Source organism: Bacillus nitratireducens, assembly GCF_001884135.1.
Classification (GTDB): Bacteria; Bacillota; Bacilli; order Bacillales; family Bacillaceae_G; genus Bacillus_A; species Bacillus_A nitratireducens.
On record NZ_MAOC01000062.1, the window covers coordinates 1 to 47,680 of the forward strand.

29 protein-coding genes and 12 pseudogenes are annotated in these 47,680 nt (G+C 33.7%); 12 read left to right on the plus strand and 29 right to left on the minus strand.

Annotated elements, in window-relative coordinates:
• Window positions 1-558: 558 nt before the first annotated feature.
• Window positions 559-1,065 (minus strand): GNAT family N-acetyltransferase, encoded by a 507-nt coding sequence (locus BAU23_RS17610; RefSeq protein WP_071734884.1) that lies wholly within the window; start codon window positions 1,063-1,065, stop codon window positions 559-561.
• A gap of 560 nt (window positions 1,066-1,625) precedes the next feature.
• Between BAU23_RS17610 and BAU23_RS17615 the strand changes: the two genes are divergently transcribed.
• Window positions 1,626-1,844 (plus strand): hypothetical protein, encoded by a 219-nt coding sequence (locus BAU23_RS17615; protein ID WP_071734885.1) that lies wholly within the window; start codon window positions 1,626-1,628, stop codon window positions 1,842-1,844.
• A gap of 449 nt (window positions 1,845-2,293) precedes the next feature.
• Here the strand turns inward: BAU23_RS17615 and BAU23_RS17620 are convergent, their stop codons facing one another.
• The 4 genes and pseudogenes from BAU23_RS17620 to BAU23_RS17635 form a co-directional block, all read right to left on the minus strand.
• On the minus strand, window positions 2,294-2,860 hold the full coding sequence (locus tag BAU23_RS17620) for a hypothetical protein (protein ID WP_071734907.1): 567 nt from the start codon (window positions 2,858-2,860) through the stop codon (window positions 2,294-2,296).
• A gap of 104 nt (window positions 2,861-2,964) precedes the next feature.
• Window positions 2,965-3,096, minus strand: a pseudogene (locus tag BAU23_RS29870) (zinc ribbon domain-containing protein); the annotation flags it as partial.
• A gap of 182 nt (window positions 3,097-3,278) precedes the next feature.
• A complete protein-coding gene (locus tag BAU23_RS17630; protein WP_071734886.1) occupies window positions 3,279-3,788 on the minus strand; it encodes a DUF6141 family protein in 510 nt (169 codons plus the stop codon).
• 25 nt (window positions 3,789-3,813) lie between these two features.
• A complete protein-coding gene (locus tag BAU23_RS17635) occupies window positions 3,814-3,996 on the minus strand; it encodes a hypothetical protein (RefSeq protein WP_071734887.1) in 183 nt (60 codons plus the stop codon).
• Between the two features lie 498 nt (window positions 3,997-4,494).
• Between BAU23_RS17635 and BAU23_RS17640 the strand changes: the two genes are divergently transcribed.
• A complete protein-coding gene (locus tag BAU23_RS17640) occupies window positions 4,495-4,854 on the plus strand; it encodes a hypothetical protein (protein ID WP_071734888.1) in 360 nt (119 codons plus the stop codon).
• Window positions 4,855-5,776: 922 nt separating this feature from the next.
• Here the strand turns inward: BAU23_RS17640 and BAU23_RS17645 are convergent.
• The 4 genes and pseudogenes from BAU23_RS17645 to BAU23_RS17660 all read right to left on the minus strand — a co-directional run bounded on the left by BAU23_RS17645 (window position 5,777) and on the right by BAU23_RS17660 (window position 9,921).
• Window positions 5,777-5,965 (minus strand): annotated as a pseudogene (locus tag BAU23_RS17645) (helix-turn-helix domain-containing protein).
• Between the two features lie 206 nt (window positions 5,966-6,171).
• The gene (locus BAU23_RS17650; RefSeq protein WP_071734889.1) at window positions 6,172-6,360 is read right to left on the minus strand and encodes a hypothetical protein; all 189 of its coding nucleotides are present in this window, start codon (window positions 6,358-6,360) and stop codon (window positions 6,172-6,174) included.
• 239 nt (window positions 6,361-6,599) lie between these two features.
• Window positions 6,600-6,737 (minus strand): annotated as a pseudogene (locus tag BAU23_RS17655) (topoisomerase DNA-binding C4 zinc finger domain-containing protein); the annotation flags it as partial.
• Window positions 6,738-6,771: 34 nt separating this feature from the next.
• The gene (locus tag BAU23_RS17660; protein WP_071734890.1) at window positions 6,772-9,921 is read right to left on the minus strand and encodes a bifunctional cytochrome P450/NADPH--P450 reductase; all 3,150 of its coding nucleotides are present in this window, start codon (window positions 9,919-9,921) and stop codon (window positions 6,772-6,774) included.
• Between the two features lie 585 nt (window positions 9,922-10,506).
• Between BAU23_RS17660 and BAU23_RS17665 the strand changes: the two genes are divergently transcribed.
• Window positions 10,507-11,151 (plus strand): TetR/AcrR family transcriptional regulator, encoded by a 645-nt coding sequence (locus BAU23_RS17665; protein ID WP_071734891.1) that lies wholly within the window; start codon window positions 10,507-10,509, stop codon window positions 11,149-11,151.
• 476 nt (window positions 11,152-11,627) lie between these two features.
• Here the strand turns inward: BAU23_RS17665 and mobP2 are convergent.
• The 8 genes and pseudogenes from mobP2 to BAU23_RS17705 form a co-directional block, all read right to left on the minus strand.
• A pseudogene (mobP2, locus tag BAU23_RS17670) lies at window positions 11,628-12,411 on the minus strand (MobP2 family relaxase); the annotation flags it as partial.
• The gene (locus BAU23_RS17675; RefSeq protein ID WP_071734908.1) at window positions 12,404-12,664 is read right to left on the minus strand and encodes a hypothetical protein; all 261 of its coding nucleotides are present in this window, start codon (window positions 12,662-12,664) and stop codon (window positions 12,404-12,406) included. The gene BAU23_RS17675 and the pseudogene mobP2, both read right to left, overlap by 8 nt.
• Window positions 12,665-12,924: 260 nt before the next feature.
• A complete protein-coding gene (locus tag BAU23_RS17680) occupies window positions 12,925-13,821 on the minus strand; it encodes a hypothetical protein (RefSeq protein WP_071734892.1) in 897 nt (298 codons plus the stop codon).
• Between the two features lie 16 nt (window positions 13,822-13,837).
• Window positions 13,838-14,273: pseudogene (locus tag BAU23_RS30650) on the minus strand (MerR family transcriptional regulator).
• Window positions 14,274-14,300: 27 nt separating this feature from the next.
• A pseudogene (locus BAU23_RS17690) lies at window positions 14,301-14,776 on the minus strand (C40 family peptidase); the annotation flags it as partial.
• Window positions 14,777-14,886: 110 nt separating this feature from the next.
• Window positions 14,887-16,709: pseudogene (locus BAU23_RS17695) on the minus strand (reverse transcriptase/maturase family protein).
• A 580-nt stretch (window positions 16,710-17,289) separates the two neighbouring features.
• Window positions 17,290-17,484: pseudogene (locus tag BAU23_RS17700) on the minus strand (lysozyme family protein); the annotation flags it as partial.
• 1,294 nt (window positions 17,485-18,778) lie between these two features.
• Window positions 18,779-20,470, minus strand: coding sequence for a hypothetical protein (locus BAU23_RS17705; protein WP_071734893.1), 1,692 nt, complete (start codon window positions 20,468-20,470; stop codon window positions 18,779-18,781).
• A gap of 1,712 nt (window positions 20,471-22,182) precedes the next feature.
• Between BAU23_RS17705 and BAU23_RS17710 the strand changes: the two genes are divergently transcribed.
• The 3 genes from BAU23_RS17710 (at window position 22,183) to BAU23_RS17720 (ending at window position 25,393) form a co-directional block, all read left to right on the plus strand.
• Complete coding sequence (locus BAU23_RS17710; RefSeq protein WP_071734894.1) at window positions 22,183-23,880, plus strand: helix-turn-helix domain-containing protein; 1,698 nt, start codon at window positions 22,183-22,185, stop codon at window positions 23,878-23,880.
• 175 nt (window positions 23,881-24,055) lie between these two features.
• Entirely contained in the window at window positions 24,056-24,739 is a 684-nt protein-coding gene (locus tag BAU23_RS17715; protein ID WP_071734895.1) for a GntR family transcriptional regulator, read from the plus strand.
• Window positions 24,740-24,760: 21 nt separating this feature from the next.
• A complete protein-coding gene (locus tag BAU23_RS17720) occupies window positions 24,761-25,393 on the plus strand; it encodes a sterol desaturase family protein (protein ID WP_071734896.1) in 633 nt (210 codons plus the stop codon).
• 934 nt (window positions 25,394-26,327) lie between these two features.
• Here BAU23_RS17720 and catA read toward each other — a convergent pair.
• The 6 genes and pseudogenes from catA to BAU23_RS30235 form a co-directional block, all read right to left on the minus strand.
• The gene (gene catA / locus BAU23_RS17725; protein WP_071734897.1) at window positions 26,328-26,975 is read right to left on the minus strand and encodes a type A chloramphenicol O-acetyltransferase; all 648 of its coding nucleotides are present in this window, start codon (window positions 26,973-26,975) and stop codon (window positions 26,328-26,330) included.
• A gap of 309 nt (window positions 26,976-27,284) precedes the next feature.
• Window positions 27,285-27,710 (minus strand): annotated as a pseudogene (locus tag BAU23_RS17730) (tyrosine-type recombinase/integrase); the annotation flags it as partial.
• Between the two features lie 380 nt (window positions 27,711-28,090).
• Window positions 28,091-28,978, minus strand: a complete 888-nt coding sequence (locus BAU23_RS17735) for a Vgb family protein (RefSeq protein ID WP_083583372.1) — start codon at window positions 28,976-28,978, stop codon at window positions 28,091-28,093.
• A 190-nt stretch (window positions 28,979-29,168) separates the two neighbouring features.
• Window positions 29,169-29,555 carry a VOC family protein gene (locus tag BAU23_RS17740; RefSeq protein ID WP_071734898.1) on the minus strand — a complete coding sequence of 129 codons (387 nt, stop codon included), beginning with the start codon at window positions 29,553-29,555 and terminating at the stop codon, window positions 29,169-29,171.
• 434 nt (window positions 29,556-29,989) lie between these two features.
• Complete coding sequence (locus tag BAU23_RS17745) at window positions 29,990-30,322, minus strand: hypothetical protein (RefSeq protein WP_406911061.1); 333 nt, start codon at window positions 30,320-30,322, stop codon at window positions 29,990-29,992.
• Between the two features lie 268 nt (window positions 30,323-30,590).
• Window positions 30,591-30,734, minus strand: coding sequence for a hypothetical protein (locus BAU23_RS30235; protein WP_165615098.1), 144 nt, complete (start codon window positions 30,732-30,734; stop codon window positions 30,591-30,593).
• 884 nt (window positions 30,735-31,618) lie between these two features.
• On the opposite strand from BAU23_RS30235, the gene BAU23_RS17750 reads away from it, so the two are divergent.
• Entirely contained in the window at window positions 31,619-32,035 is a 417-nt protein-coding gene (locus BAU23_RS17750) for a hypothetical protein (protein WP_002150988.1), read from the plus strand.
• A 20-nt stretch (window positions 32,036-32,055) separates the two neighbouring features.
• Complete coding sequence (locus BAU23_RS17755; protein WP_071734899.1) at window positions 32,056-33,510, plus strand: FtsZ/tubulin family protein; 1,455 nt, start codon at window positions 32,056-32,058, stop codon at window positions 33,508-33,510.
• 36 nt (window positions 33,511-33,546) lie between these two features.
• Here the strand turns inward: BAU23_RS17755 and BAU23_RS17760 are convergent, their stop codons facing one another.
• On the minus strand, window positions 33,547-34,284 hold the full coding sequence (locus tag BAU23_RS17760) for a terminase gpP N-terminus-related DNA-binding protein (protein ID WP_071734900.1): 738 nt from the start codon (window positions 34,282-34,284) through the stop codon (window positions 33,547-33,549).
• A gap of 2,006 nt (window positions 34,285-36,290) precedes the next feature.
• Between BAU23_RS17760 and BAU23_RS17775 the strand changes: the two genes are divergently transcribed.
• Window positions 36,291-38,696 carry a PAS domain S-box protein gene (locus BAU23_RS17775; protein ID WP_071734901.1) on the plus strand — a complete coding sequence of 802 codons (2,406 nt, stop codon included), beginning with the start codon at window positions 36,291-36,293 and terminating at the stop codon, window positions 38,694-38,696.
• Between the two features lie 203 nt (window positions 38,697-38,899).
• On the opposite strand, the pseudogene BAU23_RS30655 reads toward BAU23_RS17775, so the two are convergent.
• From BAU23_RS30655 to BAU23_RS31105, 3 genes and pseudogenes are all read right to left on the minus strand, one after another.
• Window positions 38,900-39,187, minus strand: a pseudogene (locus BAU23_RS30655) (FAD-binding monooxygenase); the annotation flags it as partial.
• 20 nt (window positions 39,188-39,207) lie between these two features.
• Window positions 39,208-39,990, minus strand: coding sequence for a class I SAM-dependent methyltransferase (locus tag BAU23_RS17780; protein ID WP_071734902.1), 783 nt, complete (start codon window positions 39,988-39,990; stop codon window positions 39,208-39,210).
• A gap of 168 nt (window positions 39,991-40,158) precedes the next feature.
• Window positions 40,159-40,251 (minus strand): annotated as a pseudogene (locus BAU23_RS31105) (DUF3967 domain-containing protein); the annotation flags it as partial.
• Window positions 40,252-40,830: 579 nt separating this feature from the next.
• On the opposite strand from BAU23_RS31105, the gene BAU23_RS17795 reads away from it, so the two are divergent.
• Window positions 40,831-42,162 carry an erythromycin esterase family protein gene (locus BAU23_RS17795; protein ID WP_071734904.1) on the plus strand — a complete coding sequence of 444 codons (1,332 nt, stop codon included), beginning with the start codon at window positions 40,831-40,833 and terminating at the stop codon, window positions 42,160-42,162.
• On the opposite strand, the pseudogene BAU23_RS30660 reads toward BAU23_RS17795, so the two are convergent.
• Both BAU23_RS30660 and BAU23_RS17805 read right to left on the minus strand, forming a co-directional pair.
• Window positions 42,151-42,345 (minus strand): annotated as a pseudogene (locus BAU23_RS30660) (helix-turn-helix domain-containing protein); the annotation flags it as partial. The gene BAU23_RS17795 and the pseudogene BAU23_RS30660 overlap by 12 nt on opposite strands.
• Before the next feature lie 283 nt (window positions 42,346-42,628).
• A complete protein-coding gene (locus tag BAU23_RS17805) occupies window positions 42,629-44,422 on the minus strand; it encodes a hybrid sensor histidine kinase/response regulator transcription factor (RefSeq protein WP_071734905.1) in 1,794 nt (597 codons plus the stop codon).
• A 290-nt stretch (window positions 44,423-44,712) separates the two neighbouring features.
• Between BAU23_RS17805 and BAU23_RS17810 the strand changes: the two genes are divergently transcribed.
• Window positions 44,713-46,875, plus strand: coding sequence for a serine hydrolase domain-containing protein (locus BAU23_RS17810; protein ID WP_071734906.1), 2,163 nt, complete (start codon window positions 44,713-44,715; stop codon window positions 46,873-46,875).
• A 550-nt stretch (window positions 46,876-47,425) separates the two neighbouring features.
• Window positions 47,426-47,680 (plus strand): serine hydrolase (locus BAU23_RS17815; protein ID WP_131802509.1); only part of this gene is annotated, 255 nt, incomplete at its 3' end.

Consider the following 47,680-nt stretch of genomic DNA (forward strand, 5'->3'; position numbering starts at 1 on the left):
GCATGGAACAAGGTGTAGGTGTTAAAAAAAGTTTGATCAAAACCTTGTGTGACGTATTGTTTTTTCAGTAAAAAACAAGAGCTAAATTTTGAAAAAAGTCTGATCAAAATTTAGCTCTTTGGCATTTTACCCACATTCATTTTTTTAAAAAAAGTTTGATCATTTTATTTAATATATCTTTTTTTGTCCCGTAGATTAATCTTTTATAAGAAGAAATTATTTACGCCAGATGATTCAATCCATACACTAAGATTCTTAAGAGATTCAACATAAATAAAAATAGTAGCGTGAGCTGATCGTTTGGCTTAAGCTACTATTTTTTATTTGGTTCTTGAAAGATGCTACTATGTGCTTCTGAATCGAGCTGTGGTGCTATGCGTTTAAAAAGTGTACCTTTTGAAGGGTGTAAAAAAGGAACCCGTTATGGATTCCTTTTTGTAATGATATGCATCGTTTCTATTCCTGAAAGAATAGATTTTACTTTTCCATACTAATCACTTCCTTTTTTAGAGTACTAGTATCAGTATGTCCAAGTTTTGGAGTGTTTGCACCAGAACCCTATTCTTCTTCTAAAATAGCGTAATAATACTCATCCCACCATTCATTTCCATGTGGTATACACTTCCTAAAATATCCTTCTCTTCTCATTCCAATCTTCTCCATCACTCGATATGATGGGGTATTCTGTGGCTGACATGTAGCTATAATTCTATGTAATTTCATTTCCTTAAACCCATATTTCAATGTAGCTTTTGCTGCTTCAGAAGCATATCCTTTATTGAAATATTTAGAATTGAACACCCAACCAATCTCATAAGTATGTTCACCAAAATATTTATGAAAAACAATATGACCAATTAGGATATTGTCATCTATTAATACCACAGGAAAGTTCTTAGCATTTTCACCAATGTTTTCATTCACAAAGTTTCTTGTATCTTCTTCAGTAAAAACCCCTTCGGGTATGTATTTCATAACATTGATATCTGATGTATACTCATGGACAGCTTGCCAATCTTTGAACTCAAATTTTCGTATTAATAATCTTTCTGCTTTTACAAACATTTACTTTTCCCCCTCAAAAAATAGTAACTTTATTTCAAGTCAACATTTAACCGGAAAAACAAAAAGAACTTGTAGGAATCCCTACAAGTTTTTTTGTTTAAGGTGAATATACGGGACAAACAAACTATCTTACAGGTTCATCTTAGAAACTACAGGGGTAATGCTTTGACAAATATATTATATAACAAATATTAACATCCATAGATTTTAATTTCGAAAATTATGTGAATTAAGAAAATAAAATAGTATATCATTTTCGTTTCCTAAAAAATCCATTTGTTCATTTCGTATAAAACCCTTTAAAACAATATCAACATCATAATAATATTCATTCATAGGTATAGATAACTATACTATTCTAATGCGTTCGTATAACAGATGTTTCCATTATATATTTTACGAAAAGTTTAAATTGTATATTTTTTACAAAAAATGAGGTATAATTTTCGTTGAAGAGCAATCTGTAAGTCCAATTAAATTATGTGCTAAATTTACATGGGATATGTAACACATATTCGAAAAGAGATAATGTACTTGTGGACAGTACGAGGAGGATTTTTATGGTCAATAATTATATAAATGAAAAAGATCATCTTTTTTATAAAAAACGTCTTTATAATGTTTTAGCTTCAATTCCTTTAGTAGTTAACGCGCTAATAGTAATATATTTATTAGAATTGGGATTAACTTATTTTGTAACCTTTACTGGCATTGCAGTAATAACTTTATTAATTCAGTTCATTTATTATTATTCAAATTGGAAAAAATCTTTTAAGTAACTTTTCTAATAGTTTTATGAATAAAAAGTCTCTTCAGAAATCTGAAGGGACTTTTTGAGATTTCTAGATACATGGACTACTGATAAGTGGTGTTATTGTAGCTTTGAAATAAAGTTTGATTAAAAAGTAAACGTCAAGTAACTCTAAAATCAACCTTTGTTGTATATTTTTGAGTTACTTGACGTTTACCAATTTAAATGACTTTGATGCGGTGATTTAAAGATAAAAAAGAGACAACTCAAAAACTTGATGCCCCTTGTTCTTTGAGTCGTCTCTTTTAATATCATGAATAACATAGTCTAATTTCATTGCAGAAAGAATCGTATTATGTATTTCTCAATTCACGCATCCCAAACATTTACAAACTAATTTATGTTTGAATTTCTTTCATCATCTCCTAAGTTACAGAAGTTACTATCATTCGCATTATCACAACCGTTACTGCTATCCTAGTACCCCGATGATAAATCTGAATCACTATCTCCAGAATTTTTTCTTTCACTCGTATTCCTATTCACATTCTTGTTTTGCCATACAAACAGCTGATAATACAAGACAATGAAAACAATCATTAACATCCCAAGTAATAAATCCCCCAAAAAGCCCCAAGACACAAAAAATATAGATATGATGCAGTAAATACAAATTGCAATGATGATATATGAAATTTTTGCTATCAAACGTAACATTCTTTGAATAAATGTTGGTTTCGATTCTATTTCCTTCATTTTTCTTCTACTATTCTTCCTATTTTCTTCTGGCCATATATCATCAAACAGATGGAAATACAAGATAAAAAAAGGAATGACTGCAACCTCAACTGGAAGTTCACTCCAATAATCCGGAAGTATCACATACTTAACTATAGAAATAATAAACAATACAATGATGGCATATAAGATTTTCGCCGTCAATCGTAACATTCTTTGAATAAGTGTTGGTTTCGAATCCGCTCTCTTTCTCTTCTTTTTAATATTTTTAGCATAATGATTATAACGTTTTCTTTTTTTGCTCATATTTCCCCTCATTTTTCCTTTTCCGCCTCTTGAACTACCTCCACTTTCACTTCGTTTAGAAGAGGGGGATTCCTAAGTAAAGAGTTCTATCGAACTCTAATTTATTAGGCTATCTCCACAGTCCTTGCGGTTAGAAGCCTTATCGCTTCATTCTTTAGATTGATACTTGCGTTAATATCCCTATCATGGTGTGTAAGGCAAGAAGGGCAGTCCCATTTACGTAGGTTTAGATTTTCTCAAAATACCCCATACTCCTTTTAGATGTTCGATCAACTTATAAAATTTCTTTTATTAAATACCAATCTGATATGAAGTTCACATAATCACCGTTCTCAGAAGTAAATTTAAGTTGTTTTTAAATTAGGTATACCTAGTACAAATTCTTGAATTGCGCCCGTTTGTTGAAGATTAATTTTCATTATACTTTTTGTACTGAGTCCAATGCTTTTTTTAATTCGTCTGATTTTTGAGTGCCGATTACCACTGTGTTATATTTCAACTTTAACTCTATACCTTTCTTTCCATTCATGTTATATGCTTTTTCACCCTTAAGGTTAAAACGAATTCCCCATCCCCCAAATCGTTTTAGTGGACTGTAAGTAATGCATTCATAGTGATGTATATTTTTGAAAAGGTACTGCTTATATTGAAGATGAAAAGGAACAAAACGAATATAAAGACCTTTTTCACGGACCTCAATGATCAGTTTCAATACTCCAAGCATTAACACAGGAAAGACAATTCCGAAAAACAACCACAAAACAACTAATACACCATTGGGAGCTGGTTTATCTCCAAACGGGGTATCAAAAATAATTTGTTGAATGAATCCATACCACATCAGTATGGCGACCCCTAATATGAGTATCCATACCCAAATTGGGGATCGCTGAACCTCACGAAAGATAACGTGTTCTTGTTGTTTCATTAATGATTGTCACCTCCTAAATGGTTTATTTTTTCTCACTAATTTTAAGCCGTTTTGCATTTCCGAAAAATGTGCTCCCAATTATGAATATAACGGAGGAGAGATACATTGTTATCCCTGAATATTCATTATCAAATATTGTAGTATTAAGTAAATTAATAAACATCATCAATATAAGTGATATGTACAATCCGTTAATATATTTCACTTACGCCCCTCCTTTTCCCTATTTTACCATTTAACAGAAATGATATGTTGTTTGATTTTGGTTGTATATTGTATACATGCTCAGGTAACATAACGTCTCTGTAAAGTGATAATAACGTTATTTAATTCTGATCTAAAAATATAAGAGCCCCGCTACAAACCATATTGTAGTTGTTGGTTTTGAATAAAGTTTGATTCAAAGTATGCTAAAAATGTTGTTTTTATTAAAGAAGAACTCTTCATATTTTGAAAAAAGATTGGTAAAAAATAGATTCATTGTTGTGAATTAGTGTACAAATATTATAAAAAAGTTTGACCAATTTTTTTGTAAAACTTACTACAACAATATATGAATACCTTTGACTGTTTTTGTAATTAATTGTAAAATAATATACATAGAAAGGTATTTTAGGGGAAATATAGAAAGGGAATGCCTTTCAGCTTTTAAAGGGCAAAAGCATATCCTTTTTGTTATTTAAAGGGGGAGAAAGAAAAAAGTATGAAGGATTTAAAAAGAAAAAGTATTTATGTTTTATTAATAGTTATAGCAATTATGGGGTTAAGTGCTTGTGGTAAAGATCCATCAGATGATTTGCAATCTAAAAAGTGGAATGTCGTTGCTACCAATGGGGAATCATATACAGCAGAATTCGCTAAAAATACGGTTTCTTTCAAGATAGGAGCTTTCACAAGAGGGTTTACATATAAAATTAAAAAAGATGAAATTAGTTTAGAAGAAGATGGGAAAGAGCCAATTGTATTTGAAATTAAAAAAGATGGTGATGAATATAAATTTAAGGCAACGACTCCAGCTATTAAAAAGAAATTTGGAGATTTGACGTTATCACCAAGTAAATAGTAAATGAAAAGTCGAGATAAAACTCTGTAATAATTTTACAGAGTTTTTTGTTTGGTGTTCCGTTTAAAAAACATTTTTTGATGTACTGATAATATAGTTGCTTAATTTTATCGTCTGAAAAGCAACATCCTAAGCCACTCATCTAATATGGGCATTTTTTACATAAAGAAAAGACACCCTAAGGTGCCTCTCTCCGACTTAAACCACTTTAATTTTTATAATATATATTTGGACTTCCATCCAAATATATATTATCTTTTTTATTAAAAAATTTAAAATCTTATAGGGGTACGGAAACTATTATGGGTTTCGAGGGCCACTCTGGAATTAAATATCACGATACAATTTTGATAATTGTATTTGAGAACCTCTAAATCCTTTAAAATCAATAACTTGTAATCTTATCAATGGAGTAAACCCTATTGATAATGGTTAGTTAAAAGAATATCCTTTCTATCAATTGAAACTTAATTTATCCTTAAAATTTAGGATATAAAAGTCAAAACTTAAAGATTTCTCTCTTGGTTGTATATTTATTTTCCATGGTGGCCCCTCATCCCTCGAATCGTTTCCAAACCCCTATTTCAAATCGATATTTGAATGTATACATATACTAAGTTTTTGAGATGAATGTTTTTATAAAAAAATCGGTACGTGAAATTATTTAGGACTCAAAATAGAAGCCCTCATAGACTTTAAATCTACGAGAGCTACCTAAGGGTATTTTCCATTCGACCTGGTTCTATTGTAGCAAGCTTTCACCAAATAGCAAAAACATAAAGATCCAAAACCAAATAACCAAACGAAATGCACTCTTGAATCCTCCCCAGAGAGAAAATGTTTCCTCTTGCATTATTATCCCCCTTTCCTACTTGTCTTTTGGTTCTCCAAACCATTCATACATTGCCTGTCGGCTTATAATTCATTCCTTACGCTTCCCTTCAGGATGCAAAAAATACTTCACTAAATCTTCTTGTAACATGCGTTCTAAATCATTTATTTACTTCTCGTTCATTAGAGAGGGGCTATATTTATTCTTAATTGTCTCACGAGGAATCCCCCAATAAAAAGCTGCTTCAGATGGCGTCATGTATTTATCAATTTCTTTCATGGGCATTCTCCTTTGTTTGCTGTTAAGCAAATGAAGGGTTATTATTTTGCTTGTTTATATTTACTATCTATGACAGCCAAACGGATCAACTTCAGCTTAATATCCTTACTAAGAAAAAGCCATTCAGATGTACCAATTTTTATAACCTTTTCCTCCCCATTCTCTTTTTATATTTCAAGAAAATTAACCCCTTAAATATTTGTATTTTACACTAATTTAACAACTAGGGAATCCCCATCATATTCATGAATGTGTAAATCATAGCGCATTTCTGTTACATCTAGTACCTTGCAAAACCTCTGATAGTAAGCCGGATTCGTTACTTCCATGCCAATTTCTCCATTTCTGAACAGATACTCTAAATCATCAATGATTTCTTTTACTGTATTCTCCAATATTTTCACTCCTTACCTTTATAAAATAACAAACCTTACAAGGTTATTTATTTGTTTTTCAGATATTTCACAGAAAAATTCTTAATAACATCCTTAACTCACTTTAAACCACTTATTTTCGCTTACAACACACCCTTTGTTATTTAGGCCTTATGTCATTCACTTTTAAATAAACATTGGTTATATCGAAACCTAAGAAGCCTTTTTTTGATGAGAGTATGATTTTTTAAAATTAATTTCTAAAAATAACAAAAGAGCTGAATTTTCATCACAGCTCTTTTGTTATTTGGGTCTGTATGTGTACATGTGGGATATTGAGAACAGCCCAAAAACTTATTTCCTGTTTTATTCGAATTACGAACGATTAAATGATTTTTAAACTTTGCGACAGAACCCTAATACATTTTTTTATTATCCCGCCCAAACATCTTTTGAATAATACAGGTTTTCTTCTAACTGTTGTAGCCACGCACGTGCTTCTGGTTCACTCACATTATAAATATCAGCGTAACTTTTTATAAGCGTATTTTCTACATCAGGCGCCATCTCTCTTCCATCACCACATATATACAAATGCGCACCTTGATTAAGTAAATTAATCACATTTTCAGCATCTTGTTTTATTAAATGCTGAACGTATATTTTCGGCTGATCCTTCATTCGAGAGAAAACTGTGTGAAGAGCCACAATTCCTTCTTTCTGTGTTTGTCCAAGTTCTTCTTGATATAGATAATCCTCTTTAGGTGAACGACACCCAAAATAGAGATGCGCTTCACCTAATGATTCACCATTAATTTTCATTGATTTTCGAGCTTGCAGAAAACCTCTAAATGGTGCAATTCCTGTTCCCGGCCCCACCATAATAATCGGGGTTTTGGGATTTTTCGGAAGTTCGAAGCCAGACTGTGAATTTGAAATAAAACATGTAATCGAATCTCCCTCTTTAAGCTGAGCTAAGTAGGTAGAAGCAATTCCTCTGTATTTTCCATTTCCACTCCATGCATTGTCTTCCACAACACCAACGGTAATACTCAATTTCTGGTCATTTACTCTTGGCGAAGAAGAAATTGAATAATATCGTGGACGCAATGCTGGAAGTAATTCTATAAAATTACTAAATTCCATTTCGCATGCTGGGTATCTCTCTAATAATTCAAGCATAGTTAATCGTCTGGATAAAACTTGTTCTTTATATACACGTTTTTCTAATAGTGCTTCGAGCTCTATTTTGTGTGGCGGACAAACAGTTTTTGCTGCCATTGCACGTAATTGATTTCTTGTGACCGGTTCTTGAAGTTCTACAAATTGCAGTAACTCATTAATTGAAACAATGCGATTTAAAGGAAGATGTACTAGCTTTGTATTGTCACCAGTTAAACGGATATAATCAGATCCATTTAGCTGAAAACGGGATAATACACGATTCACTAATTCTGGATAGTTTCTCGGAATCACCCCTAGATGGTCGCCTTCTTTGTAAGTTACATTATTCGGTAAAGAAATTTCAAGGTGTCTTGTACTTCTTGAGCTACATGGCTGTTGTAATTCTTCATTCTTTACAGTTTTTGTTGTAAAAGTAGGATACATTTTTGCTAAATTTGTTTCCGCTACACTGTCTACAGATTTAATAGAAAGAGTAAAGGCACTTGTCTCACTTCCTTCGATATCAAGCTTGAAGTGATCTGCTACATCATTCCATAGCTGCTCACGCCACTCTTCATAAGCTTCTTCAAAGTCATCACTTGCATCTCCTTCACCACGCCCTGTTAGACGCTCTGCTCCTTTTATTGCAAGTTGTTCATCAATAAAGAAAGGTACCTTTTGATAGGTAGTGGCCCAGCTCTTATCGCCGCAGCCAAATACAGCATAGTGAACACCTTTCACTTCATGCTCAGATGCTTTCTCCAACCACTCTACAAACTTCTTCGCATTATCAGGCGGATTTCCGTTATAAGAAGCAGAGATAATCAATACCACTCCTTTTTTAGGAAGGTTCCCTGCATGAGAATCTAATGAAGCAGCTTGTGCTGCAAATCCTTTACTAAGAGCGATATCTACCAATTCACGTGCTATTCCTTCTGCTGTCCCCATATTGGAACCATGTAGTACGAGTAATGGCGTGTTATGAACATTATCCACTACTTTACGAACATTTTTTTCTGGCTGTTCACGGTAAGGAGCAGGAATACCACCTAGAGGGATTTTTTTTGATACTGCTTTTACAGTAAGCCCTTCTGGTTTTAACGTTAAAGTTTCTTTAATATCTAATTCGTAATTTTCATGATCATAAAAATCAAAATGCTTCAACATCATTCCAAGTACAAGAGTCGCTTCATGAATTGCAAACTGCTGTCCTATACATGCACGCTGTCCGTTTCCAAAAGGCTTGAATGCGTGCTGTGGAATTGTACTTGGATTTTCGAAACGTTCTGGTCGAAATTCCTCTACATCCTCACCCCAAATTGTTTTATCACGGTGAAGCTGTGGAATAAGTACCTTAATCTCTTCTCCCTGCTTTAACAAATATTCTCCACCAAGCGCAGTGTCTTCTTTTGGATATAGTGAAAAAGCAGGAGCAGTTGGCCATAAACGAAGGGATTCATTTAATACCATAGTAATATATTTCAACTGCTTCACTTGTCTATAAGTAGGAACAGGATCTATCAATACACGAGTTGCTTCTTCTGTTGCTTTATGTAAAATATGCGGATTTTTCACTAAGAAATAAAGTGCGAACGACAATAGACCACTCGTCGTCTCATGGCCTGCGATTAAAAATGTAATCATTTGATAACGAATATTTTCATCATCTAACATTTCTCCTGTTTCCGGGTCTTTTCCGTTTAGCATATGAGCAAGCAAATCATCTCCTTGCTCACCACTTATTTTTCGATCTGCGATTATTTTAGCCACTAACCCATTCATGTATTGAATATCTTTTTGAAGTTGAAATTTTTTCTCCTTATATAATGGATCATCTGGATTCACACGCTGTAATTGGCTCATTGACTCATCTAGTGCACGCACCATGCTCATAATAAATGGATGAGGCTGATCACGATAGAAACTGTTAAAGCGATAATTAAAACCACAAAGTCCAATTGTATCAAGTGTCAGACGTGTCATATCCTCTGGTACATCAATGTGCTCATCAGCATTTAAGCGCTCCCATTTTTGAATCAACTGCATAGCGATATCTACCATCATCGCATGGTACCCCTTCATTGCTTGTTGACTAAAAATTGGTAATAAAATGTTATGAGCTTTTTTCCAGTTCTTTTCATATGACCAACTCGTAAAAAGACCATCTCCAGCAAAGCTTCTTACATTTTTGAGTGCTTGGCCTATGCTTTTATCAAAGCGTGATTCATCACATACCTCTTTAACTAATCGTTGACTAGATACATAACGCGTCACCTGATTTGGTGTTTCAAACTTAAATATTTCTCCCATTTGATCAGCAATTTTCATTAAAGATTGAAGTGGTTTTTCTTTATTTAATAATAATAAATTTCCAAGATCTCCATCTGTTTTTGGTTGCGGTATTTCCTTTATAACCATTTGTAACCCTCTCCCCTTTATGTAAATTAATGAATTGTTGCTGATAGTTATCCATTAACTGTCCTCAACATCTTGAACCCACTTGTCTGTTAATTCTCCCTTTTTGCTTTCAATCAGCTCATAAATCTCCGTAAAACTTCCAAACAAGATTTCATTTTTTCTAACGTCTTCAAACAACTAGGTTTTCATTGTCGTTGGACGTTTTAGCTTTGTATTCATTGTGTATACCTCTTTTTTAGATATGTTTTCGTTAATCAGTCACAAAACCCTAATTATAAGCGTTCATTATTTTAGGTAGTAATATGATTGGATTCAATTATATCTGTTAATTGGTCGAGAATTCGTAAACGTGATAGTATTCGTTTTTGTACTCATGTACTTTCCCTTCTTTTTTGTTTGAAATTTACAAAAACAAACAATTGTTGATTATCAATCAGCTGTTTGTTATTGTTCAATTGTTAGTTATATTATAATATCGAGAACAGAGTATGACCATAATCAAAAAATCTAGTATTGTCGGGTATCAACCAAATCATTTGTATGTGTCTTTTTTTTTTGAAATATTGAACATTGGAGGGAAATTTGATGAAAAATAATCCAAAAACGGACAGAAGAGTTAAGCGATCAAAAATAGCCTTAAAAAAATCTCTTTTTTCATTAATGGCAGAAAAAGATTTAAAGTCAATATCCATTACGGAGATCACAGAAAGAGCGGATTGTAATAGAGGAACCTTCTATTCCCATTACGAAAGCAAAGAAAATTTATTAGAAGAAATAGTTCAAGAAAAGATGGAAGACTTGATTAAAGCATTAGTTGACTCCTACCCAAACGACAAGGATATCCTATTTGAAGAAATGTCTTCTGCGGCAATGGCGCTATTCACGCACTTTTGGAATAATGTTGATTATTATCAATTAATGCTGAATAAGCATGTGTATTCAGGTTTTCAAGAGTATTTGTGTGAAATAATCAATGAGCATTTTTTAAAAAATTTAAGAGCGGTACGAATAAATCCAAACCATCATATTAATCATGAAATAAATTCTTATTATACAGCCTATTCCATCTTAGGAATGCTGGTTTATTGGTTTAAAAACGACCTAGTTTACACCCCTCAATATATGGCCAATCAATTAATGAATATCCTGACAAATCATCCTTATAAAGTGAATGTCATTGGATCTGAAAAGGATACGGTAGTGATTAAAAAAATAAACCACCACATCTGAATTTAATGATTGGTGGAAATGATGGGGGAATGAGGGCTATCCCTGGCTCATACAACTATTATGAGATAGATACATCAATAAAATAACTTTATAAGGTTGATGATTTGTTTTTCAGATATTTTATGGTTCTTTTTATTTGTGGCAAACTTATGCCTCCAGGATTTGAAGAATATTTTTAATGTCGCTTTTAAATAAAGTCACGGTGTTTATAAAAAAGGAGAAATGTTTTGTCCATTTGGATCTGTTTATCTAAAGGGATGTTTTTATAGTGAAAAGAAGCTCTGAACTGAAAGACGGATTAAGGAACTGTTGAGCAGCAATAAAGTTACTCCACTAAAGGGCCAGATTGTTCAATAAGAAGAAAAATTTAAGGGTGCATATCTTCAAGAAAGAGAAATAATTCATTACAATAAGACTATTTTTCAGCTTACCTCACTACTAGGGGCAAATTTGATTTTTTAAAACAGTATAGCTACCATTTCCGGCTTTAATGGCTGAATGGTAGCTATACTGCCACTGTCTTTTATCACTTGGTAACTGTTTATAGACTTGTAAAAACAATGGTTTCAAATGTTGATTGCGCCAATCAAAAATGGAATCTTCTTTTTTACTTCCCACCATATTTTTTCGAATCTGATCATTAATTTGTTTCTGTTCCTGCTTACGATCTAACAAATTGTTTACGACTTTTCCCCTCATCGCATCCAATGTTTTGGGTTTTCTTTTTCCACGTTCTCTCGTTGGAAATGGTTCAACAGTTGCCACATGAATATGAATGTTGTCCGTGTTAAAATGAATGGCTGCCGACCAGGTAGAACTTTTTTCTAATCCCTCTCTTTTTTGCATTTCTTTCATCGCAATCCGTGTCACATCCATTAACTTTTTTTCATCTAAAGTCTTTGTCTTCGAATCATAAATGCCTTGTTCCTCAATCCAAGGATTATGAAAAGAAATGACATCTTGCCACATGATACTTCCATTTTCGTGAGCGGTTTTAAACATTTCCTTTAAGGACTTTTTTTCGCTTTCTGTTAAACGATTTGAGTGTTCCGTAAACAGTGCCGATGTATTTTCTGGATTTCCCATATATTCTTGATACGTTTCAAACATTTTCGGATTCAGCTTCACTTCACTTTGTGCTTCTTCCCGGTCTACATACTCAATATAGTTCTGAAATGCATCCGAACTTGGTAACACAAATTTTGTTTTTAAAACAACACCCGGTGTACTGGAAGGTTGAACAGGAACAGCATTACTCATTTTCATCATCCTGTGTCATGAGTTGTATAAAGTCATTCATTTTTTTCATTTCGCTATAACACTCTCTCATTGCATAAATGTTCTTTTGAATTAAATTTTCTAACTCCATTTCTTTTTTTGTTTGCTCCGGCAAATAAGCCGTCATTTCAAGTATTCCTTTTAAAAGTTTTTGTCTTGAAATTCCTTTCTTTTTTGCCATTTCATCAAATTTTTTGATTACAACCGGATCTATATCTCTTATTTTTAGATGCACAATTTTTGCCCCTTTCTGCAATTGTGGGTAGAGAACCAAAAATAGTGAGAAGAGCATAAGGGGTTTTTGCCCCCACCGAGGGTGTGGGGCTAGGCGGAGCCTAGCAAAACGATGGGGGCAAGAAAATCCTCTAGGTGAGTACTCACTGATGACACAAATCAAACAGATGAGTACTCACTGACGATACAAAAACCACCAAATGAGCACTCACTGAGTACTCAAATTGAACTGGTGAGTACTCACTGACGACATGACTTTATTCAGTTTTTATTAATTTCTTGTGCCTTTTGCTCTAATTTTTTGATCTTATCTCGTGCAATTTTTTGTTCACCTTTAAACAATTCAACGTTCTTTTCTGATGATTTTATTTTGGATTCTAAAGATGCTATTTTCGATTGAGTTTCCGTTTTTTCTGCTTCGGTTTGGTACTTCATTTCATCTTTCAGTTCTTTCACTTTCTCAAAAACTGTCTTCCCATTTTCTTCTTCAAGCTTGATTGCTTTCCCATAATTTTCGATCTTTGTTTCAATATCTTTTTTGTCTCTTTCTATAAAATCTAACTCATATATTTTTTTATCTTCAGCTAACAATTCATCATTTGCTTTTGTTTTTCTTTGATCGGTAAAAATCGTCTGAACAAGTTTATTTGGACTCTTTGTACTTGTATTTTCATCTTCGTACTCGTTAACATCTTGTGTGAATTTACGAATATCCATTTGTTCCTTTTCACTGTTTTTATTGTAAATATCTAAAGCTAAAGCTCCCCAATTTGGAGATAATTCTTTGACTTCTATCACATAATTTCCGTTCTCTTCATACAACACTTTGACAGGTAATTGAACACCTGGCTTCCCTTTTTCTTGTGCCTTAAACGTAAAGCCAGTTTCCTCATATCCTTCTATCCAAAATCGAATTTCTATGAAGTTTTTATGTGGATTGTACTCCCTCTGTTCTACAATCAATTTCCCCATTCCCGACAACTTGATTACTTTGTGTGTTTCCGTATGGAATAGTTTTTCATCGTTCGGCATGTGAATTTTAGATGTCAAGAAAGCGAAAAAACCGAAAAATAGAAAGCCGATAATTGCTAGGTAGATCCACGACTTATTTCTTCTCAAATTAATTCTTTCACCCTTCTTACTGATTGCACCTATCACATCCTCACCTTTTTTGTTATAAAACTTTCATATTGAGCTCTTCTACACTTGTAACTCGCCATGTTCCCTTTTCCTTTTTTATGATGATTCGCAACACATTGTTGACTTTTTCTTCTCGATTTTGTGTTGAATCCGTCGTGACATTTATAAATTCAGCTAACACATTTACTTCCTTTTGACCGGGTTCATTTTCTTGTAAATAAAACTTCATTTCGATTGGTTTCGGCTGTCGATAAATACGCTCTTCTCTGTTGTTCTTGTGCGGAGGCAAGTACCTTATTAAGTCGTCTTTTTAAGTCTTCATTTTGTTTTGTTAGTAATTCATTTGAAAGTTTTAACTGTTTTTCTTTTCCATCACTCATTGATTTTTTGCTCAAATAGATATTAAAAGCTGTCACACCTACAACTAAAAAGACAAACACAATAAACAAAGATTTGCGTTTCTCTTTCATTCTTTCAGTCTCCTATTATTTAGGTTTTTAGAACCTTCTTACATAACCAGAAAAGACTTTTTTCAATACGGATTATTTAGCTCTTCAATGGAAACACCTTTATTCGTTTGGCATCCAATGAAAGTATTTTTATCAATTACAATGCCAACGTGCCCGGCATGTTTGTAGGTATCAAAGAAAATAACGTCACTTGGTTTCATATCATTTACCGATACTTTTGTACCGATTTTATTTAATGTTTCAGTACTTACAGCTCCCATCGGACTGGTATACATCCCTACTTGTTCGAACGCCCAGCGCACAAAACTTGAACAATCAAAAATCCCTCTTGCAATGTCATTTGTGTTACGTCCTCCACCAAATACATACGTAGAACGCCCTATCCATTGGCGACCTACATCGGCAACTTTTGAACCGCTACTTCCTCCACTTCCTGCATTTCCTCCTCCACCAGAAACGACAGAACCCGGCTGATAATATTTTAAAACTACGTCAACGTACAAGTAGAGTAAGCACCCAACGCCTTGTTACATTACTGTAGTAGGTTTTTAAGTGCTCCTCCCCGAACCGGACTTACATCTCTCAATGTATCCGGCTCTCCATCTGTCTCCTGCTAAACCTCTCCTTTGTGCCTTTTTACGTGGCACTCTTTACATAACGCTATGGTTTTACGATTCCTTGAAACCATACGTTTCTCTAGAAAGGACTTGTTCGGCTTATTTTTAATGTCTTTCAATCTTTTTACGTGGTGCATATGAATTGTGGTATTCGCTTTCCCACACAATTCGCATTGTTCAGCTTTGATTCGATCAGAGAGTTTCGTTTCACTTAACACATATTTTGTATCTGGAATTAAATCTAAGTTCGCTTCTTTTGACTGTTTCTCTCGTGGAAAACTACATTCAATAAAATGCGTTTGCTTTTCTCCTCGAGATGTTTTATATGTGACAGTAAATCGTCTGTTTTTCTCATAACGTTTTCGAATCTCTTTTGTTTTAACTCTATACTTAGATGCAAATGTTTTTAGCATAGAGTAATACATAAAGTAAGCAAAACGATGCATATGATTACTCACGTTTTCTGCTAGCCGATAATAGTTATACAATCCTCTTATTTCACTGTTATATTGAGCGACAATCTCTAAATCTTCATTATGAATGAAGTATCCTCTGTCTTTGGGCATCCAAGTGCCATCGGCACTCATTTTGATAGCTTGGTATTTCTTCAATTTGTTGACCCAAGCCTCATGAGGCATTTTTAATTGAACTTTTCCATTAAGGTATCTACATACTCTCCCAATCGCATCTTTTCGAGGTGCACTTCCTCTAAAAACACGAATATTGTAACCGAGAAATCCTGCATGTTTTTCAGAAGCATGGGTAATAAGCGTTTTCTCTGACGACAATTCCAATTGAAGTGTCTTCATTAGATACTCAGTTAACGTTTTCTTAATATATCTCGCATCGTACTTTGAACCAATTACACCAATTAGGAAATCATCAGCGTATCTAACATAAGTAAGACGCTTATAAGTTGAATCCATTGGATTACTATATGGAATCGTCTGCAATTCTTTCTTTAACGCTTTAGCTTGTTCTAAATGTTGTTGTGCTTCTTCCTTTTGTTCTTTTTCCAGTGCATTTTTATACTTCCGAATCGTGCTTCTCATTTGAGTATATTTCCGTTGATATTCAGGATTGTTCTTTCGTTTTTTACCTTGATTGAATTGTTGTATATAGTTCATCATGTATTGGTCTAACTCATTCAAGTAGATATTAGATAGAAGTGGACTGATAATACCACCTTGCGGAGCACCGCTAAAGGTATTATGAAATTTCCATTCTTCCAAGTATCCAGCACGAAGAAATTTCCATATCAGTTCAATAAATGCCTCATCTTCAATACGTTTTCTTAAAATGCCAATCAAAGTATGATGATTGATGTTATCAAAAAAACCTTTAATATCCCCTTCAATAAACCAATTGCTACCAGTAAACGTTCTTTGGATTTCTTGAAGTGCCGTGTGACAGCTTCTTCCTTTTCGATAAGCATGTGATGATACGGAGAACGTTGGTTCATATATTGCTTCCAATATCATTCTCACAACTTCTTGCACCAATTTATCCGCAAAACTAGGTATACCCAATGGTCTTTTCTTTCCGTCTTTCTTTGGGATATACACTCTTTTGATGGGAACGGTTGATATGCCCGTTGCTTAAGGACTTCTATCAGCTCTTCAATAACTCCTATTGAAAATCCATCAATAGAACGTCTATCTACACCCATCGTGAGTGCTCCATCATTTTTACTCAGATTGTCATATGCAGTGAAATAAAACTCTGGATTGTACAAATTTCGATAGAGTCTTCGGAATTTATACTCTTCCTTCTGACTCTGTCTTTGCAGGTTGCTTAATACTACTTTTGGACTTTGCATGATGCCTTTCGCACCTCCCCAATTTCATTTTTTAAGCGGACAGACTGCCTTCCTTCGCCATGTACTAGGCTTTCCCTAGCTCGGACTACTATGAAGGCTCCGTTACCGTATTGGATGGTCATGAGCCACACTTCTTGGCAGTACCTTGAAGTCATCCTCAATAGCCTTCCGGCATTCCAACTTAGGTAATCCCCGTTTAGAAGACAAGAGACTTGCACATATGGTTTCGGATGCGACTTTCACACGTTTCCACGTATAGTGGAGGATGGTAAATGTCCCTATACATAGCGACGACACCCTTATCGCTATGTCATCTACCACATTCCGTATATAACCATCTTCCGAAATGAGTTACGGTAGCCTTCCTTGTGCTATCGTTCAAGCAGTATAGCTTTCATCCTTATCCATATTTCACATCTTGCCGTTCAGTCGTGATTCGATGATTAATCAACTTACGGCTTTCTTGACATGCTATTGTCCCCCTTCAGTTTCCTTCCAAGGTTAGTCAAGTGATGATAGGTCATCTAGGGAAGACCTAATGGTTTGCAATCACCATGTTCTCTTGCTCCCTCTACGGGCGCACAATATCGCCGTAGCACGCTTGATACGGTACGGCTTCTGGTCTAAGACAATGATACATACCAGTATGTTTTACTTTTTGATACTGTTGTTGCGAAAATTTGATTGCTAATTCTTTCGTATACTTGCCACCATTTGCACCAATAAAGTCAAAAAATCCAGTCCCGAAATTGTAAGCTTGAATAGCTTGCTGTAGTAAGTATGAAAGGTCAAAAATTAATTCTAATGTTTTTATTTATTTTAATTTCTAAAACAAGATATATTAAATATAGTATTCTATATTTTTTGTCATTTTTTTAGGAAGCTTAGCATATTTTCAATATGTAAAAAGAATCCTGTAAATTACTAGTTTATGAAGCTAAACCAAACACCTTATGTATAAAGTATTTTCAATCTTAGGCAGACTTGTTCGACAAAATAAGTTGTCTTTTTACTCTAATATAGGTCTTATCGACTCCTCATGAGTTGTTTGTTCATTTAAGATGATATTGTATTGTCTCTTCCAATTAAGGTTTATATGGATAAACTCAGCGTATAATTGTTATCTGAGCAATTAATACATCTCTTCCCTTTAGTTCATACTGATAATGCTTCTATTTGAACTAATTTTCCTTTTCATACTGATTACACATCTTTTATAAAATAATACTATCAGCATCTTCAAATATTTAAATTTATTTTTTTCTTAGTGAAAGACTCTTACCTTTTAGATAATCAAGAGATGCGCATTTTTCGGATAGTACGTTAAAACCTAATATAATATATGTCTTTTATATAAAAAGAATATAAAGATAAAACTATTATACTTATGAAAAATGGCTTACAAACTCAGTAATAACAGTGTCTGCAAAGTTATAGAACCATAAAAAATCGAAAAAAACACTTATTGGAAATGTATTTATTGCGTTTTACGTCGCTCTAAATATACAAAATATCATAAAGTTGAATTACTTAACCTACATATAATCAGCACCATTTTGATACGTAGAAGTGTATATAAGATTAATGGTAGTCTAGCTTAAATTAATAACATGATTTCCACATACGCTATAAAATAACCCACATTTTATTAACATTTAGAAGTAAGTTATAGACATAATTCAGTAAATCCACATTATTAACAAAAAACATTCTGATTTTAAGTAGATTTTTATATGAAACGTTTATAAATGAAGCTTTGAGCTATTTTTATTGTACACATTTGGACAATACTATTAAGATATCCACTGAATTTATATATATATTTACGATTTTTAGTAGATTAAATCGTAATAATAGAGTGAATATTCAGAAAAAATATGAAGTGAAATTGTGAATTACTGATTATATTTTAGGAATTTTGTATGAAAGTGTATAAAAAAAAAGAGAGGTATTCTAACTCAAATTTAAGAATCTCTCTCTTTTTTGTTTGGATAGTACGAATATAATTTTTAATTTCAGCACGAATAGCCCTCCGTCTTTGATTTTTCAAAAAAGGAGAGCATGTAATTTTACATTGCAGGAAGCAGCTGATCTACCGTGTGTGGTGTTTCACTAGTTTTACGGTAATAAGTTTCTAAGGATTGAAGAAAATCGATTAAATTAAAGTCTTTTGGAACTTCAATTACGCGGATTTTTTCCTTAGGCAATCTATCTATTTTTTCAATGAACAGTTCGCGAATATCACTTGGAATATGACGTTCTTTATGGCCATGAGATTTTAATAATTCACGAATTTTAATTTCTAATGCAATATATGCGTTAACATTTACCCCTTGTTCAAAAGCATACTTCCTAAATAGTGTTTCTTCTTGATACTGCATATAATTACGATGGTATGCTTCTTCAGTCACAGGAACCGCATATGTAGCATGAAGAAGGTCATGCGCTTTACAGAATAACTTCTTAACATTTTGTAATGAATATATAGCGAAGTGAGTACCAAATTTAAATACCGCATCTTCTTGTTTCTCTTTCGGTACATTATGTGTAATTAGAGAATAAATACCTGTTTTAGCAGCCGTATCTAATACGCGATATTGAGAAGACTGCTTTAATAATTTGCTTAGTGTATAAACAAGATTTTTAGGGAAACCCTCTTGTCTATCAATCATTTCGCGTAATCCACGAATTACTTGTCGGATTTGACGATGACAGGAATGTTTTAAGACATTTACAAATTGGTTTATATCTTTTGTAAATTCTGCAATATTCATTTCAACTAACGATTCTTCAATGAACTTAGCTTTACGTTTATATGTAAGTCTTGGTGTAAATGGATCGCGATACTCTTCCCCTATTTCCTTATTACACAGGAAATCAGGGTGTACAGATAAATGCAGTGTTGTATACTGCTTTTTATTCTTTTTCCCTTTTTCTAATTTGCAAATTTTAAACAAAGAAGATCCAGTAGCAGTTGATTTAGTTGTTAATTCAGCCATTACAGAACGTATCTGATGTGGATATTTCTTATGTAAGAAGCGATACATACCGCCAAAATGAGTCTGTTGTCCTTGTTCATCAAATTTGTATAGTGAACGTTTCAAAGTAGTTTCTCGTTTTTGCTGCATTGCGATATCAATAAATAGCTTTTTAGCAGCAATGGATAAATCGAAGAACTCTTTTGTAAATACAATTGGGCTGATAAACGTGTAAGGATTCGCTTTATTCGTTTCCTTGTTCATAAAATCAGTTAATGTAATTTTATATTTACCACTGTACTCATTCTCAATTTCAATGATGTTGTGTAAGCTAAGCTTTTTCAATGCAACATAGAATTGTGAATGATGAATATGTGAAAAGGCTTCTTTATAGTTTTTGTAGTCCTCCCAAAGCATGTGAATGGAAACATGAGAAAGTTCACCATAGGTATTACATTTTTTATTTAGAAATAGAAATACTTCTAGATCTGCATTAGTAATACCATATAGCTTATGCTTTCTACCATTTGCTTTAGTGAAGAGATTTTTCATTTGAAGTGAAAAAGATGGTTTGGCTTTTTCAACAAACCCTTCTTCATCTGCAATTCGTTCCTCGTAAGACATTGAATTTACGATATCTTCTAGATATGTATCTTTAAAGCTATAGTATTTGCCTTCTAAAGCTGCCACTAATTTTTGCCATGCTTTAATTGTTACTAATACTGGAGTTGTTGTTTCACCATTTAAACTACGTTTGTTCTTTATAACGAAAGGTTTAGCCATCTTTTTCACCTCCTCTTATTATGAGTTTCAGTTTTCACCTAAATAGGATATAAAAATTCAACTTTGATTATATCAAATCGAATCTTAGTGAAATGTGTCTCTTTAAGAGGAAAATCAAAAATGTGAAACGCAGCCTCAGCCCTAGAGGCACAAGGGATTCAACGTTTCACAAAAAAAAACTTTTGGCCACCATAAAGCTATAAGGTATTTTGAATATGAAACGTATCTGAAATTAATGAAACAGCACCTAAACCTTGATATAATAGGTTTTCTAGTGCTTCGGGTTAAAAGTTGTTGCCACCATATAGCTATAACGTTTCAAGTTTTGAAATGACTAAATAATGTGTAGAATTCATTCATAAATGTTGTGATATGGCGTTTTCATGTTAATTTACGTCAAGGGACTATTGCCATCATATAGCTATACACGTTTCATGTTTTTTTTAGATTGTTGCCATCATAAAGCTATGACGTTTCATGTTTGAAATCAATGTTTCGTTGCGCTTGAAATGTACCTAAACCCTTGTTACATATGGATTCATAGGTTTTTTTTAAAAAAAGTTGTTGCCATCATATAGCTATATCATTTCATTGGGATTTTTTAGTTTTTTTAAAGAATGGCTTTATATCAATGTTTAGCACTAATTTAAATAAAAAATATTTTTTTTATATGAATAGATTTTAGTGCGTTAATGTTTCATATTTAAAGAGTTGTTGCCACCATATAGCTATAACGTTTCAAGTTTTCAATAGTACCTGCCACAATGTAGCTATGACGTTTCATAAAAGTAAAGGTATTCGTGTCGCTATATGGAATAACGTTAATTCTTGTTAAATGAAATCCAAAAATTCATAGGTATTTCTTGTTCAGAATATACTTGCCATCATAAAGCTAAAGTATTTTAAGTTTTCAATAGTACCTGCCACAATGTAGCTATGATGTTTCATAAAAGTAAAGGTATTCGTGCCGATGTATGGAATAACGTTAATTCTTGTTAAATGAAATCCAAAAATTCATAGGTATTTCTTGTTCAGAATATACTTGCCATCATAAAGCTAAAGCGTTTCAAGTTTTCAATAGTACCTGCCACAATGTAGCTATGGTGTTTCATAAAAGTAAAGGTATTCGTGCCGATGTATGGAATAACGTTAATTCTTGTTAAATGAAACCCAAAAATTTATAGGTATTTCTTGTTCAGAACACACTTGCCATCATAAAGCTAAAGCGTTTCAAGTTCTAAGGAGTAATTGCCACAATGTAGCTATGACGTTTCATAAAAGTAAGGATATTCGTATCATTGTATAGAATGATACGAATAATTTTTCAGATGAAACTAGCAAATCATCGATGTTTCTTGGTAAGAAAGTAATTGTTATCATATCGCCATAATGTTTTATTTCATTTGTAAGAAAAGGGACAATTACGTTTCACTTTAAAAGTATGATTTACACTATTTAATGCCAAATGGGTTTCCTACATGGAGATTGTGGTGTAAAGTAGTAATTTTACAAATAAGTACAGTCTTATATAATACAAGTACAAGAATGTTTACTTGATAGGACAAATACTGTTCGATAAATCATTTCTCGATATAGATTATTCTGATAACGTTTCAACTTATATGCTATGTTGCCACCATATAGCTATAACGTCTCAAGTTCTACAATTTATATTTCTAATCGGTGGGAATTTAGTAAGGAGGTTTTTGAATATGGAGAAAGTATTAGTGTTGTTTAGCGATGCCCTTTTACTTGCTGCTCCAATGTATGAAAAGAACACGCAGCTATGGGAAAAGTGGAATAGATATTATGAGGAAGTAAAAGGAAATCATGACAAAGTAGTAACTTCAGCTAATATATCCCCTTCATTTTCAGCACTTGTCTCTTGGTTAGGTCAGAAACAAGAGCAAGGGATTTCATTATTGCACATATATGCAAATCTAGATAAATATAAAATTGAGATTCGAAATGTACTCGATAAAATAATAGAGCAAGAATTTGGAGGTACGTCTGAAGAAGTTGAAACGACTATAAGATCTAATACAGACGATGAAAAGTTAAAAGAGCATTCAATTGATCTACAAGAGGATTACTATCCTGTAAGCAATGATGCGGTATATTATCAACTACGAGATGGTATAGCCAAGAATCACTTTGAAGAAGATGAAGTAGGAGCAGTACCTGTTTTACCATTAGAAACTAAAAATACAAGCGGAGTTGCTCAGCTATCGTCACACAAGGATGAAGATTTAAGGCTTGTAAACACTAATGAAGCAGAAAGATGGTCAATACTAGTCGATGGTGTTATTAGCAATATGGATGATCTTACCGCAGACTGTTTAGATACAATTACAATACAGTGGTTGAATCAAGCGAAATCTCCAGATGATTTTATTGATTTCAGCTATGAAAATGTACTAGATATGTGTAATATACCAAAAGCATCAGCAAACGGTATAGAGTATTATCGCGCAGAAGATAAAATTAAAATTGCACAGCGTATAGCTGCCTTGGCAAGTATCTTTATTTATTTAAATGATGATAATGAGGTCGTAGTTTTAAATGATCGTGCAGAAACTGGTGAGCAATTTGAAATGAAACGTGAAATAATTAAAAGACTTTTCGTTTTAGATTCTGTAGTTCTTTGGCGAGATAAAAATACCAATGATTACGTAGGTATTGAATCTTGTAGAATAAAGCCAGGTAGCTTTTTGTCGATGTATTTATACGGATCTAGTAGCACAACAGCGTTATTATCTAAAAAAGCATTGGAGTATAATAGTTATCGACACAAATTCCATAAGCGACTAATTCGCTATTTATCTTGGCAATGGAGAATTCGACAACAATACAGTAATTTAAAAAGACCATATTCAATTGATGGAGAAAAAGGACTATTGTCTGTTATGGGGATTAATATAGCTAAGGGACGCCCGCACCGTATTCGTGAGCAATTAGAAAATGTATTAATAGATTTAGAAAAAGAAAAAGTTATTTCACATTGGGAGTACGCTGAGGAAATTGATGAATCAAGAATTGGAGAACGGAATTGGTTTAAGAATTATTACTCAAAATTAGGAATCATCATTTTACCACCAAAAGAATTAATGGATAATATCGGAAGTTCGGTAAAGAAAAAGGTAACTGCTACTCCGGATAAACAAGAAAATAATTTGATTGCAAATACAGTAACTCATACTACAGTAAGTACTGAGGAGCTAATTAGAGAGAAAATTATGCACCAACACATGCATCAAAATAGAACGATGCGCGAAATAGCAGATGAGTTAGGGTTATCCCCTGCTACACTATCAAGATTCTGTAATAAGAAAATGAAACGCATCTCAAACAGTGTTAATGATAAATTAACCAAATGGTATGAAAGACAAATGATAATCGAGTCTATGTAAGCAAAAAAGAGGAAACCACTTTGAAAATGGTTTCCTCTTTTTTAGGGCTTGTCCAATAATTCTATTTATAAAAATTCGCTCCTTTTTATTGACGGAAAATTCAAACTCGTTATATAATTTTTGGTATTACCAATATATTTAACATGTATTACCATAAAATAAAGGGGAAGATGGCTTGAAAGAAAAGGAACGCTCCTCAGATAAAATTGAGAATGAATTAATTAGATCCATATTGGCTGGTGTTTATTCTGTAGGAAGTACTTTACCGCCGGAAAGAGAGCTTGCGAAAGAATTTGGTGTTGGTCGCCCAACTATTCGTGAGGCGCTTCAACGTTTAGGAAGGAGTGGATGGATAACAGGGAGAAAAGGAATGCCATCGATTATTAATGATTATTGGAGCAATGGTAATCTAACGACACTTATTAATATGGTTGAGAATCATCATACCATTACAGATGAATTTATTATGTATTTATTAGAATTTAGGAGTTCGTTGACTCCGACTTATATTCGCAATGCTGTTACGTTTAATCAACCTAAAGTGGTTGCTCTCCTTGCTAATCTTGAACAACTTGAAGATAGTGCAGAAAGCTATGCAGTATTTGATTGGGATTTGCAAAAAAGGTGTGCTGGGCTTGCTGCCAATCCGATCTTTCTACTCATTTTAAATAGCTTCGATTCCATTTATGTAGATATGGCAAAAAGATATTTTTCTGTAAAAGATTATCGTGAGTTATCCTTCAACTATTATCACGACTTATTAAAAGCTGCATTAAAGGGAGATGCAATTGAAGCGGAAAGATTGTGCAAGACAACCTTGGAGAAAAGCTTGGCTCTCTGGAAAGATAGAAAAAAATAAAGAAAGCTGGAGGCGTGATAAATGAAACTAAAATATTTTAAAGAGTATTTTTCCTATCCTGATATTTTGATCATGAGCTGTCTTTTCCTCACTAGCTTTGGATTTATGATTTTACATTTAACCTCTATCGGAATTTGGGGTGCTTTTATTTTGGGAATGATTATGTATTCCTTAGCTGAGTACGCTACTCACAGGTTTATTTTTCATCTAAAGCCACCAAAGAATGCATTTTTATTAAAAATGCTTAAGCGCCTACATTATGACCACCATACAAATCCGAATGAATTACATTTATTATTTTTACCCTTATGGTATAGTGTGCCAAACATTGCAATTTCAGGAGCAATGTTTTATTTTCTTTCATCCAGCTTGGTCATGACAAACGCATTTATTGCAGGTATTATACTCTTTTTATTATTTTATGAGTGGAAGCATTATATCGCGCATCGCCCCCTTCAACCAATATCACCATGGGGGCGATGGATGAAAAAAGTTCATTTATGGCATCATTTCAAAAATGAAAATTATTGGTATGGTGTTACGAATCCAGCCTATGATTTTCTCATGGGCACCTTTAAAGACCAAAAGGATGTTGGCCAAAGTAAAACTGCTAAAAATCTAGAAAAACGTGGTGACCAGAAAATAGAATTATAAAAAATAACCTATTGTCATCATCCTGGAAATGTCGAATTAATTTTGCAACTTCGACATTTCTCAGGAAGTGACAGGCATTTTTTCCTATTGAGTAGTAAGCATGGTAATAGATTACAAAGGCTCGTTTGAAAGTGTCTCTTACCGAAAAATACATCTGCTTTGTTCTCTATTTCTCTTAGCATTGCGTCATTTTTCACCAAGCGTTTCGCGGATTCTATCTACAATCTGTATCGCGTTTGCCCCAGTGATTTCTTTAGCGACTAGTTCCAGAAGAATCTTTGTATCAACAGAAAATTTCCGCGTAAAGCTATGGTACCTGACAATGTTATTGCGGAGAAACTCGGAATATTCAGGCGTGAAAGCACGACGAATAAAGCCTTCATCATGTATTCATCTAAAAAGTGATATGATGCAACGAACTCGGTGTCCTAGACTAGATGGCTTTAAGTGTTCTCCTGCTTCAATTAAGTAACCTTTTAGTTTTCTGTAGTAAGTTCACTCATGTTAATGTCACCGGAATAACGTAATAAGAGATTATATTGAAAAAAATATGTTTTTAAAGTCAGAGGTGAATATCCCTCAATTTTTTTATCTAATAGATACTGTTCCTAGGCCTCGGATAATAACATTATTCTTCACGCTCCCACTTTGTAAATCAATTAATCTAGATTCTATTATATTCAAGGAGAGTCTCTTTTATACGCTAGTCATTCAACAATCGTAGAAAACAAAAAATTACTTAACCATTAGGACACTTGAAATACAAGAAAAAGACGCTTTCTCTATAAAAGAATAGCGCCCTATTGTTGAAGATCGTTATTGAAGAAAAGTCCCCGTTACTTTAAGTACATTTATTCACAAATTTTGGTGTATTTCTATAAAGAAAGGAACTGATTTAACAGTTCCTCTTATAGATATTTTCCCCTATGAACAACTAGATCCAGTCCGCACTTTCATCAGCAAGTTTTTGTAGATCATTCATAAAAACACTTGCGTGATAACCATCACAAACAGCATGATGAATTTGTAATGAGATAGGTAGGAATAATTCATCATTTCGTTGTGAATATTTCCCTCCAGTTATTATTGGTAAGAGAAAATCTCCACCATTATTAATATTTAAATTAAATGCTGTAAAAGAACTCCAAGGAATCATAGATATCGGAATATTATTATCTGGTATAGGTATTTTTGGAAATAAACTACCTGTACCATTGTATTTTTCTATATCCTTTTCATATTGAGAATGAAACTCAGAAAAATTAGCTGAATTTGGTGACCAGATGCTAGAAAATGTGTGCGTCTTCTTATCAAAAATTGTATAAGAAGGGAAAATCTCTGCCCAATAACCTAAATTACCTTCCGAGTTAAAACTAGTTCTAAATTCTCTGTGGGAATTAACTATTTTTGTAACCATAAAAATAAACGCAGGATATAACTTGTAATTCTTTTTCTTTAAGTTCTTCATAAGAATAGTAATATTAATTTCATTCGTAAGACTGAATGTTGTTTGTTGTTGTAAATAGTGTTCAAAGTATTCTTTTCGATACCAATTGTCACGATTAATAATATTGAATTTCAAATTCAACGCCTCCTAAAATACTTAATTTTATCTTAGGAGGCTATTTTCACTGCTTTTTTCATGACAGTCATCCTTTTTTATATACAATTTCATGCCACTATATTATCAAGTATCTCTAATTAGAGTCAACATACGTTCTTCCACTATCCTGCACCGATAAGTACATTTATTCACAATCTCTCCCATGAATTTCAACATAAATATCCATTTAATTAAAAAATGAGTTCCTCCATAATCTGGCCCAATTCAAAAGATATGTCTTTTTATATGCACACCTCGATTTTGATTAAAGATTAATTTCATTAGCCTTCAAAAATATTTAATATAAAAATCATGTCTCAACTTTCCACTCATCTGAGCATATATTCTCGTGGTTTCACTCTTCTCATGACCAAGTAAGCTTTGTATTACTTCAAGTGGCGCACCATTGTTAATCATATGTGTAGTATAGCTGTGACGTAATTGATGAGGATGAATACTCTTTTTACTCCCGGCACGATTTGATATACGTTTGATAATAAATCTTAGATTATCAATACTCATACGTCTTTTTGGCCTTCTTTCGGTAATAAACAAACAAGGCTCCTCATCAACTCTTTCATCTAGATACCTTTTTAACCAAATGGTGCAACGAGTATTAAAGTATACTTCCCTTTCTTTATCACCCTTCCCATTTACAATGACAGAATTCGTTGAGAAGTTAATTTTGTCACGATTCAGTTTTACGACTTCCCCGAAAGAATTCTCCTTCCTCAAGCGTGTGAAGGGTATAGCCCAAAGGTAGGCGGGAGATGAATTTCGGTTTGGCATAGCCAAAAACTTTTGATAACTTGATATATGAGGTTGCAGGAAGAAAATAGAGTGCGAAAACCAAGCCATTCGGTACCTGCGTAAAATATCAACCGTACCAAAAGAGCGTCCAAGCGTTGGACATCTAGGGATGGAACACCCCGAAGTAACGCTCAGGGAGACGAAAGGTTGCTTTCATCGTGGAACTGAGAAGCTCCCAATTCAAGCTTTGCTAAGTGGCGAGTAGTTCACTCGGATATTTATCTGTAGGATTCGTTCCATGCTGCTTATTTGATTCCATAGATATTCACTACCTTTCAAGGTTTTTATACAAAGCTTAACCGGCCTAACTTATTGCATTCCTCAGCGAACCACAAGGCCTTGTCAGGTCCTACTACCATACCATGTGGCTCCGCATTTTTCGTAGGAATAGGATATTCCGTAATTTCACCGTTTATTGTAATCCGACCTATTTGATTACCTCCCCATTCAGTGAACCATAAAGCACGATCAGGTCCGGTTACAATTGCGTGTGGACGAGCATTCGGAGTAGGAATGGTAAACTCACTTATTATTCCAGAAGTAGTAATTCTGCCAATTTTATTTCCGTTAATTTCTACAAACCAAAGTGCACCATCCGGTCCATTTGTAATACCCACAGGGCCAGCCTGTTTTGTGGGTAACTTATATGTAGTCACTTCCCCACCTATCGTAATCCGACCTATTTGATTACTCTGATTCTGAGTAAACCATAGAGCATGATCAGATCCAGCCACAATAAAAGAGGGATAAGAATCAGGAACTGGCAAACTATACTCAATAATATCGCCTGATGATAAGATTCTCCCTATTCTATTTCCGTTCATTTCTGTAAACCAAATGTCTCCATTATGTCCTTGCGTGATTCCAAAAGGTCCAGAATCGCTGTTCGGTAGCGTATATTCAGTGATTCCACCTGTTACTGCTAGTTTGCCAATTTTATTTGTCCTATTTTCAGTAAACCATATATCACCCTGATCTGTAGAAGTTATAGATAGCACACCTGCATTGATAGTAGGAAGATCAATATGAGTCACTTTACCATCAACAGTCATTCGACCTATTTGATTTGCTTTATGTTGTGTAAACCATAGGGCACCATCTTTTCCCCTTGTAATTCCATAAGGACCTGAATCCATGTGAGGAAGTTCAAATTCTTCAATTTTTATTCTCACGTTAATTCCTCCTTTTTCTTGTATAAAATTATTCTAGTAATTCGTTATAAAATAATTTAATTCCTGCGAAAAAAGTTTTGTATAAGGTGCATTTTCAGTTAACATAATTCGTTGTTATCGGTAGCAATACAAATAACTCCGTTCGAATAATCTGAAACGGAGTTATTTGTGTTGAAAAATTCCTAATCAATTACAGCATTTTATATATTTCAATAAGGTTCCTATCTGGGTCTCGAAAATGTGCAATACGTGATCTCCATTCTTTACGATCGTGTGGTTTAGTAATAAATTCAATCCCATTTTCTCTTAAACGGTTATAAGTCTTATCAACATTTTCTACTTCAAATTGAAGTAAAAATTTTGATTGAGATTCCCCTTCTAAAAATTTATTTTCCTCTCCGACCACTTCTGCCATGGCTTTTCGGGATAAAAGCTCGATTTTCGTTTCTCCATTATTGAAAAGTGCATATTCCATTTCTTCCTCGTACCAACTTATTGATAGTCCTAATAAATCTTTGTAAAAATTGGAGCTTTTTTTAAAATCATTAACCAACAGTCTAATTTGTAATAACTTCAATTCAATCTCCTCCTAATAGGCCGAGTGACAGAGTTCTCGCTCTAATCCGTCAGATAGTTTCTGATTATCAGAAAATTATTTTTACTAGTATTATGTAATTCACGCCTTCGCTGCTTGCATAAGTTCGTATATTTTGCGAGTTGTATCTTCATTTACAAAAAAAACTTCCTTTATGTAAACTAAGCCTGTAGACCATCTACATTTCTAGTTATCATAAACTAAATAACATCTTCTGAAATTTAACTTCGATTTACTTACGAATAATTCCTTCTCTTATTCAAGAAAATGGCCCTTTAGTTGAGTAACTTTATAACACATAAAAAGAATCCATTAAAAAAGGATTAATCAAAGTGGATTCCTCTACAACAGATTAAGATATAATTTTCATATAAATGTTTGCTTAAAACCTATGTAGAAGTCTTGTTTTTATGTTTTTAATCGTGGACTTTCATACTTAAAAAATAAATACCCCTATTCGTTTTAAACATATATTCTTCATAACAGCATGCATAATAATCTTCTGTGTCTAATTTAACCCAGTAAATTTCTGCTAGTTCTTGTTCGAATTCATTCAATAACTGTTCTATTATATATTCCTTCGATGTCAATCCATTTATATCATATCCATGTGGTATTGTTCCAAACCAAGCTGTTTCCCCATCAGGGTATTGACAAATAAGGAAATCTTTTTCCCATTTTTTCAACTGTATGAGTTCTATTGTGTCATTATTAGTAGCGTGTGTAGCCATTTTTGCAAGCTCATATATACCTTCCTACTTATTTTCTGATAAAAGAGTAAGCTCATAATAATTACTCACATGTAGCCCCGCATTAATTTTAGCAAAATTGTTTTAAATTTCATTTATTAATTTCACATTTAAATCCCCCTAAATTTAAAGATTCTTCAGCTAAATGTTAGCATATAGTTTTGATAGCTAGTTAGACTTTCACGTTAGTGCAATAAGAAAAAACAAAGTGTAGATAATTCCGATTCATCTTTTTCTTAAACGGTACATCTTTGTTTTAAACCAAAACTTAATAACAATTGCTAGCTTTACCGGTTCCAATGTACAAAATTAGTCCATTTAAAATTTCTTCACTTTCTGGTGTATCCCCCTCTTCCTCTTTCTTGTCAGGATAAACATCAAGTCCAATTTCTTGAACAGAACTAATCATCATCTAATGTATCTATTGCTTTGTTAAGTTGAAATCTGCATTACAATTATACGTATAAATCAATTAATGGATATAAACTCGAATAAAAATATAATAAATTCAGTTGAATTTTTAAATATTATGACTCTACATGTTAATTATAAAGATGGTGTACATATGAGATTAACAAGTGAATGTGTAGAGCCTAACACTTGAGATATTGAACTTGCAATTATTTGAGTTAATAACTGAGAGGAGAACTTATAACATGACATTGACAGATCTCCTTTATCAATGGTTTTAAATAGTAGAAAAATCGTTAATAAATTTAGCTGAATACAAAGATCTCTTTATTAAACTAAAATGTTCATATCAAACCATATGATATGAAAAGAGCAATGATTTTTGTATGTTTTATACACACTTTACATATACACTTTATATATAGGTTTTGCATATAAGGTGTATATAAATGAAACATGTAAAATATGTTGATATGAAATTGATACATTAGCCATAAACTCTTTATTTTAAAGGGTTTATATATACAGCTTATATATACAGTTTATGAATAGAGCGTATGGATGCTTTGTGAAGTGTTTTAACATGAAATGTTTGTAATTTGTTTTTTTTTATAAAGGATTATTCAGAAGAATGTCAAATTAAATATTAAATTTATAGTTTTATAGAAGGTGTTGTTAATTACATGAAACCTGAAATTGATATATATATTATATACAGCGTGTATGTACGCTGTATAAATTCATGTTTATATATCAACATTTTAACTAACTTTAATACTTATACGCTTTATATGTAAGTTCTATATATAATCACTTGATATACGTCTTATATTAATGTAATATATTCGTAGGAATAATTAACCAACGTTTTAAGGGGGAGGCAACTTGAACGAGGTATTGAGCGAAAAGTATAAAGTAATTAAATTTCCTGATGAAGTTGTGAACATGTTTGCAGACATTCTTGAAGAGGACGAAATACTTTATAATGTATTTCATTACATAGGATCTGAGGTAAATAAACAATACCAAGAGACGAAATATATGAGAGGCATCTCAATAAATGAAATAGTAGGTAATGTTGTAATTGATAGGAGAGTTAAGAAATTAAAGGGAAAATCATACTCATTAGAGGTTGAACGAACCAATATATCAAGAAGATCAGCTGAAGTAAGTGTTAGTACATTATCTTCAATGTCATTAATAACTGAAAAAATTATGCACCCTTATAAATTTTTAATCTCAACAATTAGAGGACAGCAGGTGTTAATTGAACTTGGAAAACGTAAAGAAACGAATAGATAAGAAAAAGGAGAGATAAAATAATGGCGAAGAACTTTCTTAAAAACGAAGTAGCAGTAAAAATGACAATGGTTGGTTTTGGTCAGGCTGGAACTAGAATGGTAGATAAATTTGCTGAATATAAGCATACAGATGGAACATCTGTGTACAACTGTCTTGCCCTAAATAGTAACGATGGTGATTTAGCCGAATTAAAAAACGTACCAACAAGTAACCAAGTATCACTAAAATTAGGGGGATTAGGGAAGAATCCAGAACGTGCTGTAAGAGTACTAGAATCAAATGATGAAGCGAAAGAAAAGTTAAAAGAATTCATCACAGAGCGTGTAAGACCAACAGATGAATTGGTACTATTTTTTGCTGGTTTAGGCGGTGGAACAGGTACTTCTACAATCATTAAAGCAATTGAAGAATTCTCGGCTTTTCATAATAAACCTATAATCGCTGAAGAACTTAAAAGTATGGCAATGAAAATTCCTAGAGAGGAATTAATAGCAAATCAACAAAAGTATGCAAAAATTGCATTCAATAATGCAATTGAACGTAAAGATTTTATTAAAATGGGTATTGTTGTAACACTGCCTGTAAGAGCTGATGGGCCTGATGTACTAAGACAAGTAAATAAATTCTCTCAAGAGATTTGGAAGTTAGCAAATGACCCAGCAAAAGGTGTTGCATTCGTTGTTTTCGCAGATAACCAACATTTCTATGATGAATTTAAGGGATTAAACGAAAATGAGAAAAAAGGTATTGCTAATTCACGAGACTATGCAAACCAGCGCATTGGTGAAATCATCCATGAATTAAATACAGCTTCTAATGGCGCAGGAACATCTGTTATTTTAGATTCACAGGACTTTAAACGTATTTTATTAGAGAAAACTGGTTGTCTAGTTATTAATAAAATTTCTCGCAATATGAATCAAATTGAAAATAGTAAAGAAATAGTAGATATGTTCTCAGAATCGTTGAAAGGAAGCTCTTTCCACCATCCTATAGAATTAGTGAAAAAGAACGATGATGGTGAGTTGGAGGCCTCTAAGGTGCATCATTTTGGAATGCTTGCAATTCTAGACGAACAAAAGAATATTAATGATTCATTTATGGATGATGCAAAAGTAGAAGTTACGAATACATTACCAATCAACGGTACGGTATTTAATGGGTATTTAATTAGTAAAAATGATTTTATGGGCAGTGTGTATACGTTCTATAAAACTGATGCATTACCGTCCCGTTTGTCTAAGGGTTTAGTTGAAGAATTCAATGAATTTAAAGAGAAGCAAAATCAAATTCAGTTTAAAAAATCCCAAATTAGTACAATTGAAATGCAAGATCAAGACGATGATTTCAGTATTAATTTCGGTGATTACATCGATATGGGAACAAGTAATGAGGAACCATCAGCAGATGCTGAGAATGATGAAGAATTAGCTGCATTTATGGATCCAGACAAAATGTTTGGTACATCAAAATAATAAAAAAGAGGCCTGGGAATATCCCGGGCCTCTTTTTTATTCGGATGTCATAATAGATTTCATATACTCTATCATATTTTCGTTTAAATAATACTCTATAAATAGGTGTTTTTTTGCTAAATCTTCCTCTTTTTTAAACCAACCAACTTTTTTTATGCGCTCTTCCTCAGGTTTTTCATTCCAGAGTTTTTCAGCTTGTCTTCTTAATTCTTTACGAGCTCTATGTTCAATTATTATGTTATCCAGTCTTTCTTGTCTTTGACGTTCTTTCATAGCAATTGGATCTTCAGGCTGAGGTAACGCTTTTAATACATTTTCAAATTTCTCTTGAAATTGTATTTCGATGTTTTGTAAATGTGCTTGAACCTTTTGTTCCACCAATTTTTCGATTGTCTCAGCTGCGTCCTGAAAATCAAATTGAGATAATATTTCGTTAGAGTGGTTTTCAGGAGATACTGGCCTTAGTTCGAATTGATGCGGTAAAAGTTCAATTATGGCATCTAATGACCACTTTTCATCCCTTTTCTGCTTTATGAAAAGAGCTATATTTAAATCTAATGAATTATATAGCTTTTCATTTGTATTATTGGTTCTAAGAGTCCCGTGCAACCCCTTCTCTTCTAACGTATTAAACCAATTATAAACAGTATTATGGTGTCTACCTACTAACTTAGAAAACTCTGTTATTCGCCAGGCCTTTTCAAAAGCGTCTTCGTGTAATGAGTTCTCATCATCTACCATGGTTTGTTCAGAGTGATTTTCCTGCTTAATCATAGTATTACCTCCTTAGCAGTATGTAATTTCGCTGATAAATGACATTAACATGAAATGTGAGATTGATATGTTAAGTGTTTTTCGACAGTACTAATAGGAATCCCTTTCTTATTTGGGATTAACATGAAACATAACATTAACATGTTATGTTCAAAGTGTTAACAGAACATTAACAAAGTATTATCTATCTTCGCCAAATGTTGATGTTTTGTTAACTGGGACTTGAAATGCATCAATGTTATATAGGATTAATGAGGTACCTTGGTCACCCATATCCTTATAAATGATTGCTATGAGATTGACGGTTTTATTCACATAACATTAATGATAAGTAAATATAACCGATTTGTAAATAAATTATGAGGATATAGCATTAAACTTTCAAAAAAATAGGTATAAATATGATTAAAAGGGTCCATATTATTAATAATTGTAGTATGAACCTTTTCCATAGATAACACTTGAGAATATATAACGGATACCTGTTTGACTACTAGAGTGTAGTATCTCTTTTTAACTGATTCTAAGACTAGTAAAGTAATTTTAGATAACAACTATTATAGGTTCATATGAACGTTAAATTCTAATGGTGAGTCGAGTTATTGGCTATTAGTAGTTTAAAACACTACAAGGTCCCATTCGCTTTGTTGTTGAATAGCTGTAATGCTTAATTTCTAAGTGTTTGCGATAAAGAAAAAAGTTTTTATAGAAGGATCTATTCAGTCTCTAATTATAAGCAATAAAGACTGATGTGAATCTTGGTTTATTAACGCTTTTATTAATAAGGACATATGCCTATTGATGTTTTGTCAATGTCTTGTTATCACAATAATCAAGAATAGTTGATATGAGATTAACAATATTATCATTCTCAGGATTAACATGTTAATGTTTAGTGATATGTTACTCATCATTGATGATGAGTATTTTGATCCAATTATGCACAATGTCAATCTCATGTTAATACTTACAGAAAGGATTTCTACATTTAAAATAATGATCCTTTAATTATTCGCCCAAGAATAGATTTGAGACCTCTAAGCCGTATATTACAAAGTAATTTTGCTCATATTAATATTATTTTATTGATTGAATTAACTATAATGAGCGCTGCTTTGTTTGATAGTCTGTATTTCTTAGTGATTTTTCTACTTGAAACTTCTAGTAATTTATAAAGCGCAATCCTTAACTAATGTGGATTTTCGCATTTCAACTTTCGGCCTAATAAAGCCATGGCTTTATAGATGTTTTGTTAATGTCTTGTTTTCATTATTGCTAAGTATAGTCAACATGAGATTAACATTCTGATTTATTGTTAGCTAACATGTTAATACCTATTGATATGTCAATCTCATTCCCGTTATGTATTTTGATCCAGCTTCACGAAATGTCAATCTCATATCAATACTCCGCGGGAAGAATATCTTTGTAAGAAGTATTAAATCTTTAATTGTATATTTAATAGTGGATTGAGAATCTTTAAGTTACATGTTACAAAAAACTATTTACGCTAAATATATTACTTCATTAAAATATAGAGAAACATTCTTTGTATTTTTATAGGGAATCATTGTATTTATTGATGTTTTTAACCTCTATAAATTATATATTTCAATTCTTGTTCTAATAAACTTATGGTTTATCCATGTAGTATTAGTTTCTTATTACCAAGGGGAGTTGACATAAAGTTAACATTTTTATTCTTTCGAAGGTTAACATGTTAATGTCTGTTGATATATCAATCTCAGTTTAGGTGTGCATTTTGATACTTTTTGTGAAATATTAATCTCATGTCGACATCCTTTAAGAAGAATATCTTTGTAAGAAGTACAAATTCTTCAATATTTATGCCGATTGCGCATCTTTTTAGAGTAACAGTATCAGTATGTCCAAGATTTAGAGATTACTTACATGTATTTTGAATTTGTTGCACCTGAACCGTTTGTATTTTTTGTAGGAATTTTTGCTTTTTTGTCGAATACACTTAATGCAAGGAGGGACATTACATGATTATTAAAGACTATTTCATCAATCTATCTGTTTTTTCTTTATTAGTTAGCGCAGCAATATTCATTCAAGTATTTACAATTCATTCCAGGCGGTATTTCGAAAAATTCTATGGAGGGATTATCGCAATTACTTTGATGTTCTTTTCTTTTCCGTACATGGGATTTTCCTACGATCTTCGAGTTGTTCCTCTTATTCTATCTTTTATTTACTTTGGTCGTACTGCTGGTTGGATTACGTTAAGTAGCATTATTATAATGCGTATCTTTTACATTGGTGGGTATTGGGAACCACCTGTGATCGCTTATTTAGGTATGGGTATCCTATTTACTACTTTTAAAACATATTTTAAAAACCTCCATCCTTTTAAAAGTGCATCTTTATATTTTTCTGTTTTTGCCGGAATAAAGTGGTTAGTTGGTGTATTCTTTAATACTACATTGCTTTACACTGAAGGCTTATTATATATATCTTTAGGACTTTTAATTGGGCTATTTCTTATGGAAGCTCACCAGAAATTGTATTATTTAACACAGGACTTATCTAAAATGAATCGGGAATTAAAAAAATCGAAGCAAGAACTCACAGATACCGTACATGAGCTTCAAGGGGGGATTTTTAAATTTAAAAAAGTGGGTAAGCACTTTATACACACTTTATGTGATGGACAGTTCTATTATCAAAACGGATTCTATTCTGAACAGGTGGTAGGAAAAAGCCTACGCACTATTGATGCTTCTATTGTTCCTCCACATTTAGTTCCACAATTGATGAAGTATTATCTTCAGGCATGGGAAGGGAAAGAAATTATATTTGAATTACCCTGGCCAAATGATAAAACAATTATTCTTATTGCGCTTAGGCCGATTAAACGGAATGGACAAGTTATTGAAGTTGTTGGTTCTACAGTCGATATAACCGAAAGGAAAAAGGTAGAATCAGAATTAAGAGCTACCAAAGAATTACTAGAATCATTTATAAAGCATAATGTAGATGCTATTACCATATCTGATCGAGAAGGGCATATTTTACAAGCCAATAAAGCTTATGAAAATATATTTGGGTGGTCATCACAAGAAATTATAGGTAAGAGATTACCTTGTGTACCTGATTTCTTAATGGATGAATCACTCGTAAATGTTCAGAAAATTCTAACAAAGGAATCCGTAGTTACTAGATTAGAAACTGTTAGACAACGTAGCGATGGAAGTCTTCTTGATGTCAGTCTGACGGTTTCTCCTATACTAGATGTAAGAGGAAATGTGATAGCTTTATCAGCAATATGTAGAGACATCTCTGAAAGAAAACAAGCAGAAAGAGAACGGCATCGATTACACCAACAATTAAGAGATAGTGAAATGAAGTACCGTGCACTAATCGAACAAGCAACTGACGCAGTATATGTAGTAGAGCTGAATGAGGATCGTGTTCCAAGTCGATTTATTGAGGTAAACCCTGTTGGTTGTAAAAGGTTTGGATATAGTAGAGAAGAACTGCTCTCGTTACCGTTTCCAAATGCTGTACCACAAGATTCACCAATGATTGTAAGGTTGTTAGAAAAAATTAGAGAGGGACAAACTTCCTTCATTTTGCAAGATGAATATGCTTTTCCAACAGGAAAAATAATAACAACTGAGTTTAGTGTCCGTGTTTTTAACTTAAATGGTAAAGAAGTTTTCCTAAGTATTTCTCGTGATATCACTGAACGGCTAAAAACAGAAGAATTACTACGAAAATCTGAAAAACTTGCTGTCGTAGGACAATTAGCGACTGCAATGGCTCATGAAATCAATAATCCATTAACAGCAGTGAAAGGGTTTATGCAATTACTAAAATCAACGGAAAATGAGAATAATCAGGGGTATATAAATATAGTATCATTAGAGATTGAGCGTATAGAAAGTATTACAAATGAATTTATGGCGGTAGCCAAACCACAGGTGGTAAAGATACAACCTAATGATATTAGTGTGCTAATGGATCAAGTTTTAATGCTAATGCAACCTCAAGCTATGATGAATAATATACAAATTAGAATCGATTTTACACCTGGTATTCCATTGATTTCATGTGAGGGAAATCAATTAAAACAAGTATTTGTTAATATTTTAAAAAATGCAATTGAATCCATGTCAACAGGGGGAGAAATATTGATTCAAATTGATAAACTTGATAATGATCAAATAAGCATTCGCTTTATTGATCAAGGATGTGGGATTCCAAAAGAACGTATACCATATCTAGGAGAACCTTTTTACAGTATTAAAGAAGAGGGGATTGGCTTAGGATTAATGGTCTGTTATAAAATTATCGAAACGCATCAGGGAAAAGTATTTATTGATAGTGAAGTAAATAAAGGAACAACAGTTGAAGTTACTCTCCCAATTTATACATTTCAAAAGTAAGATATTCCCTTATGGTGGTCACTATACATCGCTATTAAGCTAAGATTCTAAAGTACCCCCTAAATGAAAATTTTCTTTCTCTATAGTTAGTTATTTTGAGAAGGCAGCTCATTTTTCATTTTAGGGGGAATTTTGTTTTTTTAGTTGATAGCAATATGGCGGTAACCCTATTAAATTTTAATTATCTTGTTTCACTAGTACAATTAATGATTATATATTTCGGAATCTTTACAGTTACCTCTATTGGTATATTCAATACAAGATATGTGGCCATCAGATTGAATTAAAACGGCATCTATATTTTTTAACTTGGAATCTTGTATTTCTTCTACAATTACCTTGTGTGCGAATCAATATTCATGTTATTATCTTTTCCCTATCAATGGATGCCTTTCTTTGTTATACATTGATGAATAAATAATCCCTAAGCTACTTACTCTTTCAGCTAAATCTTGATTTACTTCTGGGTATGTGAGTAAATGCGAGATTATAAGGATAAATTAGTATACGCTTATTTCCATCCATTTAAAATCATTGCATTTCCTAGTACTTTTTTGTTCAATAAAAGCTTTGGCAACTTTATTTCTTCAGCAAGCTTGTAGCTATTCAATTCAGATACACCATGTTTCTTTAATTCATTTAAGAGGCCTCTTTCATCCTCAAATATTTTTTCATCCATAAACAAATCTAAGAAGATAAATTTACCACCAGGTTTTAGCACTCTTAATGCCTCTTTAATTACTTCAGTTTTATTTTCTTTATCTTGTACTTCATGAAATGTTAGACAACTTACAATTATATCAAATTCATCATCGGTAAAAGGGAGTTCTGCAGCACTTGCTTTCAGAAAATCAATTCTATCAGAGACTCCTTCTATTTTAGCATTCTGTTGGCATTGAGCTTTCGAATATTCCCAATTCCCACCCCAATAATCAATTCCAGTTAAAAAGGATTCAGGAAAAGTCCTTGCCAGTTTAATAATCAGTGAACCACTACCTGTCCCTATATCTAGTATTTTTCCTTTTCCATCCCAATTTACCTTCGCAACAATTAAATCATGTATCTTTGACTGATAATTCCCTCCAAATGCCGAGAATTGGTAAACAGAATAGGAAAGTATAAACGCTATATAAATAAAAGGCAATGCTAAAATCCCTGATAGGACTCGCAGATATAAATTAATTGGTAATAATATTACCGAAAGAAGAATGAGTGAAAAAAACCAAAAAATAAGTAGTTTGTATATTCGTATCCAAGTTCGATAGTTAGCTTTTGTTTTCAAATTATCAGCCATCCTTAAATAATCTAATTTTTGTTTGTTATAAGTATAAAGGAAATTAATAATCCTTTATACATCTTCTTTTGTATGTATCAGTAGAATGAAAATACTGAGTCGAATACTCTGTAACAAAAGAGACCTCATATGGTCTCTTTTACTTGTATTAATTAAAAATGATATGCATTTCCAAAACATCCAACAAGAATTCTTTTTTAACCTCGCTGCCGCCATTTCTTCCTGGGCTGATACAATAGTACGTTTAGCATCCTGCAATTGATTCGGGTTCAATAGCACAAGTGAAAATAACGGGTATACATGGATTAATTTGTGGTATGCCATGCATAGTAAAACAATTGCTATGTATATGCCATGATTGACCTGGGTGTACCAACAGGGCGTATGAGGTATATATATTTAAAGCTGGCATCCAATAGTGCAAATCCAACCGCATATGCAAGCCAAGTTATCAGAAGGAAGCTTGGATCATCTCATCAGTATAGTTTAACGGACACAAAAATTATAAAGATTCGCTATTTCAACTTGTAAAATTACAGCTGTGGATATAACTCCTACTGCAACGCAGTTCATTTCTTTCAAGAGGTCGCGTTGCAATTTTTATAAACTTGCAAAATGAATAACCAAATAACCTGCTTCTTTTATTTTTTTATGGAAGGTTATTTGGTTTTTTATATTGGTATGAGCGAATTAAGGGTTTCTTAAGAATCTATTAAGAAATAAGTGAGTTTTAGGAGCTAGAATAAATTTATCTTACCAGTAAGAAGAGAGTTAATGATTTAAATGGAAGTTCGTAGAGCATGTCAAGAAACTAATAAATAAGTATTTTAGGAGGTTTTTATGAAAAAGAAAATGATTATTGCAATTGGTGCTTTTGCTATATCACTGACAAATTTTGTAGGAAGTACTTTTGCAGACTTGAAAACAGAAGTTTCTGTTACAGCTCCTTATAATACAAATCAAATAGTAGAATGGTTAGAAGCACATGCAAAGCCTTTAATAACAACTAGTCCAACTGCACCTCTTAATGATTTGAAACCACTTAAGGATATGGTAGGATCAGCTTCAATCGTAGGTTTAGGTGAAGCTACGCATGGGGCTCATGAGGTTTTTACAATGAAACACCGCATTGTTAATTATTTAGTATCTGAAAAGGGTTTTATCAACTTAGTATTAGAAGAGGGATGGGACAGGGCTTTGGAACTTGATCGATATGTTCTTACTGGTAAAGGAAACCCAAGCCAACATTTAACACCTGAATTTAACACGAAAGAAATATTAAATCTACTTAATTGGATAAAGGAATATAACGCTGATCCAAAACATAAATCTAAAGTGCGTGTCATTGGGATGGATATACAATCAGTAAACGAAAATGTTTATAACAATATAATAGAATATGTAAAAAGAAACAATTCAGAGCTTGTGCCTAGTTTAGAAGACAAGATAAAAGGCCTTATTCCTGTAACAAAGGATATGGATACCTTTGGCGGCCTTACGAAAGAAAAGAAAGAAAAGTTTATTTCAGATGCTAAACAAATTAGTGCTTTATTAGAACAAAATAAAAGTAATCTAAATGGAAAATCCAAAGAGTTCGCATGGATAAAACAAAATGCCTGTATTATTGAGCAGTTTACTACAATGTTAGCGTCACCTCCTGATAAACCATCAGATATATTTTTGAAACATGATATCGCAATGTATGAAAATGCGAAGTGGACAGAAGAACATTTAGGAAAAACCATTGTATGGGGACATAATGGACACGTTTCGAAAACAAATATGATTCCTTTTATATACCCTAAAGTAGCTGGGCAGCATTTGGCAGAATATTATGGGAAACGGTATGTATCTATTGGAACATCTGTTTATGAAGGACGATATAATGTATATAATAGTAGCCGCGAATTTGGTCCATATGGAACATTAAAATCAGATGATCCAAACAGTTATAATTATATCTTTGGACAAGTCAAAAATGATCAATTTTTTATTGATTTACGTAAGGCAAACAGAGTGACAAAAACCTGGTTAAACGAACAACATCCAATTTTCCCTGGAATAACTACCGAAGGCCCAGAAATACCAAAAACTGTTGATATATCATTAGGTAAATCGTTTGATATACTTGTTCAAATTCAAAAAGTGAGTCCATCTCAACTACATCAATAAAAGTTCTTCTTGCCTCATATAAGCGTCTGGAGCTATTTTAACTAATTTTTGTTTACATTCATAATCTGCGTGAAAAGTTAATGGCTTTACATTATTTTTAAAATAAATACATTCTACATGCGGGAGTATCGAGCCTGATTTCATATGTGAAAGTAAGTATTTAATCTCTTCCCGAGTTTCAATCAGCATTTTAATATCCATATTCCTAGTCTGACATTGTATTAAAAACATAAAGGTAAATATTCATGGTTTGCATACAATAACACTCCAATTACTAATAGCTATCGTACAAATCCCCTTACAGATAATGTAAGGGGATTTGTACTGCTTAATGAAATATTATCGTCTTCCATCCGAACTTCCATAAGTTTTTTTTTCGGGAAGATAGGCTCATTAATTGGCGGAGCAGGCGTAAATATATCAAAAGAATATACAACTTGAGTACCATTGGAAAATCCTACAGCTTCTATAATATATTCTTTGTTCGCGCCATTTTGATTGCTTCTTCGCGATTGTTGACGCCGAGCTTCGAGTAAAGATTCGAGCAGTAATTGCGTATCGTTCCCTCCGATAAAAACAGCTTAGAAGCAATTGTTTTGTAGCGAAGCCCGTACGACAGATGTCCCAAAATTTCCATCTCGCGTTTCGTAAGTCCATACGGGTAGTTTTCCTTACTTGAGCTGACCTTTTCCAGTTGCTCGCGTTGACGCTTCATTTCTTCGAAGACTCGTGTAGCGACAGATTGATTAATCCAGGTTCCTCCATTATAAATAAGTTTCAAAATCTCTATCATTTCACGTGGATGAATTGACTTTAGCACGTAGCCTTCCGCTCCATGCTCCAATGCAGTTGCTGCCTGCAAGGAATCCTCAAACGTTGTCATGAGCACAATCCTAATATCAGGCCAGCTCTGTTTCATCTCAACTAAAGCCTCAAGTCCGTCCATTCCCGGCATGCGAATATCCATTAGTACGATATCAGGAGGGAACTGCTCACAATATTCTAATGCTTCGCGCCCGTTATTTGCCTTACCGACGATGGTAAAATCTGCATGCTGATCTACAAATTGCTCCAAACTGTCGGTAATAAGTGCCTGATCATCAACGATTAACAGGCGGATTTTATCATGTGTAGGCTCTGTCTGCAACGGAATATTACATATGATAAATGTTCCTTGCTCAGCTTCAGAATGGACTGACAATGTGCCGTGATAGTATTCAAGCCGTTCCTTTATACCATTGAGACCAAATCCAAATTGAATTTCTTTCATTCCGATGCCGTTATCTTCAATCTGTAACCGAAGCTGTTTCCTATCAAAGTGGAGTTGAACGGCTATCGAGCTCGCCTTGCCGTGTCGAACCGCGTTTGTAAGTGACTCTTGAAGACAACGGTATAGGCAAAAGTTTATTTTTTGTATTACTAGGGTTTCATTGCCAATCACACGGAATGTAATCGTTGTACCTGTCGATCTCATAAATTCCTCGGTTAATTCTCCCAATGATTCACTTAACAAATGATGTAATGGATTATGCGAGAGCTGATGAAGATGTTTTCGAATATCATCCAGACTGTTTTGGGCAATACCGACGAGTGAATCAATCCTCTCAAACTGCGAATCTGGCACTGAGGTTCGCAGTGATTCGACACCCACGATGAGGGAGGTAAGAGTATGGCCGATTGTGTCATGCAGCTCATGTGACAGTCGGTTGCGTTCTTCTATTAGCGTAAGTTCCTCAATCCGCTTAATATGTTGCTCTAGTAGCAGCTTCTGCTCTTGTATAATTTGGGCTTGCTTATGATACTGAATTAAAATATTAAATGCCATCCCAATGAGAAAACCAAGGCTGCAGCTAAAGATAGACTCATATGGGAGCTGATTAGCGATCCAACTGTTTAATGCTGGGAATACAATTCCACAGAGGATACCTGTCCACACATAGTTTTTATGAATGTTTGCTAAACCAATAATCATTACGAGTAAAACGAAAGACCAGAGCAATCCCGGTGCTACATAAGCTAAATAAAGATAAAATAAGCCTGCTGCCGTGACATCGACTGCAGGATACCAATCTTCTTTCTTATATCGGACGATTAATGGAGCAAGGTAAACAACTATAGCAAGAGAAAGTACAATCCAAAATGACGCATTGATTAATGATGGATATATAAAATCAGCACTTATAATTACGAACAGCCAAAATGTTCGAACGGTTACAAATATCCAATCATACCAAAACCATTTTTTTATTACTGAGAACATAGATTATGCACACCTACTTATATTATTTTGAGGTTAATTTACTAAGGATTCAGATTTATCATGTAACATAACTTTAAATACGTCAATAAAAAGAGGAAGGAAAGTCAGAGAATAGCTGTTAAATCTGTCACATGATATAGGTGACAGATTATCATACGATTTATATGACATATTTACGCATGGTGTCATGAAACATTTAGTTGTTTTATCACTATGTTATTTAACAAATTTGAAGTTAAGGTGAGGGAGTGAAGCAACAGAAAATTTTAAAATAATAGGAGAGATGTGCTATGAAGTCATTCATCACTAAAAAAGGAACAACAATTGCTTTAACAGCGACTATACTGGCTGGAACGTTAGTATTACCTACTAATGGAAATGTAAACGCAGTGTATAAAAAGACTTTCACCCAACAGGCCGTTGATAAAGCGGCTAATACTGATAATATTCCAGGTGTTATTGTTGCCGTGAAAAATGGAGATGTAAATTGGTCATATGCTTCTGGTGAAGCAAACATTGAGAGAAATCATAAGGTGGATGCTGACTCTGCCTTCAGGATCGGAAGTACAACGAAGACGTTTGTCGCGACAGTTATATTACAGCTTGTTGAAGAGAAGAAGCTAAGTCTCGATGATACGGTAGAGAAATGGATGCCGGGACTCTTAAAGGAGAACGGATATGATGGAAACAAAATTACAATCCGACAATTATTAAATCACACGAGCGGAATTCCGGACTTCTTGACTCCAGAGCTTAAGAATAAATTACTTGAAAATCCAAGTGGAAATTATACACCTGAGCAGTTAATTGCTCGCGCTTTGGAATTAGAGCCAGTAAAGGGGTGGGCATACTCGAGCACAAATACAGTTATTGTGGGGCTTATTATCCAGAAGGTTACTGGGGAGACATATGCCGAACAGATTAAGAAACGAATTATAGAGCCACTCGGACTTAAAGATACAGTCCTTCCTGGAAGCTCGATGGATATCCCGAAAAAAAATGCTCGAGGCTACTTGAATACGGGTGATAAATTAGTAGATATTACAGTGCTTAATCCTTCATTTGCTAATGCAGGCGGTGAAATGATCTCGACAGGAGAAGACTTGACGACGTTTTTCCGCGCATTATTAGGTGGAAAGCTGTTGACACCAGAGATGAAAAAGGAAATGATGACTAGTACAGCTGATTCACCATTAGGAAAGTATGGGCTTGGCGTACATGCAACAAAATTGCCGGACGGTACCGAAGTATGGGGGCATGGTGGTGGCATTCCCGGATTTACTAACTTTGCAGGTGGAACGGAAGATGGTCAACATGTCATTTCAATAAACATCAATGTACTAGGAGCTGAAAAACATATCAATAATATTTTAGTGTCAGAATTCACAGGGAAAATTAAGAAGGGACTTACGGATAAAGAAAAGAAAAGGAACCATCGAGAAGAAGTCAAATACGTAATCGATCAGGTAGTAACTAATAAAAAAATCCCAAGTGTCATAGCAGGTGGATTAAAAGACGGCAAGCACTGGTCTTATGCTACAGGGATAGCGAGTTACGAGGTACCACGCGCAGTGGAACCGAACTTTTCATTTCGTATCGGAAGCATCACGAAGACGTTCACAGCTTCAGTTATACTACAGTTGGCTGAGGAGAAACAATTAAACCTTGATGATTCTGTTGAAAAATGGCTACCGGGGGTCGTAAAGGGTAATGGTTATGACGGTAACAAAATTACGATTCGTCAGTTACTAAATCATACAAGTGGGATATCATCATATACAGATTTAAATATGCGAGATATTACCTTGCCTCAAAATCCATATCGTTACTATACAGCTGATGAACTAATCGGATTGGGACTTGCCAAGCAGCCTGTATTTGCACCAGGAGAGGGCTGGGACTATTCAAATACCAATACGGTGCTAGCTGGTCAAATTATTCAAAAAGTAACGGGAGATTCATATGCAGAACAAATCAGAAAACGCTTCATCGAACCACTTGGGCTAAAGGAGACATTTGTAATGGAAGCAAATCCTCATATACCAGGGGAGCATGCTACAGGATATAATATGGACAGATCAGGTCATTTGTATGATTTGACAGAAATGAATCAATCATGGGCAAATGCAGCGGGAAATATGGTTTCATCTGTCAAAGATTTAACTACTTTCTTCAGTGCGCTGTTGGGCGGAAAGCTTCTAAATCAAGAGATGATGGACCAGATGCTCACAACAGTAGATTCCCCTATTGGTAAAGTCGGACTAGGAATTTATGAAGAAAAGACACCGGATGGGCAATCATATTGGGGGCATGCCGGCGGTACTTTTGGGTTTGAATCGAGAGTTGGTGGCTCTCTTGGAGGGGAGCATATTTTAGTAACTTCCATAAACACAGTAGGTCCAGAAGTTATGGTGGGTCGGGATGAAATTTTCAATAAAGAATTTGGCCGTTAAGTTTAAAGTCGACATCGTGCCCTTTATTTAAGGGGGTGTCGGCTTTTTTGCTGCGATTTCCATTTTTTGTGTAAGAGAGAAACACGTGCTTCCTGCATTCAGAATAAAATCACATTTAAATAGATAAGAAACAAGAGTACCATTACGTCGGCGTATTTATCATTCGATTAGGGGAGCTCCACTAGAAGTATGGCAAGGATTGATTCTTTTTCGGTCATTTGTAATAAACTTTGTAATTTATCTATTTTATTGAGTACTCAGAAAAGCTGAAGAGAACTCTTTTATTTTTGTTACGCAATCGGGCTCTATTCTAGAAAAGAGAAGGGATTTAGATAGGGCATCTAGAAAGCTAAAGTTATTCCAAAAAAAGGGCAGTATTTTCGCCCTGGTCGTCTTCCGATAGGGCGGATAAGACATGAATAACAAAATAGAATTTGTAGTTTTAAAACAATAGGGCTGACAAAAAAGTAAAAAGAGGGAAACCAGATGAAACAGATTACAACAGAAGGTTTTCGTTCATCAAAAAATGGGGGAAAAGGAGGGATTCATGATGGTACAAAGTATCAAAGGCTTTTCCGAAACAGGACTGCACAAAATACGCAAAGTACTGGTACGATATGTCGATTCCGGGAAGATTCCTGGGGTCGTCGCCTTAGTCGGTCGGAACGGTGAGACGCACGTCGAAGCGCTCGGCACGATGCGTCATGATGGTGGTGCGCTGATGCGCCGGGACACGATCTTTCGTATGGCCTCGACGTCCAAGCCGCTTACGATTGCGGCGGCAATGATCCTGCTCGACGAGTGC

Excerpts from the sequence above, each read along its gene's own strand:
- BAU23_RS17775 (WP_071734901.1), top strand. The coding sequence starts at position 36,291 with ATGATTATTAAAGACTATTTCATCAATCTATCTGTTTTTTCTTTATTA.
- BAU23_RS17805 (WP_071734905.1), bottom strand. The coding sequence starts at position 44,422 with ATGTTCTCAGTAATAAAAAAATGGTTTTGGTATGATTGGATATTTGTA.
- BAU23_RS17705 (WP_071734893.1), bottom strand. The coding sequence starts at position 20,470 with ATGGCTAAACCTTTCGTTATAAAGAACAAACGTAGTTTAAATGGTGAA.
- BAU23_RS17755 (WP_071734899.1), top strand. The coding sequence starts at position 32,056 with ATGGCGAAGAACTTTCTTAAAAACGAAGTAGCAGTAAAAATGACAATG.
- BAU23_RS17780 (WP_071734902.1), bottom strand. The coding sequence starts at position 39,990 with ATGGCTGATAATTTGAAAACAAAAGCTAACTATCGAACTTGGATACGA.
- BAU23_RS17630 (WP_071734886.1), bottom strand. The coding sequence starts at position 3,788 with ATGAAACAACAAGAACACGTTATCTTTCGTGAGGTTCAGCGATCCCCA.
- BAU23_RS17760 (WP_071734900.1), bottom strand. The coding sequence starts at position 34,284 with ATGATTAAGCAGGAAAATCACTCTGAACAAACCATGGTAGATGATGAG.
- BAU23_RS17720 (WP_071734896.1), top strand. The coding sequence starts at position 24,761 with ATGAAACTAAAATATTTTAAAGAGTATTTTTCCTATCCTGATATTTTG.
- BAU23_RS17665 (WP_071734891.1), top strand. The coding sequence starts at position 10,507 with ATGAAAAATAATCCAAAAACGGACAGAAGAGTTAAGCGATCAAAAATA.
- BAU23_RS30235 (WP_165615098.1), bottom strand. The coding sequence starts at position 30,734 with ATGATGATTAGTTCTGTTCAAGAAATTGGACTTGATGTTTATCCTGAC.
- BAU23_RS17615 (WP_071734885.1), top strand. The coding sequence starts at position 1,626 with ATGGTCAATAATTATATAAATGAAAAAGATCATCTTTTTTATAAAAAA.
- BAU23_RS17710 (WP_071734894.1), top strand. The coding sequence starts at position 22,183 with ATGGAGAAAGTATTAGTGTTGTTTAGCGATGCCCTTTTACTTGCTGCT.
- BAU23_RS17620 (WP_071734907.1), bottom strand. The coding sequence starts at position 2,860 with ATGAGCAAAAAAAGAAAACGTTATAATCATTATGCTAAAAATATTAAA.
- BAU23_RS17610 (WP_071734884.1), bottom strand. The coding sequence starts at position 1,065 with ATGTTTGTAAAAGCAGAAAGATTATTAATACGAAAATTTGAGTTCAAA.
- BAU23_RS17660 (WP_071734890.1), bottom strand. The coding sequence starts at position 9,921 with ATGGTTATAAAGGAAATACCGCAACCAAAAACAGATGGAGATCTTGGA.
- BAU23_RS17795 (WP_071734904.1), top strand. The coding sequence starts at position 40,831 with ATGAAAAAGAAAATGATTATTGCAATTGGTGCTTTTGCTATATCACTG.
- BAU23_RS17640 (WP_071734888.1), top strand. The coding sequence starts at position 4,495 with ATGAAGGATTTAAAAAGAAAAAGTATTTATGTTTTATTAATAGTTATA.
- BAU23_RS17810 (WP_071734906.1), top strand. The coding sequence starts at position 44,713 with ATGAAGTCATTCATCACTAAAAAAGGAACAACAATTGCTTTAACAGCG.